Here is a 57,671-nt window from a genome sequence, read left to right as displayed (position 1 = left end):
GGGTAATCAGCCGCCAACCCCTGTTTTGATAGAAGTATCCATTGACTTTGATAACGACGAGTGTACACTGGGCTTCGCTTGAAAGTACGATTAATATTTATGCACATCATTTCGAAGTTCCAAAGTACCTCGTCCTGTTTCATAAGTAATTCCCACATTTCCAGCACAAACCGCCCGTTCGCGGGTATTAAATTACTTCTGTTTTAAATAGGATGATTAACATGTCTAAGACTGTTACTGGTACCGTTAAGTGGTTCAACGAAGCTAAAGGTTTTGGTTTTATCGCTCAAGAATCTGGTCCGGATGTATTTGCACATTTCAGTGCTATATCTGGTACTGGTTTCAAAACTCTGGCTGAAGGCCAAAAAGTGAGCTTCACTGTGACTCAAGGCCAAAAAGGCCCACAAGCTGAAAACATCACTGCTATCTAATTTCTGCGGAAATTAATCCATAGCAAAAAGGCGAGATTAACCTCTCGCCTTTTTTATTGCCCGCAATTTGGCACTTTTTCTAATAAGCCTTGACGTTCGCTGACAAAGGTCATCAATTGTTAGCCGGCCATTGTTTTTACCGCGGTATCGCCCAATCTTCCTGAGTCTGTTGCGTATTTCAGGACGTGCTATGACCCTGCCTCTCTCCCGCCGCCAGATTCTGCTTGATTTAATTCGCCCTTACCGTGTGCGCATAAGTTTCGCGTTGCTGGCGTTAGTGGTTGCCGCTGCTTCGGTGCTGCTGATTGGCCAGGGTTTGAAACAGGTAATTGATAAGGGGTTTGTAGCGGGTAGCCCGGAACTATTGAATTACGCGCTGCTGGGGTTGCTGGTGGTGATTCTGGTGATGTCGCTCGCGACCTATGCGCGTTTTTACCTGGTGTCCTGGCTGGGGGAGCGCATTACAGCGGATCTGCGTCGCCGTGTGTTTTCCCATTTGCTCACGCTTTCTCCCTCATTTTTTGAACAGAACCGCACGGGTGATGTGCTCTCGCGTTTAACCAATGACACCACGCAGCTGGAAACGGTTATTGGTTCCAGTGTTTCTATGGCGCTACGCAATGCACTTTTGTTATTGGGTGGATTGGTGATGCTTGCAATCACCAGTTTGAAACTCACGTTATTGGTGTTGTTGGCGATTCCGTTTGTGTTGGTGCCGATTATTGCGTTTGGTCGTCGTGTGCGCCGCCTGGCGCGAGCGAGCCAGGATTCGGTGGCTAATGTTGGTGCTTACACTGATGAAGTTATCCATGAAATCCGCACCGTGCAGGCTTACGGTCACGAAGCCGCTTCCGCGTATGAATTTAACCAGCGCGTGGAGTCAACCTTTGCGACGGGTATTCAACGTGTGCGTCAGCGCGCACTACTGGTCGCGGCCGTAATCACGTTGGTATTCAGTGCTGTTGCATTAATTTTATGGGTAGGTGGTCACGATGTATTAAGTGGCGAGATTACTGGCGGTGAGTTATCTGCGTTTATTTTTTACGCGGTGATTGTTGCCAGTGCGATGGGGACTATTTCGGAAGTGATTGGCGATGTGCAGCGTGCGGCGGGTGCTACCGAACGATTGGTGGAATTATTGGTAACACCTTCGGGATTACCCCTGGCGAACAATCCGGTGGCGTTGCCCGTCCCTGCAACCGGCGCATTAACTATGCGCGATATTGTATTTGCTTATCCATCGCGCCCCGATGCGCCGGTGTTCGAACAATTTAATTTGCACATTAATCCCGGCGAAAAAATTGCGTTGGTGGGGCCGTCCGGTGCTGGTAAAACGACGGTGTTTCAGTTGCTGCAACGATTTTATGATCCACACGCCGGTGAGATTTTATTGGACGGTATAAATATCCGTGAAGCAGATATCCATGCATTGCGTGAACGTATTGCATTGGTCCCGCAAGATCCGGTGATATTTGCTGCAAGCCTGCGCGATAACGTGCGCTATGCGCGCCCGGATGCAACAGATATGGATGTATTGGCGGCGTGCGATGCGGCGTTTGCGATGGAATTTATTGAAAAATTACCGGAGGGACTGGATACCTTTTTGGGTGAGCGCGGGGTACGGTTATCCGGTGGACAAAAACAGCGTATCGCAATTGCGCGTGCAATTCTTGCGGATCGTCCGATTTTATTATTGGATGAAGCGACCAGTGCGCTGGATTCCAACAGTGAACAAATTGTGCAGCAGGCGCTGGAGCGTTTAATGCAAAACCGCACCACGATTATGATTGCGCATCGGTTATCAACGGTGATTAATGCTGATCGAATTCTGGTGTTGCAACAGGGAAAAATTGTGGCGAGCGGTACGCATCAACAGTTGATGTCCAATAGCGAGTTATATCAGCAGCTTGCGCGATTACAATTACAATCGGCGGCCTTTCAGGAAATATAACCTGCACCTTTAGCAGCCGGTCGGTATTTGTCAGTGATCGCGCACGCTTAATGGCAAACCTCTGTTAGTAAATCAGGACATTTGTCATCGGCATCTGGTGAGCCTTGTCATCGCGAATTACTGAGAAATGACACCTGTGTAATGAAGCGCGGCTCATTATTCTGTTGTTGTGTTTACCCAAACTAAATAAGGAGTTTTGCGATGAAAATGATAATGACGCTGGCAGGTATGGCATTGGTTGCGTTCGGTGTGCCGTCACTGGCCCATGAGCTGACGCTGAAGGTAGATAAGGTAAAAAATGTTAATGGCAGTTTACTGGTAGCGGTTTACGATCAAGCTGCGCATTACGACAGTAATAACCAGTGGGTTACAGTACGGAAAATCAAAATGGTGGAAGGACCAATCCTCATTTCGCTGGGGGATCTTCCCGCTGGTCACTATGCGGTAAAGTTATTCCAGGATGAAAATGACAATGGTTTTATCGATAAGAATTCTATTGGCATTCCCACCGAGCCTTACGGGTTTTCCAATAGTGGTGGCAGTTTTGGCCAACCCTCTTTTGAGGAAGCCAAGGTGTTACTGGATAAAGCCACTGAAATAGAAATTCAGTTGCGCTAAATAAAAAACGGCAATCCTTGTGGGATTGCCGTTTTTTATTTTACTCCGGATTAACTTGCAGGAAATTCCGGTGTAAATCCTTACGTATTAGTTACAGCTGCGAACCAAAGACCACGCATTCGCCCAAGCCCAACCGGTGCCTGGAGCGTATGGGCCGCCAACGCTACACCAGCCGGCAACAGTACATTGATACTCGCTACCACCGTTGGTTACCTTGGCGCCATTCGCGTAGGTAGAACCATTTACGTAAGCAGGAGAAGTACAGTTACCAGTTGATACTGAAGACGCTACGCTGGAAACAGCAGTGCTTGATTTGCTGGATGAACTCACTACAGCGCTTGACGCAACTGAAGAAGAGGTCGGGCTTCCAGCACACGCACCCAGATCCAACCAGTAGCTGTATTGGCCAGAGTTGGTGGTTGGGTCATTGCCTTGGGTCCAGTAGTTAGCCTGGTAGCGCTTGTTGTTGTGCTTCACTTGTTGTGGGTTAGTGTAAGTACTGCTTGCGCTCCAGGTTGGCAGGCCAGCGCAAGTGTCATTAGATACACTTGAAGCCACAGAAGAGGCTACTGAAGACGCCACAGAAGAAGAGCTCTTCACAGATGAACTGGTGCTAGCTACAGAAGAAGTGCTGCCACCGAAGTCAACATCCACACACTGATAGAAACCTTCAGCTGCGTCGCGCTCCCAGTCACGTTGCCAAATGCTGTACACAATGTGACGACCGGTACGTGCTGGCAGGTTTACTACGTGGTTGGAAACGGCTTCCTGGTCTGCTTTACCGGAATCATGGATCAATTCCAGATCGCTCCAACGCAGTGGTTGGCTGTGGTTGTAACCTTGTTTGGTGATGTAGTAACGGAAGTACATGGTTTTGTGCGCAGCAGTGTTAGTCCAGGTGAAAGTGCGTGGACCAGCAGTTACAGCGGTAGCAGGCCAATCAGTGCGCGCCAGATCCATACCAAACAGGTTGGAACGGTTTGCAGAGCAGAGGCGACCATCGGGAATGAAGAACTCATGGTTGTCTTTTACGCCGCCCACAGCAACTTCTTGTGGGGTATACAGGCCGCCGTTACCAGCTGCCTTGGCAGCGATACATGCAGGGTGAGACGGGTTTTCAATACCGTTCTCAGCACATTGGATGTAGCGCGCTTTTGGAGAAGAAATATATCCGTGGGCAAATGCCTGGCCAGCAGCCAGTAAAGAGCCCAGTACTACAGCGGAAACACCGCATTTCATTATTGTCTTTTTCACTCTCAATCTCCTGGGTAATTTAGATTGGTCATATAGCGGGGCGAACCTTGGGGTGTTCGCTTTGTTATGTAACTCATGCAAGTCAACCGAACTTGGCGTCAGGTTCATTGCATGTGGAGCGAGTCTAAAATGACAACGTTGTTTTGGCGAGTCCGACTTTCCGTTTTCAGGGTAAGAGTTTTAGAAAGAAGTTCGAATTTGGGAGAAAATTCCGTTTGCTATAGCAGTCAGCGTTCGATTTTCAGACAAGTGGGGAGAAAAGTGACAAGGTTGTCATTTGACGCCAGAAAAGTGTCATGCTCATTTATGCGGCAGCGGGAAGACGCAAATAAACATACTGCCCTTACCGGGTTCGCTGGTAATTTGCAGTTCAGCATCATGACGCATGAGCACATGTTTTACGATCGCCAAACCCAAACCGGTTCCGCCAGTACTGCTATTGCGGCTGGCATCCACACGATAGAAACGCTCGGTCAAGCGCGGGATATGCTGGGCTTCAATGCCTGGCCCGTTATCGCTCACGGAAAAGTAAAAATGTTTTTGGTCCTGCCACAGCAGCATGCTGATTTTGCCTTCCGGCGGTGTGTATTTAATAGCGTTGGTGACAAGATTGGAAAAAGCGCTGTGTAACTCTTTTTCGTTGCCGTGCAGCAGGAGCGGTTTTGTTGTGTTGTTGCAGATCAACGTCAGTTGCTGGCTTTTCTCGGTGCTCAATACATCCGCTTCACTCTTAACGATGGCGAGTAGCTGTTCGATATTGATCGGCTTGTGGTTGTGCCCTGCTTCAGTTGTTTCCAGTTTGGAGAGAACCAGCAAATCGTTAATCAGTAACGACATGCGCTTGGATTGCTGCGACATTTGCTGCAAGGGCTTATCCCAACCGGGTGTTGTATTGTTATCGGCGAGGGTTTCCACATAGCCGTTAATCACTGTCAGCGGTGTGCGTAATTCGTGGGAAACGTTAGCAATAAAATCCTGGCGCATCTTTTCCAGATTGTGCAGCTGGGTCACATCGCGGATCACAATCAGGCGCTCGTTCTTGCCGAACAATGTGATCTGGAATTGCAGGTGCTTTGAGGGAAAGCGTGTTGATGGCAGCTCCAGCGGCTCTTCGTAATTGCCTTCTTCAAAGTAGGCGACGAATTTGGGGTGGCGAATAAAGTTGATGACCGATTGGCCCTGGTCTTTGGTGCTAAGTGCAAGCATACGGTGCGCCGCCGGATTCCAGAAATCCAGATGGCCGCGAGCATCCAGAATCACCAAACCATCTTTTAGCGCCGAACTGATTTCCTGGATACGTTTTATCACCGCCTGAAGGTTTTCTTTTTCCAGACGCTGGTCGCGTTGCAGTTGGTAGATATTGTCGAAGATCTGGCCCCAGATACCGCTGGCCTCGGGAGGATGTTCGCTTTCCTGGCGCACCAGCCATTGGTTAAGGCGACGCATTTGCCAGAGCATCCAGATGATGTAAACGGCGCAGCCGAAGAGCATCCACAGCAAATAGTGATCGCTGAAAAAACCAATCACACTGCAGATAACAAGGATGACCAGGATACGCTGGAGTTCGGTGCTGAAACCTTTTAACAACGTGGAAGCCTCTCGGTTTTAAATCCGTATCCAGCGACGATAAACATGGTGAGACACGCCGTAAACCCATCCACGGGGCTCATCGTCATTAGATACTCAATATGCAGTTAAATCAGGCTTCAATACGGGTAGAAAAACGATAACCGGTACCGCGTACGGTCTGGATCAGGTCTTCGTGGCCGTCGATGGTGAGGGCTTTGCGCAAGCGGCGGATATGGACATCCACCGTGCGCTCTTCCACATAAACATTGCCGCCCCAGACGTGATCCAGGAGTTGGCTGCGAGTATAAGCCCTTTCCTGGTGGGTCAGGAAAAATTCCAGCAGGCGATATTCGGTGGGGCCCATGTCCACGGATTGATTGTTAATTGTCACGCGGTGGCTGGCCGGATCAAGGCACAAGCCTTGTACGGTGATAGGTGCAGAATTGATTTGGGGATCGGCGCGGCGCAGTACCGCCTTCAGGCGGGCTACCAGTTCACGCGGGGAAAAAGGTTTGGTGATGTAATCGTCGGCGCCGACCTCAAGGCCCTGGATTTTGTTATCTTCCTCGCCTTTGGCCGTCAGCATAATGATCGGGGTTCCGGCGGTGACTTCATCGCGCTTCAAGCGGCGCGCCAGCTCAATACCGCTGGTGCCGGGCATCATCCAGTCGAGCAGGATCAAATCCGGTTTTTCGTCGATAATCAGTCCGTGGGCATCCTGCGCATTACTTGCTTCCATGACCTGATACTCGGCCATCTCCAGTGCCACGCGCAACATATCGCGAATAGCGGATTCATCATCAACGATCAGAATTTTGCGACCAGTCATAGGTGTTCTGCCTGAAATAACTACGGGGCGCTCCATGGTTTATGAAGCTATTGTTGCAGCTTATTAAATAAGTTCAGTGTTACACATTTATGACAGGCAAAAAATTTTATCCAGGTTCCAGGATTCAAATTGCCTGGTTATTTAATAGCATAATCAACGGCAACTCCCATAAAAACCGCCATTCCCACCCAATTATTATTGAGAAATGCCTTGAAGCAGGCTTCGCGCGCGCGGAACCGGATTAACCATTGCTGGTAAACAAATAATCCGGCAGCAACCACCAGGCCGAGATAATAAAAAGTACCCAACCCAAAATGCTTCCCTACCAGTACCAATGCCCATAGCGTTAGAAATTGCAGCAAGCCGGTGATAACCCGATCCTGCTCACCGAATAAAACAGCGGTGGATTTCACGCCGATCTTCAAATCATCGTCCCTATCGACCATCGCATAAAAGGTGTCATAGGCCACGGTCCACAACACCACGGCGATATAGATCAACCACATGTGCCGGTCGAGCTCGCCCGCTTCAGCGGCGTATGCCATAGGAATTCCCCACGCGAATGCGGCACCGAGCACCACCTGGGGTAAATGTGTGTGGCGTTTCATGAAGGGGTAGCTGAAGGCGAGAATCAAGCCGCCTACTGAAAGCTTGATGGTAAGTGGATCAGTCATTAATACCAGGCCAAAAGCAATCAGGCACAGCGCGATAAAGAGCCCGATGGCTTCGCGGCTGGATACTGCCCCGGTAGCCAGCGGGCGATTTTTGGTGCGTAGTACCTGGCCGTCAATTTTGCGGTCGGCAAAATCGTTAATCACACAACCAGCAGCACGCATCACAATCACACCCAACACAAAAATCAGCAAATTTTTGAGGCCCGGCACACCTTTCGCCGCAATCCATAACGCCCAGAGTGTGGGCCAGAGTAGCAGCAAGGTACCGATGGGACGATCCATGCGCATTAGCTTCCAGTAATGGGGTGCTTTTTGTAACAGCAAATTACCGGATGTGTGCGTTTTGTGCGATTTCCCTGCCTGTTTAAGGATTTTCGCCGCATGATTTTTAGTTACTTCCGGCAGAGATGGTGTGGATGCGGGTGTTTCGGTATCGCCGGGAGCGTTAGGAGTAGGGGGTGGATTATCGTTAACAGTAGTCATCGCCAGAGCGCCTGTAGCCTTGTTATTGGTATACACCTGTTTTCGGTATATCGAAGGTGGCCGGATTATGCCGTTGTTTTCGGTAAGCTGGCGATGAAATCCGGCAGGAATACTTCGCTTACCAGCAGGGGTTTGTCATGCAGGGAAAAGATGGATCTGCGCCCCCACAGAATCGCTGATCCCACCAACCGAAAAGGGACATAAGCATGATCGCGATTAATCGCTGCAATCGCAATCGGGCTGCGCACCAGGTGTGGCTGACTAAACAAAAATGCGCCCAACGGGCGATTCGTTTGCTTGCGCAGATGACGCAACTCGCCGGTCAGGCTGGTTAATGGCAGCACGCTGCGTGCAAACACCCAGGGTTGATTATTGCCTTTGAGGATCACCTCGCGGATCAGTGCAAGCCCGGCGGTGCGAACGCCCAGCACCTGGCATTCGTTCAAGTCGGGGCGACCAATCACCTGGCGCAATACTTCCACCTGGAACCGGCCTTCACTTTTGGTAATCAGGCGTGCCGTTAATGAGCCTGCATCGGCCAACCAATCGCGCAATATCGAGGGTGGCCGTAATTGTTGCCAGCGATCAATCGGGCGCCATAACAATGGCTTGCGTGAGTGAGTCACAACCTGGAGCAACACAAATCTCCTGCAAATTGTCAGCGTGTAGGTATCTTTGGCGGATAAATAATCGCAATCGCGCCGGGCGGCCGGCAGTTTATCAGCTTGAATGCATATGAGCGTGCAAAATGCCGCTGCAAGTCTGCCCCAATGCCATTAATGCAGGTAAACTCCCCGGGCGATTTAATATCTAGGAGAAGAAAATATGCACAAGACCGATATCGTTGTAGCCTTGGCTAATAACACTGATCTGGGAGTTAACAAAGCTGATTTAGTCGTTTCAGCGTTCATTGAGCAGATCACCAATGCGCTTGCTCGCGGTGAATCTGTGGCATTGCTGGGCTTCGGCACCTTCAACGTGAGTGAGCGTGCTGCGCGCGAAGGCCGCAATCCGCAAACCGGTGCGACTATCCAGATCGCTGCCAGTAAAACCGTAACCTTTAAAGCGGGCAAAGCCCTTAAAGACTCGGTTAACGAATAACCAGTACCTTCCGGCGGCATGTCCATGCCGCCCTCACCCGCCTATCAACTAACAATAATTCCGGGGTGTATCTATGTCTCTAACCAATAAAATTTTACTGGGCATGGTGCTGGGGACAATTGTCGGCATAATTTTCAATGTAGCTTTGGGCATCAATCAGGATCAAAGCCAGATCGGCGGTTTAAGCCAATGGTTGCAAATGTTTGTGATTGACGGCTTGTTTGATGCGGTCGGAAAAATTTTTATAGCATCGCTCAAGATGCTTGTTGTACCGCTGGTATTTGTCTCCCTTGTGTGCGGGGCGGCTGCGCTGGGTGGACAAAGCCGTATGGGGCCGATGGCTGGAAAAACGCTGGGACTCTACTTGTGTTGCACTTCCTTTGCAGTTGCTTTGTCTATTGCGTGTGCGGTGTTTATCCAACCGGGCGCTGACGTAGGTATTCCCACTGCCAGTAATTTTACCGCGCCGGAAATTCCCTCCATTAAAGATACCCTGATTGATATTGTGCCCAGTAACCCGCTGCAATCCATGGTTGAAGCCAATATGTTGCAGATCATTATTTTTTCGATTTTGTTTGGTCTGGCAATTTCGCGTACCGGTGGTGAAGCAGCAGGCAATATGGTGGTGTTTTTTAATAATCTCAACGATGTGATTATTAGAATGGTGATGATGTTAATGCAGCTGGCGCCTTATGGGATTTTTTGTCTGCTGGCTAAATTATTTTCATCACTAGGTGTCGGCGTCATTCTCGATTTAGCCAAATATTTTTTTACTGTCGTACTCGTTTTGTTTTTGCACGGTATCGGTGTTTATGGGGCACTGATTAAAATTCTCTCGGGTTTAAGCCCTGTTATCTTTTTCAAAAAAATGCAAAAAGTCATGCTGTTTGCATTCAGTACTGCATCGAGTAATGCCACTATTCCTATCACTTTGCGCACTGTCGAACATGATTTGGGGGTGGATAATAAAGTTGCCAGTTTTTCTGTCCCCCTCGGCGCTACGGTGAATATGGATGGCACTGCCATCATGCAAGGTGTTGCCACGGTTTTTATTGCGCAGGCATACAATATCGATATTGGTATCGCTGGTTATTTAATGGTGATTTTAACCGCGACGCTTGCCTCAATTGGCACTGCCGGTGTTCCCGGTGTTGGTTTGGTGACCTTGACGATGGTGCTGCAATCGGTGGGTTTGCCGGTGGAAGGTATTGCGTTAATTATTGGTGTTGATCGATTGCTGGATATGATTCGCACCGGTGTTAATGTCGCGGGCGATGCAGTCATTGCAGTCATAGTGGCAAAAAGTGAAAAAATGCTGGATGTGGAACGCTATAATAATCCGACGCTGAATGCCGAGAACGATCCTGCCTGACGTGTCAACGTAGTACATAAAAAAAGCGAATTGCCTATCAGCAATTCGCTTTTTTTATGTGCAAAATTTTAAATACATTTAATGCCGGGTAATACTTTCCGAATCAAATTCCACACTGATAACAAGGTCATCAACCAGACATGGCCAGCGCTCCATTTCCTCTGCCCAGCCACGGCTTTTGTGCGTATTGACGTAATCGGCGATATTGCCTGTTTCAAATTTATGTTCGTTCAATAACAATTCCGCAGAAAATAGCACTGCCTGATCCAACTCATTCGCAAAGGGCTCGCCAATTAATTCATGTGCGATCACATTCGCTACTGTCATGTCCATGGGCGCGAGGGGAATTCCACTCTTGGCCATAAAGCGATCATTCACTTCTTCGAGCAAACGATGAGCGAGATAGGCTTCATCCAGCAACGCTTCCAATTGGCTGTGCGGATCGATAATGGATGGTGGTGATAAAAAATAATCGCTGGCAATTTTTAATAATGGTTCTACTTCGCTATAAATACCGGCCTCTTGTGCCATTGTGCGAATGGCATCAATAAAATCCGGTACATGTTTTATATAGCGCACAATAAAATCTGCCAGACCTTTAGCTGCCTGGTCTTCCGGTAATTTAATAGCGGTGTGCAAGCGGGTTTTTCGGCACTCAACAAATTCCAATAACTTCCCCGAGGCGGAATCCTGCACTTGCGCCTGCGCAATTAACTGGCGAATGGGGTTGAGTGGGTCGTTCAAGCTTAGTCTCTGGTAATCATTATAACTAATCACATTTACAATCCTTCCGGTCGCGAAATTCATTAATCGCGAATTAAAAGTAAACCAAGACGGGGTAAACGCAAGTGAGCCCTAATACCAACTTTTTATAAAAACCAAAGCAACCGCATAAATCGACCTGATGGCATTTTTTGTGCCATCAGGTGCATATCCAGACGACTAAATTTTTTAGAAGGCCCCTGAAATTTTCAAACGCAATGTGTTATCGAGGTCGCCGCTAAAGTATTGCTGGAACTGCAGGCCGATATCAATTGCACCCAATGTTTGCCCGATACCGATAACCCCGTATAAACCACCGTCGATTTCAATATCTTCAGAATAACAATTTCTGCAATTGCTAATACTGCGCTCGGAACCGAGTATGCCGCTCACGCCACCGCGCACGCTGAAGAATGTCATATTGTCGCGGCCAAAGCGGTATTTGGGACCGTATTCCGCAAACAGCATAAACGCATTTGCATCGGATTCTTCGTAATCCACATCGCCCCAATAATCTTCGACATATTGGGAGAATTCGGCGTTATCGCGGTAGAACAAAACACTCGCGCCTAACGACAAGGTATTTTCGCTATCGCTCGCATAATATTCTGCGGCACCGCCGATAGCGAAGGCGGTGTCTTCAATCCACTGTTCAGCTGCGGCTTGTTTGTCGATATTGATATGGTCTACATGGCCTGACCAGCTCCAGCCGGTTTGGCGCACATTGTTATTGGATTGGGCGAGGGCCAGTTGGCTGCACGCTAGCAGGCAACTGCCTAATACCAGCGGTTTGATCATGGCCATGGGGTTGCTCAGGGGTGTGAACATAAGGGTGATCCATCAGTGATTGAAAGGTGCTGGCGATAGTTTTTACCGCCCCTGGAGCAGAATTTTGCGCAGCAGAATCTGTACGCTAACTTAACAATCGTACTTATAGCGCGGCTTTCCGTGAATTCAGCGCGCCAAGTCTATATAATTCGCGCTTTCTGTGTATTAGCTTGTTGGCACTTCTATCTTTTGTGAGTTTTCTTATGTCCGACCGTATCGCCCAGGTCACCCGTAACACCCTGGAAACCAAAATCAGCGTCAGCCTTAATCTGGATGGTGCCGGTAAAGGCGTGTTTAATACCGGTGTTCCTTTTCTTGAACACATGATGGATCAGATCGCCCGCCACGGCATGATTGACCTGGACGTGACTTGCGACGGCGACACACACATTGATGATCACCACTCGGTAGAAGATATCGGCATCACCATTGGCCAGGCTATCGCCAAGGCTGTGGGCGATAAAAAAGGCATTCGTCGCTACGGCCATGCCTATGTTCCGCTGGATGAAGCCTTGTCGCGTGTAGTGATCGATTTTTCCGGCCGCCCCGGTTTGGTAATGCAAATCCCCTTTACCCAAAAACGTGTTGGCCAGTTTGATGTGGAGTTGTTCTGGGAATTTTTCCAGGGCTTCGTCAACCACGCTGGCGTGACCCTGCACGTGGATAATTTGCGCGGCCATAATGCGCATCACCAGATTGAAACTGTCTTCAAAGCCTTTGGTCGCGCCCTGCGCATGGCCCTGGAAAAAGATCCGCGTATGGAAGGTATTACTCCTTCCACCAAAGGAACCCTGTAAGCAATGACTGACGTGGAAAGAAAACAAACCGTCGCCGTGATTGATTACGGCATGGGCAATTTGCACTCGGTCAAGAGCGCACTCGAACACGTAGCTCCCGAACAAAATGTGGTTGTAACTTCTGATCCAGCCGTCGTTGCGACGGCTGATCGGGTGATTTTCCCCGGTGTCGGTGCGATCCGCGATTGTATGGCGGAAATCAAACGCCTTGGTTTTGACCAACTGCTGCGCGAGCAAATCGCCACTGGAAAACCGGTGTTGGGCATTTGCGTCGGTATGCAGGCGTTGATGGATCACAGCGAAGAAAACAACGGGGTAGATTGCATCCACATATTGCCGGGTCAGGTGAAGTTCTTCGGCGAGCATCACAAGGATGCGGAAGGGAATGCGCTGAAAGTGCCGCATATGGGCTGGAACGAGGTACATCACAATGACCATCCGTTGTGGGCTAATATCCCGCAAAATGCGCGTTTTTATTTCGTGCACAGTTTTTATATCCACGCCCGGGAAGCGGCGCTAGTCGCGGCGACTTGCAATTACGGCGTGGAATTTCACGCAGCCTTGACGCGCGGCAACTTGTTCGCAGTGCAATTCCACCCGGAAAAAAGCCACACGGCAGGCTTGCAGTTATTGAAGAATTTTTTGCACTGGAATGGCAAGGCGTAGGTTGGGCAGCAATGCCCAACACATAAAATCTATCCTCGCGTTGGGCATTGCTGCCCAACCTACCCAATCGAAAGATGAGACGTTTGTAATGCTGATTATCCCCGCAATTGATTTAAAAGATGGCCAATGTGTGCGCTTGCGCCAGGGCTTGATGGATGATTCCACGGTATTTTCCGATGACCCGGTGGCCATGGCCAAACAGTGGGTGGACCAGGGTTGTCGCCGTTTACATCTGGTGGATTTGAATGGTGCTTTTGAAGGTAAACCGGTTAACGGTGGTGTAGTGACGGCGATTGCCAAAGCCTATCCGTCATTGCCGATCCAGATTGGCGGCGGTATCCGTAGCGCGGCAACTATCGAGTACTACCTGCAAGCCGGTGTTCAGTACGTGATTATCGGTACCAAAGCGGTAAAAGAACCGCAATTCGTCACCGATATGTGCAAACAGTTTCCCGGCCACATTATTGTTGGTTTGGATGCAAAAGACGGGTGGGTGGCGACTGATGGCTGGGCCGAAGTATCCAACATCCAGGCCTCTGAGCTGGCCAGGCGTTTCGAGCAGGACGGCGTGAGCAGTATCGTTTATACCGATATCGCGCGCGACGGCATGATGCAAGGTGTCAACGTGCAGGCGACTGTGGCGATGGCGCAAGCTTCCAGCATTCCGGTGATTGCTTCCGGTGGTATCACCAATATGGACGATATCATCGCATTGAAAGCGGAAGCCCATAAAGGTATCTGCGGTGCTATCACCGGCCGTGCAATATATGAAGGTACGCTTAAAATGGCTGAAGCTCAGGCCTATTGCGATGCCAATTAAGGCTCAGTAGTGACTGTCGATTGAGTCGGCAGGTTGATTTGTTGGGCATCGCTGCGCTCAGCACCAGCCTACTGGTTCCTTGAATTGAGATTGAATACGAGACTGTAGGTTTATGGCACTCGCAAAACGTATTATTCCCTGCCTCGATGTTGATAATGGCCGCGTGGTGAAAGGGGTGAATTTTGTTGGCATTCGCGATGCGGGTGATCCGGTGGAGATCGCCAAACGCTACAACGATGAAGGTGCTGACGAAATCACTTTCCTGGATATCACTGCCACGCACGAAGGTCGCGATACCACGGTGCATACCGTGGAGAAAATCGCCAGCCAGGTATTTATTCCGCTGACCGTCGGTGGTGGTATTCGTACCGTGGACGATATTCGCACTATGCTCAATGCCGGTGCGGATAAGGTAAGTATCAACTCGGCGGCAGTGTTCAATCCGGACTTTGTGAAAGCCGCGTCAGATCGCTTTGGTGCACAGTGTATTGTAGTTGCCATCGACGCCAAAAAAGTCAGTGTTGATGGAGAAGAACCGCGCTGGGAAATCTTCACCCACGGTGGTCGTAAACCTACCGGCATTAATGCGGTGGAGTGGGCGATGAAAATGGCGGAGTATGGCGCTGGTGAAATCCTGCTGACCAGTATGGATGGTGATGGCACCAAGAAAGGCTATGATCTGGGGGTAACCCGCGCAATTAGTGATGCCGTGCCTATCCCGGTAATTGCGTCCGGTGGTGTTGGTAATTTGCAACATTTGGTTGATGGTGTAACGCTCGGCCGTGCCGATGCAGTACTGGCAGCGAGTATCTTCCACTTTCGTGAATACACTGTGCCTCAGGCAAAAGAGTTTATGCGGGCACAGGGCATCGAAGTACGACTCTGATCGCCTGAATTGCACAACCTAACCAAATACAAAGGGCGCCGTGTGGCGCCCTTTGTGTGTCGGCCCAAACCCGGTTCAGGCCGCGCGATACTGTTTCAATACATCTGACACCTTGGGTTCGGATGCCTGGATGAACTCGATAAATTCCCCCACGCCATTTTCGGCATCCGCACGGCTGTCGAATGGGCCTATATCCACACCTTCGCGAGTGCCATAGTACCAATAGCCATCTTTTTGCAGGTAACGCCCATGTCGTTCGGGCACTGAGCCATGTTCACCCGCTCTATTTAGTGTTGCCATATAAGCTCCTCAATATGTTGCTCTAACCACCGGTTCCTTTTGCTGGATTGATTAAAAATCATCCTCGCTGATTATAGACAGCATTTTAAACAGCTTGTTAGATTTAGTTGTCTCCTAAAAGCACATCTCTTATGCCCAAATTTTATTTTTTTGATGCATTTATCGTATTTGCCCTGAAAGTGTGAATAAGTCCTCATCAAAAGGATCTACGGGGGCCCATGTTTGTGGCCAAAAACTTTGGGGTGGTGCCTGGCAATAATCGGTGGGATCGGGATGGGAGCGAAATGCAGGTAACAATCCTGATACAGGCACCAGCTCTACCTGATATTGCTTCAACAACGGCTGTATTTGCTTCAGTACCGCCAGGGTTTCCGGATAAGGATGGCCGATGGCAACTGCCGAACCCTGTTGCCGGGCTTTTTGTAATGCCAGAAGTAATTGCTGCTGGATTTGTGATAAATCGCGCTCATCGTCGAGAAAAACATCGCGTTTGCGACTCGGCAAGCGGATGCGTTCCGCTTCAATTAACGCTTGGGTTTTGGCGGTGGTGCGGCTATCCACAAAATAAAGCTGGTGCGCCTGTAGCTCCTGCATCAGCCAGCGCATAGGTTCGGTTTGCTCGGTCAGCTGGCTGCCCATGTGGTTGTTCACACCTTTGATATGGGGAATATTGGCGATGTTCTGGCGCAATACCGCAAGGAATTCAGCCTGTCCCATAGTGCCCATCAAACCGCCGCGCCCTAATGGGAAGCTGTGATGGTTGCTCATGGGGGCGTGCAGCATCACTTCCTTGCCGCGTTCGTGAGCTAGTTCGGCGAGTTGTTTACCGTGGGGGGTAAAGGGTAAAACGGCGAGTGTAAATGCACCGGGCAAACGGGCCGCGCGTTCACCCAGCGATAGGTTGTAACCGACATCATCAATAATAATCGCGAGTTTCGCGCGTTCTTTGGCAAATATTGACGGGCATAACGTAAGGCACAGGATGCCGAGCCAATACACTATGCTGTGAATTAGCTGCGGCATGCGGTGTTATTGCGGTGAATCTGTAGCAGGAGTTGGTTGTACGGCGATATCGGGTGCAATTTCAGGGGCCGCCGCTGCTAGCGGAGTACTCTGGATGAAGATGTTCAAACCTTTCAGCAAATTTAATGCTTCGTGCAATTGGTTATCTTCTTTTAACAATTCTGCGCTGGATACCCGCTTTTGTTCGCGCTCTTTGCGGTTGCTTTCCTTGCCGCCTTTGCCATTGCCCAGATGGCGGACGAGGTCAGCTTCCGTTGTGCTCACACCTTGCTGGATACCGGCAACTTGCACGCGTTCCACATCCACATCCGGTTCAATGCCCTGCGCCTGGATTGAGCGACCTTTGGGGGTGTAATAAAGCGCGGTGGTGAGTTTGATAGCGCGGTCATTACTAATCGGGATAACCGATTGCACCGAACCTTTACCAAAACTGCGTGTACCCATGATCACCGCGCGCTTGTGATCCTGTAATGCGCCAGCAACAATTTCCGATGCCGATGCAGAGCCATCATTAATCAGTACTACCAGCGGTAAGCCATTAGTAACATCGCCGGCCTCGGCGTTGTAACTGATATTGGAATTATCCATACGGCCCTGGGTATAGACCACCTGGCCGCCGTTGAGGAATGCATCCACCACTTCCACTGAAGCTTGCAATACGCCACCCGGATTATTGCGTAGGTCGAGAATCACGCCTTTGGTCGCCGGGTTTTTCTTTAGTTGATCGCGCAATTTCTGCACGGTGTCTTTGCCCGTATCTAACTGGAATTGGGCGATACGGATATAAAAATAATCTTGTTCCAGCGTGCGCGTGCGAACGCTTTGTACTTTGATAATGTCGCGCTGCAAATTAAATTCGAGGGGCTGATCCACGCCTTCGCGCATTACATTAATTTTGATCGGTGTATTTTTGGCGCCGCGCATCAGGTTAATGGCTTTGGTGAGTTCCATGCCTTTGACCGGGGCGTCATCAATACGCACCACAATATCACCCGCCATGATTCCGGCCTTGGCCGAAGGGCTGTCATCAATGGGCGTTACCACTTTGATAAAACCTTCTTCCAGGCTGACTTCCAAACCTATTCCGCCAAATTCACCCGAGGTGCTCGCCTGCAAATCAGCAAAGGCTTCTTTATCGAGATACGCAGAGTGTGGATCAAGTTCAGCAATCATCCCTTTGATGGCATATTCGAGGAGTTGTGCGTCGTCTATTTCATCAACATAACCATTGCGCACGTGATCGTAAACGCGAGTAAATGTGCGCAATTCTTCCAGTGGTAGCAGGCCTGCTTCCCCCGCCGGTTTTTTTTCCGCTGCGACAGCGGGAAATGCGAGTGCAAGCGTGCCCAGCAAACCGGTAAACAGCAGCGAGCGAGGAGAAATAATTCTGGGAAAAGCAGCGACGAACATGGTGTCTCCGAAAGACGCAACAGCGTGACAGCGGGCTGAATGAAGCGGAAGTTGCCGTTAAATCAGTCCCGTGAATCCAAAAGGAACACTAAGCCAAAAAATTGGAAAATGACAGGGTTGATGCAATATTTTTCTGTCGCTGGATGGTTTTAGCCGCGCGCCAGCCATAGGTTGGGGTCAATCGGCTTGCCTTGATGGCGAATTTCAAAATACAAACCGGCATTGGCCTGGCCACCGGAATTACCAACAGTGGCGATACTTTCACCGGCTTGCACCGGATCGCCCGCTTTTTTGAGTAAGCGTTGATTGTGCGCGTACAGACTCATGTAACCTTCGCCGTGATCAACAATTACCAGCAAGCCGTGGCCGCCAAAATAATCGGCAAATACTACCCGGCCATGATGCACAGCGACCACGTTGTTGCCCATGGGGGCGGCGATATAAGCGCCACTCCAATTGATTTGCCCGGCAATACGTGCGCTGCCAAAACGGTGAATCATGCTGCCGCGGGTTGGCCAGGGTAAACGGCCTTTGCGCAGCGAAAACTTTTCACCGCCTTTGGGCAGCGGTACATAGTCGGGGGAATTTATCGCGCCGGTGGTGGCGACTTTTTGGGTCACGCGCTCCAGCAATGCTTGCAAGCGGCGGCGATCTTCATTGAGTTGGCTGAGTTCTTTATTTTTATTTTTGAGATCGTCGTTGACTTTGGCGAGGGCTTTTTCGCGTTCGCCATGGATATTCTTTAATTCAGCGCGCTGGCCATCCAGCTCACTTTGCATCCCGGCTAACTCAAGCGTTTTTTTTTCTATTTCCGGTGTGAGCGCATCGATACGGGTGATGGTTTCCAGGTAGGTTTTCATTTTGGCGGTGTGCGCTTCCATAAAATAACTGTGGTATTTCATGATGCGCGATACCTGATCGGGCGACTCCTGGTTCAACAAAACCTTGATTTCACTTTGCTCCCCCAATTTGTGCGCAGCGCGCATTTGCTCGGCGATGTGGGCTTGCTGGTTTTTGCGCGCCTGTTCCAGTTGGCTGCGTTCGTTTTTTAACTGGTTAAGCTCTTTGTTTTGCTGGTTGAGTTGTTGATTAATCTCATCCGCTTTTTTTTGCAATTCATTAATTTGCTGTTCGGATTTTTCCAGGTCTTTTTGCAAACCGGTGCGCGTGCCTTGCACCGCTTTCAATTCTTTTTGCAGCGCTTCAATATCTTTTTGCAGTTTTGCCATATCGGCTTTTTCATCGGCGCAGGCATATCCGCTGATTAATGTCGCGCAGAGCAAACTGCTGAGTGCGAAAACCTTGGTGAATGCAAAAAATCGACTCATATTTTTGTTATTAACTATCCGTTTTAGTAGCAAACTCGAGGGGAAACAACGGCCGGCGAATGCCGGCCGTATGCGCGGTGATTAACCGAGGGTAATCAAATTATGGCCAGTCATTTCTTTGGGTTGCGGCAAGCCCAGTAAAGACAGGATGGTAGGTGCAACGTCGGCCAGGGATCCACCATTTGCCATAGTACCTTTGCGGCTGCTAACAAAAATAAATGGCACTGGCAGTGTGGAATGTTGCGTGTGTGGTTGGCCGGTTTCCTCGTCGAACATTTCTTCCACGTTGCCGTGGTCAGCGGTGATCAACGCTTCACCGCCCACTTTTTCCACTGCTGCCAATACTTTACCGAGGCAGACATCAATCGCTTCTACGGCTTTGATTGCCGCTTCCATCAAACCTGAGTGGCCGACCATATCGCAGTTGGCATAGTTACAAATAATCGTGTCGTACTTGCCGGATTCAATCGCTGCAACCAGTTTCTCGGTCACTTCCGGTGCGCTCATTTCCGGTTGCAAATCGTAGGTTGCCACTTGTGGCGATGGCACCAGGATACGGTCTTCACCGGGATAAACCACTTCGTTGCCGCCATTAAAGAAGAACGTCACGTGCGCGTATTTTTCAGTTTCGGCGATACGCAATTGGGTTTTGCCCAAACTGGAAAGGTATTCACCAAATGAGTTCGCCAAATTCTCGGGCGGATATGCGATAGGCGCTTTGATATTGGAGGCGTATTCGGTGGTTTGCACAAAATGCGCAATTGCCGGATGGGTATCGCCACGGTCAAAACCGGTAAAAGGTTCATCGATCAGGGCGCGGGTAATTTCGCGCGCGCGGTCCGGGCGGAAGTTCATAAAAATTACGGAGTCGCCATCATTGATCGTCGCAACTTCTTCATCTTCACCGCAGATAACTGTCGCTTTTACAAATTCATCGTTTTCACCGCGCTCGTAAGCCGCTTTCAAACCGTCGACGGCAGTGAGGGCATCAAATTCGGCATCGCCTGTCACCATGACATCGTAAGCGGCTTTTACACGATCCCAGCGGTTATCGCGATCCAATGCAAAATAGCGGCCGACAATCGAGGCTACACGACCGGTACCCAGTTCCTTGAACAGGTCTTCGGCTTTTTGCAGTGATGATTCTGCGCTGCGCGGTGGTGTGTCGCGGCCGTCAAGGAACGCGTGCAAGTAAACGTTTTTGGCTCCACGTTGCACCGCCATTTTGATCATCGCATACATGTGGTCCTGATGTGCATGCACGCCGCCTTCGGACAATAGGCCGAGGATGTGTACGGATTTATCATTGGCGATAGCGCTGTCGATGGCTTTCACGTATTCGGGATTGGTAAAGAAATCACCATCGCTGATAGATTTATTGATGCGGGTAAAATTTTGGTAAACCACACGGCCGGCGCCGATGGTGGTATGACCGACTTCAGAGTTGCCCATCTGGCCATCCGGCAGGCCCACGGCCATACCCGAGGTATCGATCAAGGTATTGGGGCACGTTTTCCAGAGATTGTCATACACAGGCGTGTTTGCGGCGTAGACAGCGTTGTATTTGGTTTTTTCCGAATAGCCGTAACCATCGAGAATCAGCAGAACTACAGGTTTTTTCGCGCTCATAAATCGCTTCCAATGTCGGATGAACATGAACCGGTCAATTCCGGCAACTGCTTGTGACAGCCATGGAATGCAACCGCTGGGTAGTGGTTCGGGCTGCAGCCCGTGAATGATAGGCATTCTAGCGGGTTGGGCGGCCCAACTCTATGTTTAAACGCAAGCAAACCGGCTATAGGTCTGATAAATAGCGGTATTCTCGTTGTTGCGTCAGGCGGATGCTGGCGTCGAATCGTGTATACTTCGCCGCCTTATCGCCCGCCCGGGTAAAGTTTCGGTCGCTGTATTGAAATCGACTTTACCTGTCCCCATTTTGGTTTCACCGGGACAGCGGGTCGTTTTATCGTCCCCCTGCAGATTTACAAGAAGGCCAATACCGTGGATTTTATTAATTTTGTTACCCAAGAGTGGCTATTGGTCACCGTTCTGATTGCATTGATTTATGTGTATATATGGCGTGATCGTATCAAGAGTGGCCGCCCGGTATCACCCCACGAAGTAACCCGCCTGGTTAATGATGGCAATGCGGTGATTGTGGATTTACGCGAAGGTGCGGAATTCAAGGCGGGCCATATTGTTGGTGCATTGAATATCCCGTATTCCAAACTCAACAAGGAAACCACCGAAGTGGCCAGCCATAAAGGCAAAACCATTATCCTGGTGGATAAACTCGGCCAGCACGCTGGTGCGGTAGGTCGTTTGCTGGGTAAAGAAGGTTTTGACGTGCGTCGCCTGAGCGGTGGTATTGCCGAGTGGCAGGCGCAGAGTTTGCCGCTTGTTAAAGGTAAGTAAGTGAAGAATTGAAATACTGGTTAGTTAACCTCGGAGTTATTTATGGCCCGCGTGCTGATGTACACCACTGCTGTTTGTCCGTTCTGCGTTAATGCGAAGAAATTGTTAGCGCAAAAAGGAGTGGCAGTGGAAGAAATTCGCGTGGACACCCAACCGCAATTGCGCCAGGAAATGATGGCCAAAAGCGGTCAGCGCACAGTACCGCAGATCTGGATCGGCGACACCCATGTCGGCGGCTTTACCGATCTCTGGGCGTTGGATAAAGCGGGCAAACTGGATCCACTGCTGGCACAACCCTGATTGGCCGAGTGTTTTATTTAATCCCATCGAGTCGAGTTCATTATGTCTGAAGAAAATAACCAACAAGCCGCGGAAGCTGCCGAAGGCGCACAAGGCCCCATTTTTGCTATCCAACGTATTTACTTAAAAGATATTTCCTTTGAAACCCCGATGGGGCCAGAAGCATTTACCAAGGCGTTCAAGCCAAATATCCAGCAAGACCTGAATATCCAGGCAAACCAGATCGAAGACGGTTTGTTTGAAGTGGTGTTGTTCCTGACCATCACTGCAAATATTGATAACCGCGCGGTATTCCTGGTTGAAGTGAAACAAGCCGGTTTGTTTGGCATTGCCAATATCGAAGGCCCGGCCATTACCCAATTGATCAACACCGCGTGTCCGCAAATCCTGTTCCCTTACGCGCGCGAAGCGGTGGACAGTATTCTCGGTCGTGGCAGCTTCCCACCCCTGATGCTGGCACCGATCAACTTTGATGCCGTGTTTGTTCAAGCCATTGCTGCTGCCCAGCAACAAGCGGCAGATCAAGCACAAGCGGAAAAACCTGAAGTCGTTAATTAATCGACGCAGGTATTCTCCCGGAGGCAATCACGCAGGTGATTGCCTTTTTTTATTTTTGCTTCACTTTTTCCAAACCAGATCAATGCGTAATGGTTTTGCGATTTGTAATCTCGCCAAAGTCTCGCATAATCACTGCCTGCCGATGTTTGCGAGAAACCGCCTATGTTCAACCTCAGAAGCCACTCCCGCGCCAGTCATATCGCTGCGATTGATCTGGGTTCCAACAGTTTCCATATGATTGTCGCGCGCTGGGACAACGGCCAGTTGACCCTGCTTGATCGTCTGCGCGAGCCGGTGCGCCTGGGGTTTGGTTTACAGTCCGATGGCAGCCTGAGTGAGGATGCGCGCGAACGCGCCCTCGCGTGTATGGAACGGTTTGGCGAAGCCTTGCGCGCTTATCCTTCGCGGATTGTGCGTATCGTCGGCACCAAAACCCTGCGCAGCGTGCGCGATTCGCGCCAATTCCTGAAAGAAGCGGAAAAACGCCTGGGCCATCCGGTGGAGATTATTTCCGGCGACGAAGAGGCGCGCCTGATTTATCTCGGCGTGGCCCATTACATTGAGCCGGGTAAAGGCAAGCGGATTGTGATGGACATCGGCGGTGGCAGTACCGAAGTAATCCTGGGCGAAGGCATGAAGCCCTTGCTCAAGGAAAGTTTGAACATGGGCTGCGTGGCGATCACTAAAAAATTCTTTATGGATGGCCGTGTCGACGAAAAACTGGTTGCGCGTGCAGTCATCGCCTGTTTGCAGGAGCTGGAGCCGGTGCGTGACGAATTCCTGGAACAGGGCTGGAACCAGGTGCTCGGTGCCTCGGGCAGTATTAAAGCAGTGGCTAAAGTGTGCGAAGCGAATGGTTGGAGTGATGGCACAATCACCGTGGACTCGCTGGAAAAAATTATGGCGATCTACATTGACCACGGCGGCCTGGATGTCCAGATTCCCGGCTTGTCGGAGGATCGCAAACCGGTATTCCTTGGCGGTGTGGTAGTGCTCTGTGCGCTCTTCGATGCCCTTCGGCTCGACAAAATGGTGGCTGCTGATTGGGCGTTGCGCGAAGGCTTGTTGTTCGATCAAAAAGGCCGCCTTGAAGACCACGATATTCGTCAGGCGAGCGTGGATGCCCTGGCCGAACGTTTCCGCGTAAATATGGATAAAGCCCGCGCGGTGGAAAAAACGGCGCTGAATTTACTCAACCAGGTCGAGCGCGCCTGGCGCCTCACCACGGATGATGCCGATAAATTATTGGGTTGGGCGGCGCGCCTTTATCACGTCGGCCTGGATATCGCCCACGCCGATTACCACAAACATTCCGCCTACATCGTGCAGCACGTCGATCTCGCCGGTTGTTCGCGTTCGGAGCAGGCCCAGCTGGCGGCATTGGTGCTGGCCCATCGCAAGCGCTTTCCCAGCAAAACATTTCCGATGGGAAACACCCAGTTGGTGCGCCTGGCGATTTTATTGCGCATGGCCATTATTTTTCACCGCGGCCGTATTGAAAAAGGCTTGCCGGCGATGACGTTAAAAGCCGATGGCAAAAAAATGAAATTATTGCTTTCGGAAAAGTGGATCAGCGGCCATCCCCTTACCCAGGCTGACCTGGAAACGGAGCAGCGTCACCTGGCGGATATTGGTTACCAGCTGGAATTGGTGATTGATTAACTGCAATCCTCTGTTGCTGCCATCGGAGTGATTTTTCCTCCGTCTTTTTTATGGGGTTGCCCATGCAAACATCTGCATCCAAAAGCGGCTATTTCTTTGTTGCCGGTACGGTTTTAATCTGGTCCGGCTTTGTGCTGGTGGCGCGCATGGGCGGAGCCAGCGCACTGAATGCGTTTGATATCACCGCCTTGCGCTTCGGTGCTGCGAGCCTGATCCTGTTGCCGCTATGGATATTCTGGAAGCGGGTGCCGCTGTTCAATAAAACCGTGCTGTCCCTCGCGCTCAGCGGCGGTATCGGTTATTCCGTCGTCGTTTACCTTGCCTTCAAGCATGCACCGGCTGCCCACGGTGCGGTGTTGATTTCAGGGTTGTTGCCCTTCTTCGTGCCTTTGCTGGCATTTTGGCTGCTGAAAGAACCCTTGCGCAGCAACCTGCGCATTGCATTGCCGGTGATTGCGGTGGGAATTCTCTGCCTCGGCGTGGATATTTTCTCGCGCAGTGAAAACACCTTGCCTGGGGATATATTGCTGGTCGCGTCATCAATTATCTGGGCGTTGTATACCATCCTGGCCAAGCGCTCCGGCCTCGGTCCATGGGAAACCGCCATTGGCAGTGCGTTGCTCGCGGCTCTTATTTATCTTCCGGTTTACTTTCTGTTCTTGCCCAAGGAAATCCTGCATGCCCCTGTCGCTGATATTGCGTTGCAAGCTATTTACCAGGGCGTGGTGGTGGCGGTTATTGCGATGTTTTTTTATATGGCGGCGATGACGCGGCTTGGTCCGGCACGAACGGGCGCGTGCATGGCGCTGGTGCCAGCGCTGGCGGGAATAGGCGCATCGCTGATTTTAGGTGAGGAACTCAGCACCTGGTTAATTTCAGGATTGCTGGTAACCAGTACCGGGGCCTGGTTGGGCGCGAGGTGAGTTGATCTTGGCGAAAACAAAAAGGCCGATGGCAATGCACCATCGGCCTTTTTTGTTATCCGTAAAATTAATTACAGGCAGAGCCGGTAATCACGGGCGTTTCCGCCGTGGTGTGGGTGCCCTGGAAACCGAATTCAACCGTTTGGCCGGGTTGGATGCTGGCGTTCCAGCTCAGGTTGCTTGCCGAATAAGGGTTGGTTCCCGTTACGGTCGCATTCCATGAACCGCTCAGGCGCGTGCTGCCCGCATAAGTCCAATTGATATTCCAGCCGTTGATTGCGCTGGTGCCTTTATTGGTAATACGGATCGCGCCGGTAAAGCCTGCACCCCAGTTGTTGCTAATTACATAACTGCAATTACCGCCGGTGTTCGCAGCGCTGGAGGCCATACTGCTGCGTGAGCTGCTGGTAACTGGTGTTGAGCTTGGCGTGCTGCTGTGCGATGAACTGGTGGCGGCTATCACACTGCTGGAACGACTGGACAATGAGCTACTGGTTACCGGTGTTGACGAACTGCTACGGCTGGTGGATGCAACTGAACTGGAAGTCGTTAACGGCCCGCCATTAGGGTTGGTGCCCACGTAACTCAAATCCGGCGTTGCGGGTGTTGCCATCCCTTCGCCAAGGAAAAAACTGGTGTGCGGGGGTTGGTTGTAGGCCACGTTTTGCCAGGCGATGGCTTGGCGATATTGGGAGTCGTGCATCAGTGTGCGCAGCTTGTTATTGGTTACTGCAGTGGTCGAAAACACCAGCAGCTGGCTGTTATTTTCATGGCGCCAGATTACTTCTTCACGCCAGTCTCCGAACAGATCTGCCGACAGGCCGGGTGTAGACTTGGTGCCGTTATTGGATGCGGCGCCGTAGTTATAGGCGGTCAGCAAGCGCGAGCTGGAGTTATTGCTGTAATTCCATTTGTCGATCATGGTGTTATTCAACTGCTCGCGCAGCAAATCGCCGTCCCACCAGCTGGCGAAGTTGATGGATGCCGGTTTGGTGGTGGTGATCTGGCCGCCGGTGGGATTATTCAATCCGCCTACGCTGGCCCAGCTTTCCGCACCGGCGATACGCGGGTCGATATCCATAATCACACCGCGGCCCACGTCAGCACCGCCGCTGGGAATGCTCCAGATAACCTGGCCGGTTCTGGCGTCGTGCATATCGACACCCACGGCATTGGACTCATGCACCATAAATACTTCCAGCCCGGGACGGCTGGGGATGAAGTCGGATAAATGCAGCGCATCGCCATGGCCCAGGCCGGTGGAGTACATCAGCGTGCCGTTGTCGTTGATGGTGGCGGAACCGTAGACGATTTCATCTTTACCGTCCTGATCAACGTCGCCTACGGTTAGTGAGTGCGCGCCCTGGCCCGCTGCGGCGCCATTGCCGCTGGAATTGCTATCAAACGTCCAGCGACGGGTCAGGCTACCGTTGCGCCAGTCCCATGCGACCAGGACCGCACGAGTGTAGTAGCCGCGTGTCATCACCAGGCTCGGGCGGCTGCCATCCAGATAAGCGATGCCAGCGAGGAAGCGGTCCACGCGGTTGCCATAGCTGTCGCCCCAACTGCTAACGGTGCCGCGTGCGGGTAAATAATCCGTGGTGGCTAATGCCACACCGGTCTGGCCGTTGAAAATGGTCAGGTATTCTGCGCCGGACAGGATATAACCGCTGGAATTGCGGTAATCGGTATTGGCATTGCTGCCACCCAATACGGTGCCGGCGGCATCGCGGGTGCCCGGTGCGGTTTTCATCGCCACTTCGGCTTTGCCGTCACCGTCCAGGTCATACACCATAAATTGGGTGTAATGCGCGCCGGCGCGGATGTTTTTGCCAAGGTCAATACGCCATAACTGGGTGCCGTTAAATTCATAGGCATCAATCAATACATTACCGGTATAACCGGATTGGGAATTGTCTTTGGCGTTGGACGGGTCCCATTTCACTACGATTTCATACTGGCCATCGCCATCCAGATCGCCCACGCTCAGGTCGTTAGGGGAATAAGTATAAGCCTCGCCACTGGGGGTGGTTCCCCCTGCCGGGCGATTGAGGTTGATCGCCCAATAAGGGTTTGCCCAGGTTGCTTTGGCGGCGTTAGCAGCATATTCGATGCCATTTATAACCGGGCGCACGGTGTAGGCGGCGCTGGTGGTACCGGTTGCATCAACGTAATTGGTGCTGGTGGTAATTGGTGATGAGGTAATTTTGGCGCCGTTGCGATACACGTTAAAACCAATTGCTGCCGGATCACTCCCTAGCATTCGCCAGCTAATAAATATGCCGCTGCCGGACGGCAGGGCTACCACGCCACGGTCCAGGTGCTCGGCCTGGCGTGCAGCAAAGCTCGGCGCTGCCGCTATTCCCATCAAACCTGCGCACGCGCAGGCCAATAACGTTTTGCGCAACCAGGGTTGCAGGTTATGCCTAATCATATTCTTATCTCTCTAGAGTTGTGTTGTAGACGATAGTGACTACACAGTGGGCCTGTGGTCGGTGTTATTGCCGATACCTTGCCGTGAATCAGGTACAACGTGATTTATGGCTATTGTTGTTAGTTGTTTAACCTGCTGGAGAGAACCGGCATAGGCCGGAAGCGGGTGCGCCCAGAATATATAAGTAAGATTTATTCGGAAATTATGGCAGGTGTGTTTACAGGACCATATTTCGGGCTTTTTGCCGGAAATGCGAAACTGGTCGGGTTTGATTTTTATGGGTGAAGGATGTACGCGCGTTTTGCGGGTATTTCATGGGTTCACCATCCATGGTGATGGGGCGTTAATTGCTGATATGCGCGGACCAACGCTCCAATAACACAGCCTGTGCATCAATTGTTTCTTCACCTTCTTTGGGCTGGGTGAGGATATAACTGCCGTCGTCCTGCAATAACCACGCATGGGTGTTATCGGCCAGGTACAAATGCAGGTCTTCCAGAATCCGGTCGCGGATTTTCTTGTGCTTGATCGGGAAGCAGGTCTCGACCCTGTGGAACATGTTGCGCAGCATCCAGTCAGCGCTGGAACAGAACAATTCGGGGTTGCCGCTATTCTCGAAATAAAACACGCGATGGTGCTCAAGGAAGCGGCCGATAATCGAACGCACGCGGATGTTTTCCGATAAGCCTTCAACGCCCGGACGCAACTGGCAAACACCGCGCACAATCAAATCGATCTGCACGCCCGCTTGCGAGGCAGCGTAAAGTTCATTCACCAATTCCTCATCGTACAGCGCATTCATCTTGGCGATGATGCGCGCCGGCTTGCCGTGTTCGGCGTTTTCCTTTTCCGTGCGGATACGTTTTACCATGCCCCTGTGCAAGGTGAATGGGGCGTATAACAGCGCTTCCATTTTGGAGGCTTTGCCCATGCTCGATAATTGCAAAAAGATGCGATACACATCTTCGCCGATTTCTTTATCGGACGTGAGCAAACCGTAATCGGTATAAATTTTACTGGTGCGCGGATGATAGTTACCGGTACCCAGGTGCACGTAGTAACGTAATTTTCCGGTTTCGCGGCGCGCGACCAGAATCATTTTGGAGTGGGTTTTAAAGCCGACCACGCCGTAAATCACGTGGATACCAAAACGCTGCAAGCGTTCGGCGAGGGCGACGTTTTGCTCTTCGTCAAAACGCGCGCGCAATTCCACAATCGCGGTGACTTCCTTGCCGGCTTTGGCAGCGGCAACCAACGCATCCACAATCGGCGAATTGGAACCGGTGCGATACAGCGTTTGTTTAATCGCCAACACGTTTGGATCGGTGGCCGCTTCGCGCAAGAAGTCCACCACACCCTGGAATGAATCGAAGGGGTGATGCAGCAAAATATCCTGTTTTTGCAGCACTTCGAAATACGAGTTAGTCCGCTTGGGCAACTTGGGCATTGCTTGCATAAATGGCTTGAAATAATGCTGCGCATCTTTCACCAGATCGAACAAATCGCTGTAGCGATTCAAATTCACCGGCCCGTTAATGCGGTACAAATCGCGCTCTTTAATTTCGCAACGCTGCAATAGAAATTGCTCCAGTTCAGACGGGCAGGTGTCGGTAAGTTCCAGGCGTACTTCATCACCGTACTGGCGATATGCCAGTTCACCTTGTACCGCGCGCAATAAATCGTCGGTCTCTTCTTCGTCGAGGAAAATGTCCGAGTTGCGGGTGAGACGGAATTGGTAGCTCTCCATCACCGTCATACCGACGAATATTTCGGCCATGAAAAAATGGATGATGGAGGAAATAAATACGAAATTGCGTCCGTTATGGCTCAGGGCTTCGGGCAATTCAATGATATGCGGCAGCGAACGTGGCACCTGCACAATCGCGCGGCCCGAGTTGCGGCCAAAGGCATCTTTGCCATCGAGCCGGACAATAAAGTTCAAGCTTTTATTGAGGATGCGCGGAAACGGGTGCGCGGGGTCGAGCCCGATTGGACTCAATACCGGCAGCACATCGGACAAAAAAATATGTTTCAGGTATTGGATTTGTTCCGGGGTCCAATCTTCGCGGCGCAACACCTGGATGCCGTGGTCGCGCATGGACGGCAGCAATTCGCTATTGAGGATGCGGTATTGTTCGGCCACCAGTTCGTGGGCGCGCAGGGAAATTTCATTCAGGGTCTGGGTTTGGGTCATGCCATCCGGCCCGTGGGTGGGCGGTGCGTTGCGCTCCAAAATTTCCACCAGCCCGCCGACGCGCACTTCAAAAAACTCATCGAGGTTGGTGGAAAAAATACACAAAAAACGCAGCCGTTCCAGCAAGGGCAAATTGCGATTGTAAGCTTGGTGAAGCACGCGCTTGTTAAATTCGAGCAGGCTCAGTTCGCGATTGAAATAGGCGTTGGACACCTTGGACCTCATTTACACACCGGATTTTGCGCCAGATTATGGCAATTATGTGACAGCAATAAGACAAAAATTATCTGCCGCTAACACTAGCAAAGATTTGGGTGATAAAGCGGAAGCAAGTGCAAAAAGCCGTGCGCTATGTACAAAAAATTACGGAGATGTGGAGAATCGAAAAGGAATACGCAAAAAGAAATGCAAAAGGCCGGGATTAACCCGGCCTTTGTTTTGACAGTGCCACTATTTCGCTTAGTTGCACTTGTACACATCAAAGCTTTGGCGGCCATCGGCCGGTTGGGAAACCGGCACTACGGTGTCGCCGCCGAATTGGGTCGCCTCGTTGCGCGCCATGTTGGTCAGTTCAGTGGAAACTTTATTCGGGTCGCGCTTCATGGAACCCACAAAGTTATCTTTTACTTTTACGTTAACAGTGCGCACTTTTTCACAGCTGCGCACGTTGGCGGCGTTGGCCACTGCGACGTTGGAACCTTGTTCAGACACTTTCACCCAGGTACAGGCACTGGTCAGGCTGACGAGGGCGGCAGCGAGGATGATGGAGAATTTTTTCATAGGGATTTCCTCAGAGTTGATTAATCATTAACCAGGGGGACAAAAATACGCGGCTACACTACTGCCATGGCGTTGGAGTTGCAAGTCGGGCCAAAAGTCCCGGTGTAATCCCGCGTAACATGAATAACCCCGGGAATGCGCTAATAAATAGTGGTAAACGTTGGCGCGCATAGTATCTTTAATCTGTCTAGTTGCATCACTCATCAAAGGCAGCGACAACAAAAATATCAATAACCAGCATATTGATAAGAAAGCATCGACCTATAACGAAGTATTGATAGGACAAAACTTTAAATAGGAGTTAACACTATGGGCGCGTTGAGCCTGGGCAACCTTTTTACCCGTCGTTTCTTCCGGGGTTTGTTCAAATGGCTGGTGTTCATCGCCATATTGATGGCGATTGGCCTTACGCTAGGAAAGCTTTACCAGAATTGGGATGACGATCCTGATCGTGGCGCGATTGCGATTGAGCAAGGCGCGTTTGGCGAAAATTATTCCACGCCGATCTACCTGGACCAGGGTTGGGATGCCAACGATAGCCTGTGGTATTACAACACCACGCAGGGTTCAGCGTTGATGCCCTACGATTTTTTCATCGCCCTGGAGCAAGCGGATTCCACCGGTTTGTTTCGCGCGAACAGCGTGATCGATAAATACCGTTACCTGCCGCAAAAGCCTACTTTTTTTAACCCCGATGGTTTACCCGTAGGCTTCGTGAAAGAAACCTACAAAGGCAATGATTATATCGGCCTGACTTGCGCTGCCTGTCACACCGGCCAGGTGAATTACAAAGGCAACGCACTGCGTATTGATGGCGGCGCGGCTATGGCGGATATGGTGGGTTTCCTCACTGGCCTGGAAAAAAGCCTGGCGGCGGCTGTGGAAAACAGCGAGAAAAACCATCGCTTTGTGACGCGCGTATTGGAGTTGAATAACACCTATTCCAATGCTGATGATGTGCAAGCTGACCTTAAACGCTGGACGCGCAAAATCCGCCTCTACAACACTATCAATCACTCCAATGTGGAATACGGCTATGCGCGCCTGGATGCCTTTGGCCGCATTTATAACCGCGTACTGGAACATGTCATCAGCCGCAACCAATTGCGCGATGTGCTACTCGGTGTGACGAGAGCCGGTGAAGATGATACGAATTTGTTGACTCAGGAGCAGGTCGATAACGTCCTCGATGGCATCAGCGAAACTATTATTGGCGACCTGCAATTTGCGCGGATTATTGATCGGTTGATGTCAAAAAAAGACGGCTATCCCGGTTTAGGCCTCCCTGATATGGAGCGCATAAAAGCGCAAATTTTTAATGAACCCAACGCGCCGGTCAGTTATCCGTTCCTGTGGGATATCGTGCAATCCGACTATGTGCAATGGAATGGTTTGGCGAATAACTCGGGAGTCGGGCCGCTGGGGCGCAACACCGGTGAAGTGATCGGTGTATTTGGTATCCTTGATTGGACCGCGCACAAACGTGGCTGGAGTTTGTCATCGTTATTGACTGGCCAGCGCGGTAAGAGTTATCAAATCGATTTCACGTCTTCCATTGATCTGGTGAATTTGTCGCGACTGGAATCCCATCTGAAAAGCCTGACTTCACCGGTGTGGCCAACGATTGATACCGGCACCAATAATCCCGAGCAGAAAAAAGCCAATGACATTTTTGGCAAGTTTTCCGAATGGCAAATCGATGAAACCAAAATTCGCCGCGGTCGCCAGTTGTATGCGCAATATTGTGAGTCCTGCCATGAGGTGATTGATCGCACCGACTGGAATCGGATTGTCGTTGCGAGCATGGCCAATATCGACTTGATGGGTACCGACCGTGCTATGGCGGAAAATAGTGTGAACTACACTGGCTACTCGGGGAATTTTAAAAACACTTATCAATCAGAAAGTGTGGGTTCGCTGGTGATCAAAGACCGCGCGCCGGTGGTGCAAATATTAACGGCGGCAACCATGGGTGAAGTGGCAACCGAGCCCGACCCTGATAAATGGTGGCCGCGTCGCGCGCTGGATTGGTTGTACATGATGGCGAAATCCTTCTTTGATAATGAAATCAAAGCCAGTGTAAAATCCGGCGACTATTGGTCCGACACAACGGCATTGCCCTACAATTCACTGCTGGCTTACAAAGCGCGCCCCTTGAATGGTATCTGGGCTACCGCGCCTTACTTGCACAATGGTTCGGTGCCGAGTATTTATGATTTGTTGCTGCCGATAAAACGCGACGGCGATCCGGAGGATGGCCAATATCGCCCGAATGAATTTAAAGTGGGCAGCCGCGAATTTGATCCGGTGAAAATCGGATTGCGCACCGAAGGCTATGAAGGATTCCACTTCCGTGCAACCAGGCGTGGCGATTTGAATATTGGCCACGAATACGGCACAGTCCACGCTCCGGCTGTGAGCGGAACCAGGCAGGAACCTCTGACCGAAGCCGAGCGCTGGGAGTTGGTGGAATACATTAAAACATTGTAATCACCAATTCAGTGTGACTTTAACTCCCGTTAAGATTCGGGTGGTAAGGTTCAGGTTAGAATTCGCCCCGGATAAACGTTCCGGATGCAACAGAGGCCGCACTTTGTTAAGGGAAAAATAACGCCATCGTTGCAGTGCAATGTTGTTGATTGGATATTGCACTGCAACGATGGCGTTTGTTTATCAGAAATTTAAATGCCCTTAAGGCTACCCATTAATTGAAATACGACATACTGAATCGCTGATGCCCGTTATCCTGATACCAAAAACGACAACAACATTTCTAACGGGCCTATTGTGTGCTCTGCTGGTTTCCACTGCTGTGCCAGTTATGGCCAACGGGGAAAAGCGGGTTACCGTGCCCATCGCCCTCCCATTCCAGCAGCAAGCCAGTAGTGCCGCTACGTCTGTAGCTGCCGCGCAAGGTTTGCAAACCACACCCTACACCCAAACCCTTGCTGCCTCGTCGGCACCGGCTGTGCAACAACTGCCAGTGCAACAACAGGTGATCCAGCAGCAAACGGTCCAGCAACAAATAGCGCAACAACCGCTTGTGGCGTCGTCGGCAACAGCGGTAAATGTGCCCGCGCAAGTGCTTACACCGGCGATAGGTGTTCCGGTGGTGGCATCTACGTCATCTGTTTCAGCCGGCACTTTGGTTGGCAGCAATGCACTGGCGGTGAATAGCAGCAGTACTGCAAATAGAAATCCAGCGGCGCCCACTGTGGCGGCAACGCCGCAACAATCACCCAAAGTCGTCGCCCAAAAATCTGAACTCCGGAGGCCGTCAGCATCGGCGCTGGATGATGAAAGAGTGGGTGAGGAAAAATTTGATGACGAGGAGCCGGGAGCGGCGACAGTTACTATTCCTGTTGTCACTACCGCACCGATCAGTGCGTTGCGTTATCCCGCCGGACATCCCGAAGCTTTTGTGGCGGAGTTTGAGGATTACGTGGCGAAAAAGGTCGCACCTTTTGTCCCCGGTGTTGCCATTGCTGTGGTCTCGGGTGGGCAAATCAAATCCCTGCAAGGCTATGGTGTTCGCCGCGCAGGAACCCGTGAAACCCTGACCCCTGATACTGTTTTTCGCCTTGCCTCCCTCTCCAAATCCTTCGCCGCCACCGCCGCCAGTGAACTGGTCAATGAAGGCAAAATTTCCTGGGATACCACCGTCACCTCGGTTTTACCGGATGTCGCCTTTAAGAATGCGCGCTACGGCAAGCAGCTGACGTTCCGCAATGTGCTCTCCCAGGCGTCGGGTTTACCCCGCCATACCTACAGCCATTTTATCGACGAGAATATGAGTTACGCCGAAATTGTCCGGCGTTTGCGCTATGTGAATTTTGCTTGTGCTCCGGGTAAATGCTATGCCTACCAGAACGTCAGCTATAGCCTGGCGGGCGAGATGATCAAAAAGAAATCCGGGATGAGCTTTGAAAAATACGTGGAGAAAAATATTTTTGATCCGTTAGGGATGCGCACTGCTTCTTACGGATTAAGTAACTACAACGCCTCCCCCAATCGCGCGGCGCCACACATTTCTAACGGCAAGCGCTGGATTCCCACGGCGGTGACGCCCAACTGGTATCGCGTTGCGCCAGCGGCGGGCGTCAATGCCAGCATTGTGGATATGTCCAAATTTTTGCTCGGGCAAATGGGTAAGCGCCCTGAAGCCTTGCCGCCCTCGGTACTTAACCCTATTCAATCCCGTGTGACTAAAAATACACCGGCGCAAAATTATTACTCCGGGCACAAAGCTGCAGTAAATACGGCATATGGTATGGGCTGGCGAGTATTTGATTACGGGCGCTACAAAAACTTTGTCCATCATGGCGGCCATGTAAAAGGTTTCCGCACCGAGATGGTGTTTAATCGCGATTTGCAAATCGGTATGGTGTTTCTCACCAACTCCGAAAGTCGCTTTGCCAAAGACATTATTTTTAAATTCCTTGATATGTACGAAAGCAGCCGTAACCCTGCGCGTACAACCAAAGGCAAAACTGCCAAGGCCCAATAAGCGGACAGTAACCGACTACCGGACAATAACAATGAAACTTGCCGCTTTGCATCCGCGCCAGATATTGCGCGCCCTGGACCAGATCGATGCAGCGGCACCTTCCTGGCAAATGTCCCGCCCCGAAGCGTTACGGCGGGTGTTCATCGTATTGGCAACGGTGTCAGTCAGCTTGCTCATCCTCCATTACGGCAAATTCGCCACCAATCTCCATGCCTTGTTGCAATCGTTAGGTGAAAGGCGCGGTGTGGATTACTTGCAACAATTGCGCGACGCCGGTTGGTTAGAGTTGTGTAGTTATGTGTGGTGGACGGGTTGCCACCTGCTGACTTTTATCGTGCTGCCCTGGCTGGTGATACGCTTTATATTCCGCGCACAAATGCGCGACTTTGGCTGGCGCTGGAACCAGGTCGGCGAGCATTGGCGCGGTTACCTGCTGCTGCTCAGTCCAATCCTGGTGTTTGTGGTCTTGGTCAGCATGGGAGAGGATTTTGTCGGGCATTATCCGTTCTATCGCCACGCGGGCCGCAGCTGGCTGGATTTCCTGCTGTGGGAATTGCTTTACATGAGCCAGTTTATATTCCTGGAGTTTTTCTTCCGCGGCTTTATGCTCAATGCCTTGCGTCCGGCTATTGGCGCCAATGCGATTTGGGTGATGTGTGTGCCCTACCTGATGATTCATTTCCCCAAGCTTTGGCTGGAAGCTACCGGCGCCATTTTGTTCGGCCTGTTCCTCGGTATCCTGGCACTGCAATCGCGCTCGATCTGGGGCGGTGTTTTGGTGCACGCGGGCGTTGCATTGAGCATGGATATCGCTGCGTTGATACGTAAAGGCGAATTTCCTGGATCATTTTTTCCTTTCTAAAATCCCTTTTATAGCTGCTGGCTACTTGGGATTTTTAGCGATTTTTTTCCTGCCAATAAAATCAATGGCTTGTCGCTTAAATTGTCTTTATGCGCAGAGATTGGCATTTAAATTCCCCCAAAAGTGGTAACTTGAATCACTTTTTATCGATGCTACAGTCAAGTTACCAAGACCCTGCCTTTGGGGAGGAGGGGGGAAATGAACCATCTAACACTATCAGCAAGCTACCGGCTTGCAGGGGTAGCTTTTACCCTGGTATTTGCCATGGATTGCCGGGCATCGCTGCTGGATTGCGCCAAAATCCCGGGTATTGATCGCAACCCCCAGGGTGAATGCATGCTTGAGGAAAGCCATCACCCCACGCCTGTTTTGGTCTCCCTTCCCACTACTGAACGTACGCCACCGCCATTGCTGGCGCGCAGTGGTTTTCATGTGAGTGCCCCGCAAACCGGCAGTTCTGTACCCGATTCGCTCCCGCTGGTGGTGTTCTTTATAGGGTTGTTTGGGGTGATGCTCATTCGCGCCAAAAGCTGCAATAACAAATGATTTTTGCCGGGTTGCCTAGTACGCCTGTTTGGTGCAACAGTTACACCAGTGCTCAAATGGATGATTGGCTGAAGCCAATGGTTGATGCACAAACGGGATATGTCGCTGGTTGCCCGCCAGGTTGATTTGTTCGTAGATAAACTCATCATCAAACCCGGCCGCTGCTGCTTGCTCGCGGCTGGCGACAAAATACACCGCTTTCGGGCGCGCCCAGAAAATTACCCCCAGGCACATCGGGCAGGGCTCGCAGCTGCTGTAAATCTCACAATCGTCCAATTGATAACTGCCTAATCGCTGGCAGGCATTGCGAATAGCGACAACTTCCGCATGGGCACTGGGATCGTTGGTGCTCGTCACCTCGTTACAACCCTCGGCAATCACTTCCCCGTTTTTGACCACCAGCGCCGCAAATGGCCCACCCTTGCCGCTACCGGCGTGTGCGCATGCCAGGTCTATACAGCGTTGCAGCCATTGGTGTTGCTTCTCGTTCATGGGTATTTACTCCGTACAGTTATCTGTTAATGCCAGCATAACGCGTGTCGCCTGTTTCTAAAATGCTAATGACAACGGGATAAAAACAAAGGTAGCGATATGTATATCTAAACAGTAAAATCGCCCCATTCCTATTGATGAATTTTTCGGGCTCCCTGCCCGCCGGCCTTAATGTTATGGATGTTTCCCTGCTGCTCGACCACCTCAATGATGCCCAGCGCGATGCGGTTTCTGCCCCCGCCACCAACCAGTTAATCCTGGCCGGTGCCGGCAGCGGTAAAACCCGGGTGCTGGTGCATCGCATTGCCTGGTTGATCCAGGTGGAGCGGGTGTCGCCCTACTCGATTATGGCGGTGACGTTTACCAACAAAGCCGCACGCGAAATGCGCAGCCGGCTGGATGAACTCTTCCACCAGAACAATCAACACATCAACAGCCGCGCTATGTGGGTCGGCACTTTCCATGGTCTTGCCCATCGTTTGTTAAAAGCCCATTGGCAAGATGCAAACCTGCCGCAAAATTTCCAGATCCTTGATAGCGATGACCAGCTGCGGTTAATCAAGCGTGTATATCAAGCACTCAATCTGGATGAAAATAAATGGCCGCATAAACAAGCACAGTGGTACATCAACGAACAAAAAGATGAAGGTTTGCGCCCGCAACACATCCAGGAAACGGGCGATCCATTTGTGCGCACCATGCTGCAAATTTATCGCGCCTACGAAGAGGATTGTCAGCGCGGTGGCATGGTGGACTTCGCTGAAATTTTGTTGCGCGCCCATGAACTCTGGCTCCACAAGCCGCACATCCTGGAACATTATCGCCAGCGTTTTCCATTCATCCTTGTCGACGAGTTCCAGGATACCAACAGTGTGCAATACGCCTGGTTGCGTGTGCTTGCCGGCAAAGAAAGTTGTGTAACGGCAGTGGGCGATGACGACCAATCCATCTACGGCTGGCGCGGTGCAAAAATAGAAAATATCCAGCGTTTCTCGCAGGATTTCGCCGGCACACAGGTATATCGCCTCGAACAAAATTACCGTTCCACCGGCAATATTTTGCAAGCTGCCAATGCGGTGATCAAACACAATGCCGGGCGTTTGGGCAAAGAATTATGGACAGAGGGTGATAAAGGCGAGGCGATTTCCCTTTACGCCGCGTACAACGAGCAGGATGAAGCGCGTTTTATTGTCGAGCGAATCCAAAGCTGGTTAAAGCAAGGTAATAAACGCGATTCGGTAGCGATCTTATATCGCTCCAACGCCCAATCGCGGGTACTTGAAGAAGCGTTGCTGCGCGAGGCAATTCCCTATCGTATTTACGGCGGATTGCGCTTTTATGATCGCCTCGAAATTAAAAATGCAATTGCGTATATGCGCCTTATCAGCAATCGCCACGACGATGCGGCATTTGAGCGCGTCATTAATACACCAACGCGCGGCATTGGTGGCAAGACGGTTGATGACATTCGCCTCTTTGCGCGGGAGCAGGGTTTTTCCCTGTGGGCCGCTGCGGAAAAAATGCTCGCGCATAAAGTGTTAACGGCGCGCGCCGGCAATGCGGTGCAAACGTTTTTGAATTTAATTATCAAACTCGCTCAAGACACTAGCGAAATTGACGTGAATGGCGATGCGCCTGCGCTCGACGAAATCGCGCGCATGGTGATTGAAGACACGGGTTTGCTGCTGTTCCATCAAAATGAAAAAGGCGAGAAAGGCCAGGCGCGCGGCGAAAACTTGCAGGAATTAATTACCGCGTGCCGCGCGTTTGATGTAGAAGAAAGCGATGAAAACCTTACACCACTGCAACAATTTTTAGATACCGCTGCACTCGATGCCGGTGAAACCCAGGCTGATGAATTTGAAGAAGCGATCCAGCTGATGACCTTGCACTCGGCGAAAGGTTTGGAATTCCCGTTGGTATTCCTCGCCGGTGTGGAAGAAGGTTTGTTCCCGCATAAAATGTCGGCGGATGATCCGGATCGTTTGGAAGAAGAACGTCGCCTTTGTTATGTGGGCATCACGCGCGCGATGCAAAAATTATTTATCAGTTACGCCGAAACTCGTCGGCTATACGGCAACGAAACCTTCAATGCAGTCTCGCGTTTTGTAAAAGAAATCCCGACGGATTGCATTGAAGAAGTTCGTTTAAAAACCGCCGTCACTCGTCCGGTCAGTTTTCAGCGCACACCTGCGCGTGAAAGCTTGAGTGATAGCGGCGAAGGCAGCGGCTTCAGGCTTGGCCAGCGCGTCAATCATGCCATATTTGGTGAAGGGGTTATTTTGCAATTTGAAGGCACCGGCCCCAATGCGGTAGTGCAGGTCAAATTCGAAAAAATCGGCACCAAGCGTTTGGTTATGCAATATGCAAAATTGCAGGGCTTGTAATTTGTTTGGGCTTGATTGTAAGGCAAGGCCCAGCGCTCAATGATTTATTGTCAGGTTGGCGGAGGCAATCTGCGCATACTTATCGCTATCGTGGTTGCCAGCGTCTTTTGATTTGAGTACCAGGTATTTGCTGCGGTATTGGTAGCTTTTTGTACACCAAAGCGCGGCAAAAAAGTGATTGAGTTGTGCGATTAAGCAATCGAAAAGAATTACAGATTGATATCCCCTTGCGCACTGATTTCCACCAGTGTTGCGATGCCATTCTTGCGCAGCTTGTCCATTAGTTTGGCGAGATGTTCTACTTCCGCTGCATCCAATTGTTCGCCGTGGATAAACGTAAGGCGTTTTTTGGCTACCAGTGCACGCACATAATCCGGGCGCACACGCAGGCGTTCAGCAGTTTGGCTAATCGAAAGCAGTTGACGTAGCATCTTGGGTTCACTGTGTGATCGGATGGCAAGAGGCTCACTATGCCATATTTACCGTTACATTTAACGGTGTTTGACTCGCTATAAAACGCTGGCAATAAAACTTTCGGCTGAGCGCTGCGTCAAGCTGTGCCATAATTTCCGCTATTCTTTGATATCTGTTCATTTGTTTCGAATTTTCCAAGGCGACTTCATGGCTAATCTCGGCACCCTTTACACCGTTTCCGCGCCTTCGGGTGCAGGCAAAACCAGTCTCGTCAGCGCGCTGGTCAAATCCAATCCGGAAGTTTGTGTCTCTGTTTCCCATACCACTCGCCCCATGCGTCCCGGTGAAATTGACGGGGTGAATTACCATTTTGTCGATCACGCCACCTTTGAAAAAATGCTGGAAGATGGTGCATTCCTCGAACATGCACGCGTATTCAGCAATTTATACGGCACCTCGCAGCAATGGGTGGTGGATACCTTGAACCAGGGAATCGATGTGATCCTGGAAATCGATTGGCAAGGTGCGCAACAAGTGCGCAAGCTAATGCCGGACACCGTTAGCCTGTTTATATTGCCGCCCTCATTAGCCTGTTTGCGCCAGCGTTTGACCGGCCGCGGCCAGGATAATGATGCGGTGATCGAAGCGCGTATGAATGAGGCGATCAGTGAAATGTCTCATTATGTGGAAGCGGATTATCTGATCATCAATGATGATTTCACCGTAGCGCTCGCACAGTTCCAGGCGCTAATTACCAGCCAGCATATCCGCCTGGCACGACAGGCAGAGCGCCACAATGGCCTGTTGCAGAGTTTATTGGCTTAATTTCAGCCAGCGGCGGTTGGCATAGTTGCTGCCGCTGACGCATAATAGCGACCCCCTTGGTGCTTTGGACCTGAAGCGCCCCGAATTCCACGTGTTATCCGACACGTAATTTTGCAAAGTACCTCTAACAAAGTACCTTTTTAACAGAGCATTGAGTTATGGCACGTATTACCGTTGAAGATTGTCTGGATCATGTAGATAACCGTTTTGAGTTGGTGATGGTTGGCAGCAAGCGCGCCCGCCAATTAGCCATCGGTGGCAAAGATCCTTTTGTTGCCCCTGAGAACGACAAGCCAACCGTTATCGCGTTGCGTGAAATTGAAGAAGGTTTTATCGACGCAAGTATCCTGCTGGAAAAAGACACCCTGCCACAACCCAAGCCAGAACGTGTTTACGACAACGAGATTTAAATTTCCATCAGCCGCCACCATCTCCATGAGTGGCGGTTGTGCTTTTGGAAACCTGATGCCGGCGCTGCTGGCAATGTGAAATCTGGAGAGAGGCGTGCAAACCATCGAGGCCCTTAGCCATCGGCTATCGTCTTATCTCGAACCTTCCCAAATCAATTTGGTGAAGCGCGCCTACTTCTACGCCGAACAAGCCCACGACGGCCAGAAACGCCGGAGCGGCGAAGCTTATATTACCCATCCCCTCGCGGTAGCCGACATCCTCGCCAGTATGCATATGGACCATCAAAGCCTGATGGCGGCCATGTTGCACGATGTAATTGAAGACACTGGCATCAGCAAAAAAGCCATCTCCGGCCAATTTGGCGAATCGGTGGCGAACCTGGTGGATGGCGTATCCAAGCTGACGCAGATTGAATTTGAATCCCACGCGGAAAAGCAGGCGGAAAATTTCCAGAAGATGGCATTGGCGATGGCCAATGATCTGCGCGTGATCCTGGTAAAACTCGCCGACCGCTTGCATAACATGCGCACATTAGGTGCGATGCCGCCAGATAAAAAACGCCGTATCGCCAAAGAAACCCTCGAAATTTACGCGCCGATTGCTCATCGATTAGGTATGAACGATGTGCGCCTGGAGTTGGAGGATCGCAGCTTCTACTGTATGTATCCGTTGCGCGCTACGCGCTTGCAAGCTGCGTTAAAAACTGCGCGCGGTAATCGCAAGGAACTGGTAGAACAAATCCAGGCGTCGTTTGAAAAACGCCTGCTCAAGGAAAATATCACCGCGATTGTAATCGGGCGGGAAAAGCATTTGTTCAGCATCTACGAGAAGATGCGCCAGAAGAAAAAATTCTTCAAAGAGATTATGGATGTCTACGCGTTCCGCATCATTGTAGATAGCGTAGATACTTGTTATCGCGTACTTGGTGTAGTGCATAACCTCTACAAGCCGGTTGCCGGTGAATTTAAAGATTACATCGCCATTCCCAAAACCAACGGCTACCAATCGCTGCATACCGTGTTGGTGGGAATGCATGGGGTGCCGATTGAAGTGCAAATCCGCACCAAGGAAATGGACGAGATGGCCAACAGCGGAATTGCGGCGCATTTCCTCTACAAATCCAATAGCGATGCCACCATCAATGCCAGCCACAGCCGTGCGCGCCAGTGGGTGCAGGGTTTGCTGGAGATGCAAAAGAATGCCGGTAATTCGTTGGAGTTTATCGAAAACGTCAAGATCGATCTCTTCCCCGACGAAGTGTATGTGTTTACACCCAAAGGCAAAATTGTGGAGTTGCCCACCGGCGCAACTCCGGTGGATTTTGCTTACGCGGTGCATACCGATATCGGCAACACTTGCGTAGCCTGCCGCATTAACGAGCGCATGGCGCCGTTGTCGCAGCCGTTATTGAGCGGACAAAAAGTGGCGATTATCACGGCGCAGGGTGCGCAACCGAATCCGAATTGGCTCAATTTTGTAGTGTCGGCGAAAGCGCGCTCGGCGATTCGCCATTACCTGAAGCACCAGCGCCACCATCAATCGGTGACGCTTGGCAAACGTATGCTCAACCGCGCACTGGCAGAAATCCATCTCGATCTCGAGCATCTCAACGAGGAAAAACAGCACAAGATTTTGCAGAGTACCCAGGTTGACTCGATGGAAAAACTCTACGAGGAAATCGGCCTTGGAAATAAGGTGGTTTATTCGATTATAAAATTGTTGCAGCCGGATGCTGAAGCAAAGCCGCGTACCGGTTTGGTTGGCTCGGCAATTACGATTGATTCCGCTGAAGGGATGATGATCAGTTTTGCCCGTTGTTGCCGCCCAATTCCTGGCGATCCGATTATCGGCCACGTCAGTTCCGGAAAAGGGCTGGTAATCCATCAGGACACTTGCCGCAATATTGCTGAAATCCGCAACTATCCCGACAAAATCAGCCAGGTGAATTGGGCCGCAAATGTCAGCGGTGAATTCCTGGTGGATGTGCGTGTTGAGGTGGAAAGTGATCGCGGCATTATTGCCACGTTGGCGACGCGCATCACCGAACAAGGTGCGAGCATCGAGCACATCAACGTCCATGAACGCGATGCGCACAACAGTGTTATCCATTTGTGCATCGGGGTGCACAACCGTATCCATCTCGCCAATATCATGCGCCGTATTCGCAATCTGAGTTTTGTGATTCGGGTGAATCGTTCTAAAAACTAATCCTTCTCCGGCCAGGGGGAGTGGGTGAGACTTTTTGAAAAAGGAAGCTCGCGGAGGATTTTGTTTTATACTTCACCGCTTCCCATTACGACTATCGATTAAAAGGTTCTCCCATGACCAATAAAGCCATTATCCACAGCGACAATGCTCCCGCCGCTATCGGCACTTATTCCCAGGCGGTGAAAGTTAACAATACTGTTTATCTTTCCGGCCAAATTCCATTGGACCCAAAAACCATGCAATTGGTGGACGGTGATTTCGCGGTACAAGCGCACCAGGTATTCAAAAACCTGCAAGCGGTTTGCGAAGCTGCCGGGGGTGGGTTGAAAGATGTGGTGAAGCTGAATATCTATCTGACGGACCTTGCAAATTTTCCGATAGTCAATGAAGTGATGGGCCACTATTTCCAACAACCCTATCCTGCGCGTGCCGCCATTGGCATCAATCAATTACCGCGCAATTCGCTGATTGAAGCAGATGGTGTGATGGTTATTTAACTATCTGCATTTGTTTTTGTGCGGATACATGCCCGATATAATCGGGCATTTTTTTGCGAAAAAAGACATGACACTTGTGAAGTTGCCAAGGGTGGCTCATTGCTTGTTAAATGAAACAAACCGCATAGAAACTCTCCGGGTAACGAATACTTTTCCGGGTCAATATATGCCGGTCAAACAATAAAAACAGATTCACTCCACTATCACTACGCGCGCTCTGGAATCCCACAACCATAAAGGTGTTTTCACTACACTCTGAATAACGGGGAAGAGCGATTATGGATCGTCGAAAATTTTTGGCGGTATCCCTCACTACCACTGCATTAAGTGCGTGCGGTGGTGGGAGTGGCGGCGGTAATGGAAGTATTGCTTCGAGCAGCAGTAGTGTTTCTTCTGAAAATGGAATTTGGGGTCAACTTGCGACACAGCTGAGTGGCACGGTGCTGCGTCCGGGACAAAATGATTACGAACTCCTGCGACGGGTTTACAACACCCGCTACGATCACATCAAACCGGTTGCCGTGGTGCGTTGCACCAGTGTGCAAGACGTACAGGCGACCCTGGCTTTCGCCCGCAGCCAAAAATTGGCGATCGTGCCACGCTCAGGTGGTCATGGTTACGCGGGTTATTCGACTACCGAAGGTATTGTGCTGGATTTGGGGCAGATGAAAAGTATCCAGGTTGGACCCGGTACCGCGACTATCGGTGCCGGCGCCAGGCTGGTTGATATCTACGACCAATTGGGCGCGCAGGGTGTTGGTATTCCTGCGGGTAGTTGCCCCACAGTGGGTATTGGTGGCCTGACGTTGGGTGGCGGGATTGGCATTGTGGATCGCGCTTACGGCTTGACCTGCGATAACCTGCTTGCTGCGGAAGTGGTGCTCGCTGATGGGCGGGTCATTGAGTGCGATGCGCAAAACCACGCTGATCTTTTTTGGGCATTGCGCGGCGGTGGCGGCGGTAATTTCGGGGTGGTTACCCGCTTTACCTTTAAAACCCATACGACTGCCGATATCACCACGTTCGATTCCTATTTCGATTTCAACGATTTCACCAGGGTTATGAGTGCCTGGCAGGCATGGCCGGAGACGTTGCCCAACCATATCTGGGCGCAGGCGATCCCCGGCTGGAATTCGCCCTCCAGTTCCCCTGCGTTGCAAATCCGTGTCTTTTGTATCGGGTCTATCGCGGACATGACGCCCCACTGGCAGCACTTCCTGCAACAGGCCGGCGTCACGCCTTTATGGGTGAGTCAGGTTACCGAGCCCTATCGCAGTGTCATGTTGAGTGGTTGTGGCGAGTTAAATATTCCGGCGTGCCACGTTCAGGGCGATGGTCAAGGCCAATATCCCCGCAACGCGTTTGCGGCGAGTTCGGATTTCTTCGCCAAACCTATCCCGGAAGAGGGTTTGCTGGTGCTGAAACAAGCCATTCTGGACAGCCAGCTTGCCGGCAATTACGGCATGATGATCATGGATTTGATGCACGGGGCAATCGATGAATTGGCAGCAGATGAGACGGCATTTGTGCATCGCGGGGCGCTGTTTAGCGTTGAGTACTACACCTGGTTTCGCGCCGGTACAGCCAATAACCAGGTCGACGCCGCCCAGGTCTGGGTAAACAGTTTCCGCCAAACGCTCTCGCCCTGGACTACCGGAGGCGCTTATGTGAATTACATCGACCCGTTGATCAGCAATTATGAAGTGGCTTATTACGGCGCGAATTATCCGCGCTTGCAGCAGGTGAAAGCGACTTATGATCCCGATTGGTTATTCAAAATCCCGCAAGGCGTGAAGCCATTATAGAAAACATGGATTGGCTGGTGAGCAGGTAGCTGCAACGCAACTACCTGCTGACGGGGGCGGGGACTAGCGTTTCTTCGCGGCCGGATTCGGCAAATCAGTAATGGTGCCTGCGCCTAATTCAGCGGCCAAACCGACGGATTCATGCAAGGTCGGGTGTGCGTGAATGGTCAGTGCAATATCTTCAACACTCGCACCAAATTCCAATGCCAGTGTTAATTCGCCCAATAATTCACCGGCGTGGATACCTACCAGCCCGGCGCCGAGTAAACGATCCGTCGTTGCGTCGTAAATCAGTTTGGTCTTGCCTTCGCTCCGGTCCGCAGCAATGGCACGGCCACTGGCGCTCCACGGGAACACTGCCGTTTTGAAATTGATGCCTTTTTGCTGGGCCTCTTTTTCAGTCAGGCCAACCCAGGCAATTTCCGGGCTGGTGTAGGCAATGGATGGGATCGCCATAGGCTCAAACTTATGGGGATGACCCGCAACACCTTCAGCGGCGGCGTGACCTTCGTGGGTGGCTTTGTGGGCGAGCATCGGTTGGCCGACGATATCGCCAATCGCGTAGATATGCGGCACATTGGTTTGCAGGTATTCGTTAACCGGGATGAAGCCGCGCTCATCGACATTCACACCAGCTTTTTCCGCGCCGATCAATTTGCCATTCGGTGTGCGGCCCACAGCAACCAATACAGCATCAAATTCAAGGGGAGTTGCCGGTGCCTGGGCGCCGCTGAATGCAACCTGTATTGCTTCAGGTTTGGCAGTGACAGCGTCTACTTTGGTGGAAAGCAATACTTCAAAGCGGCCCTTGTTATATTTGTTGTACACCGCGACCAGGTCTTTATCGGCGGCCGGAACCAGTTGGTCTGCAAACTCCACAACAGTCACTTTACTGCCCAGTGCTTCATAGACAGTTGCCATCTCCAAGCCAATAATGCCACCGCCGATAACCAGCAGGCGCGCTGGCACTGAGCGAAGCTCAAGGGCACCGGTAGAATCAAAGATACGAGGATCTTCAGGGATAAAGGGCAGTTTCACACTGCGTGAACCAGCGGCGATAATCGCATGGTCAAAATCTATCAGGGTGGTTTCTCCACCCTTAACCACTTGTAACTGGCGATCGCTCACAAAGCTGCCGTGACCTTCCACGACGCGCACTTTGCGGCCTTTCGCCATGGCACCAACCCCCGAAACGAGTTTGCTGACGACCGAATCCTTGTAAGCGCGGACTTTATCCAGATCGTGGCTGACCGCGCCGATACTCAGGCCGAGGTTATCCGCATGTTTGGTTTCATTGATCACTTCCGCCACGTGCAATAGCGCTTTGGAGGGAATACAGCCCACATTCAGGCAAACACCGCCTAGGCTGGAATAACGTTCAACGAGGGTGACCTCAAGGCCAAGGTCAGCAGCGCGGAAGGCAGCGGAATAGCCACCGGGGCCACTGCCGAGAACGACGAGTTGGGTCTTAACATTTGCCATGAAGTGCTCCTGTGTGAATTTTGATCTGGGGCTTTTTAAAGGACATTGTTGTGCATATTAAGGAAGCCGCATCATAAGGGATTCGGCGCTCATAAATCAGGTGCTTATCGCCATAAAAAATCACCTTATTACCTGAAGCAGGATTCAGTATCATGGTGCCACTACCAGCAATGAGAGCCGTGCGCAGCCATGGACGATACGTATAATTTTTCCTTGCATCCCCACTTTATCTACCAGACCGTCAGGGTTGGACGCGATAACATCCCGGTTTTGGTAATCGATAATTTCCTCGCTAGCCCTGAGTTCCTGGTGAGTCTGTGTGTTCAGGATAATAAACTTGACGAGGCTGATACCTATTATCCGGGCAAGCGAATGATGGCCCCCAAGCAATATACCTACGCTATTTATCGCTATCTGGGTGAGTTGATCGAACGCTGTTTTGGTTTACCCCGGGATGCCTGGGCAGGTGCGCAATCGCTTTATTCAATTGTGGCAACTCCCCCGGAAAAAATGGGCGCGCAGCAAAGTTTGCCGCATATCGATACCATCAAGCGTACCGATTTGGCATGCGTACATTACCTGTGTGGTGCCGAGCATGGGGGAACATCACTGTATCGCCATCGCGGCACTGGCTTTGAAATTATTGATGGCGCACGGCAAGCGATTTATAGCGAACGCGCCCGCGCGGAAGGCCTGCTGGAGAAATCCCCGCGCACATATATGAATGGTTCAGATCAATGGTTTGAGCAAATTATGAGTGTGGATGCGCGCTTTAACCGGTTGGTTATTTACCCTGGAAACGTGTTGCATTCGGGCAATATCGGCCCGGATTTCCGGTTTGATCCCGATCCGGCCAGCGGCCGCTTAACGCTTAACTCGTTTATTTTTGGCAAGCGCGATTGGGTCCAACAGCCTGCCGGATAATGGCAGGCTTGCTGGGGCGGCAGGAATACCGGCTGGGGGATAATTAGAAAAAGCTGAAGCCAACCTGGAACAGCTTTTCCACATCGCGGATATGCTTTTTCTGCAGCAGGAAAATAATGACATGATCGCCCGATTGCACAACCACATCGTCATGGGCGATTACTACCTCATCGCCATCAGGCCCTTGCCGTACAATCGCGCCGATATTGGCGCCTTCCGGCAGATCGATATCTTCCAGCGCTTTACCCACGACTTTTGACGACTTGGCATCGCCATGGGCGATGATTTCGATCGCCTCCGCCGCACCGCGCCGCAGTGAGTGAACGTTGACAATATCGCCGCGGCGCACGTGGGTAAGCAGGCTGCCGATGGTGGTGGTTTGGGGTGAAATAGCAATATCAATATCACCGCCCTGCACCACATCCACATAGGCGGGGTTGTTAATCAAGGTCATTACCTTGCGCGCACCCAGGCGTTTGGCGAGCATCGAGGACATGATATTGGCCTCGTCGTCGTTGGTCAGGGCGAGGAAAACATCCGTATCTTCAATACTTTCTTCCAACAATAAATCTTTATCCGAAGCGCTGCCCTGAATCACGATGGCGCGCTCCAGTTGTTCGGAAAGGCGAATGCAGCGGCTTTTGTTGTATTCAATCACGCGCACGTTGTAACGGCCTTCCAGCATCCTGGCGAGGCGCAAACCAATATTGCCACCTCCAGCGATAGTGATGCGTTTATAAGCGACTTCCAGGCGGCGCAACTCACTCATTACCGCGCGGATATCGGCCTTGGCGGCGATAAAGAAAACCTCATCATCGGCTTCGATCACCGTGGTTCCGGTAGGCATTATGGCGCGATTGCGGCGGTAAATTGCCGCAACGCGGGTCTCCACTGCGGGCATATGCTCACGTAAAAAGCGCAGCTCCTGGCCAACCAGCGGGCCACCGTGGTAAGCCTTTACTGCCACTAACTGTACTTTGCCATCGGCGAAATCCAGCACTTGCAGTGCGCCGGGTTGTTCGATCAAACGGAAAATGTATTCAGACATCAGCTGCTCCGGGCTGATCAATACATCAATCGGGATAGCGCCGGATTCAAACAGTTTTTGATGGGTTAAATACGAGGTGGCACGCACCCGCGCAATTTTGGTGGGGGTGTGGAACAGATTTTCTGCGACGGTGCAGGCGATCATATTGATCTCGTCATCGCTGGTGACGGCCACCAGCATATCGGCGTCTTCCATGCCGGCTTGCGCAAGGATATCCGGATGCGAGGCTTCGCCAGTAACGACGCTGATATCCAGCCGGTCGCGCAACTCGCGCAAACGCGCTTCATCGGTATCGACAACGGTAATGTCATTGGCCTCGTTGGCCAGGTGCTCTGCGAGGCTGCCGCCAACCTGGCCGGCGCCGAGGATAATTATTTTCATAATCGCTATCTCCGTTATTGGGCAAACTCACCGCGCTGCCGGACTGGTTTGCGCAACTTTTTTAATTTTCCCTGCGGATGTTGTGCCTAGGTAATGTCGCATCCATCTACTTCTGGCAAGAACGGTATTTTCCCGGTTCGGAACATGCACATCTGCATCCAGTAGGTAGATCAGCTTAGCTTCCGGAGGCGCGCATAGTAAAAACCATCGTGGCCATCCAGTTGTGGTAACAATTGCCTGCCACAGGTTTGCGGCAGGCCCCAATCAACATCCAGCTGGTCGCAGTGGGCATCCTTTTGGCGCGCCACAAAGGCTTCGATAACCCGGGTGTTTTCCTTCGGCATCATTGAACAGGTGGCGTAGAGCAAAATTCCGCCGGGTTTCAAGAGCGGCCATAAGCTTTTCAGGAGTTGTTGCTGCAATTCACCAAGCCGGTCGAGTTCTTCGGGGGTGCGCAAGACCTTGATGTCCGGGTGGCGGCGGATAATGCCGGTTGCTGAGCAAGGTGCATCGAGCAGGATGCGATCGTAAAGTTCACCGTTCCACCAGGTATCCGGTTTTGTACCATCGCCGCACATAATGTTGGCGGTTACTCCCAAGCGAGTAAGGTTTTCGCGCACACGGCCAAGGCGGCGTTCGTCGGCATCCAGTGCGGTCACTGTAAGGCTCGGTTCCAGCTCTAAGAGATGGCCTGTTTTCCCTCCGGGCGCACTACATGCATCCAATACCCGCAAGTTGGGTGACAATTGCAGCAAATCGCCACTCAATTGCGCAGCTTCATCCTGCACGCTCAGCCAGCCTTCAGCGAAATGCGGCAGTTTGCGCGGATCACAAGCGTGTTCAAGGGTAATGCCATAAGGGCTGAATCGGGTGGCATTCGCGTTAATGCCGAGTCCACTCAATAAAGTGAGATATTGCTCGCGACGGATTTTGTTGACATTGAGGCGCAAGGTGAATGGCGGGTGCTGGTTATTGGCAGCGATCAGATTATCGAATTGTTCAGGCCAGCATTTGCTAATCATGGCCTCCATCCAGGCGGGGTGATTGCTCTGGAATGCGCGGTTTTGGCTAAGAAATTCGTTAATTTTGGCGCTATCGCGCTGGAAACTCCGCAAAACGCCATTTACCAGTTTGGTCGCCCAGGGCTTTTTGATGTGGCGGGTGACCTCCACGGTTTCACCGATGGCGGCATGGTCGGGAATGCGTGTATGTAGCAGTTGGTAAAGCCCGAGTAGCAACAGGGCTTGCACGTCGTTATCTTTAGCCCTTAGCGGTTTATCCAGGAGACACTCGGTATAGGCCTGAAGTTGGGGATAAAAACGGCAAGTGCCAAAACACAATTCCTGTAGTAACGCGCGATCATTTTCAGGGATTTTCGCTGAAATAGGTGGTAATAAGCTGGAAAGTGAGCCTTTCAATCCAAGAATCTGTGTTATCACCTGTGCGGCGGCGGCGCGTACCCTTAGCATGTCGGTTGTTCCAACTGATCGCCGACTTTAAACAGGTCCGGGTGGCCGCGCAGTATTTCGTTTACCTTCATCACTTTTTTGCCCGGGAGCTGCAATTGTTCCAGTATTAATTGGCCTTCAGCGCAAGCAACCCAAAGGCCCTGTTCGGTGATTTGACTGATACTCCCGGGAATCCCTGCTGAGGTTTTATCAATGGCGCTTGCCGCCCAGACACGAATACGTTGGTCGTCAGCGGCACCTGCCGGTTTGGTGTGGGCGACAGGAAACGGGTTAAAGGCGCGCACACGGCGCTCCAGGGTAAGCGCTGGTAATGCCCAATTTAAGGCAGCTTCTTCTTTGCTAAGTTTTGGAGCGTAATTGCTTAGGGAATCATCCTGTTTTTCCGGTTTGGCGGTATTGGTTTGCAGTTGCTCTAGCGCGCTTAATAGCGCCGGACTTCCAATCTGGATGAGCTTATCATGCAGGCTTCCGCCGGTATCGTCCGCTAAAATCGGGCAATAAGCTTTGATCAGCATATCACCGGTATCCAATCCCACATCCATTTGCATAATGGTGACGCCGGTCTCGGTGTCGCCCGCTTCAATGGCGCGCTGGATAGGGGCCGCACCACGCCAGCGCGGCAGGATTGAGGCATGGACGTTAATGCAACCCAGGCGCGGCGCCTCGAGGACCGCCTTTGGTAAGATCAGGCCATATGCGACCACGACCATCAAATCCGCTTGCAAGCTGGCAAGCCCGGCAATCGCTTCTGGCGCTTTGAAATTGAGCGGTTGGTAAACCGGGATGTTGTTGGCCAGCGCGACTTCCTTTACCGGGCTCGCGGTAAGCTTTTTGCCGCGACCTGCGGGGCGATCAGGCTGGGAATATACGGCGATCACCTGGTGGCGGCTGTCCAGCAGGGTCTTTAGATGTTCAGCGGCAAATTCCGGGGTGCCGGCAAAAATAATGCGTAAACCTTGGCTCATGGATAACCTATTGAAATAGCGGAAATTTAACTCGCAAGAAATAAAAAAGGCGCCAGTAGCGCCTTGGTTTGCCGGGCGCTAACTCAGCGCGCTTCGGCCTTATGCTTTTTCTCCAGCTTGGAGCGAATGCGCGAACGTTTAAACGGCGAAATATGGTCTACAAACAATTTGCCATTCAGGTGGTCCAGCTCGTGCTGGATACACACGGCCAACAAACCGGCGGGCTCCATTTCAAAGGGGTTGCCATCCCGATCCAGCGCTTTTACCCGGATACGGGTCGGGCGCATTACCGTTTCGTAGAATCCAGGCACTGACAGGCAACCTTCATCGTAGGGTGCAGAAGAATTATCCAGCGTCTCAATTTCCGGGTTGATAAACACCAGCGGCTGGGATTTATCTTCGCTCACGTCTATAACTACTACGCGAATATGCACATTGATCTGGGATGCTGCGAGGCCAACACCGGGGGCGTCGTACATGGTTTCAAACATATCGTCGATCAGTTTGCGGATTTCATCGTCCACTTCTGTGACGGGTTTGGCGACAGTACGCAGCCGTGGGTCGGGAAATTCAAGGATAGGTAACAAGGCCATAGTGTTTGTGACAAACTTCTAGTAAAAAGGTAATAACCGCTGCTAACATGATGATCGCACAGGATTTATGCGGTGCAAATGGAAACAGCATGGGCTTTAATTCAACTATTATACGTCTATCTGCCTCAGGACCGAATAAAACAGGATCGGTTTCTATGAAAAAAATATTATTGGCGGTGTTCGCCGCATCCCTAATCAGCTTGTTTTCCTGGGCTGATGACTCCGTGCTCAAAACGGGTCACCCCGACGAATATACCGTTAAAAAAGGCGATACCCTGTGGGATATCTCCGCGACATTTTTAAACAGTCCCTGGCTCTGGCCAGAGATTTGGCATGTTAATCCACAAATTGAAAACCCCCATCTCATTTTCCCTGGGGATTTGATCAAGCTTATTTATTTGGATGGCCGGCCGCGCCTGACTGTTGAGCGCACGCTCAAGATGGTTCCGGGTGCTGGTGGTATCAATGGCGCAACCAAGCTTAGCCCCAGCGTTCGTGTACAAAAAATGGAGGATGCCATCTCTACTATCCCGCTCGACAGGATTGATGCATTCCTGTCCCGCAGTCGTATTGTGGAAGCTGGTGTACTGGAAAAAGCCCCTTACATGCTGGCTGGCCAGCAGCAGCACGTTATTGTAGGTGCGGGTGATTTGGCTTATGCGCGCGGTACGTTTGATTCGAGCTTTTCCAATTACGGTATTTATCGCAAAGGCCAGGTGTTTAAAGATCCGGTAACCAAAGAGTTTCTGGGGGTATACGCGCAAAGCATTGGTACTGTTGCGATTGATAACATCGAGGGTGAAGTTGCCAAGCTGGATGTAATCCGTACCTATGAAGAAGTGCGCCCTGGCGACCAATTACTGCCCAGCGAAGACCGTTCCGTAGATTCACTGTTTTATCCCAGTGCACCGGATGATGACATCAATGCTCAAATCATTGCTGTTGAAGGTGGTGTTACCCAGGTTGGCAAATTCAATGTGGTAATCATTAACCGCGGTGAACGCGAAGGTCTGCAAATTGGCAATGTGTTGGCTATCTACAAGACGGGTGAAGTGGTTCGCGATCGTGTGAAAGGCGGCAAAATTGCCCTGCCGGATGAGCGTGCTGGCCTGTTAATGGTATTCCGCACGTTTGAAAAGATAAGCTTCGGTCTGGTTTTGGAAGCGGATCGCGCATTGGCTGTTAACGACAAGGTGCGCAACCCCTAAGTAAATATGCCCCCGTCCGGGGGCAGTCTATATCAAGGATGATTATGACCCTCTCCCTGCTCGATTCCTGCCTCGCTAAATATCTACTCTTTTTGCGTTTGCCTGAAACCGGCGCCGGTGCTTACTGGCAATTGCGCGAACAGGGATTGGATATTGAAACCCTGTTAGATCAATCTCCATCAGCCCTTAAATCCTATTTTCGTCCCGCCGCGTTGGAATCGCTCCGTGCTTTTCACTCCGGCTCTGCACTGACCCGGCGCCTGGAACAGGATCTGGCTTATATAGAAAGCCAACCGGATTTGCATTGCCTGACATTCGATGACCCCCGCTATCCCAGGCTGTTGCGGGAAATCCCGAAGCCGCCCCCTATGTTATTTGTGCGTGGTGATCACACTTGCCTTAGCCTGCCGCAAGTTGCGATGGTGGGCAGCCGTAACCCGACGGCGGGTGGCAGTGAAAATGCCGAGCGTTTTGCGCGATACCTTGCAGAATGCGGATTTGCGATTACCAGTGGCCTGGCACTGGGAATTGATGCTGCTGCGCATCAGGGTGCATTGAATGCCGGTGGAAAAACTATTGCAGTGATGGGGACCGGAATTGACATGATTTATCCTGCGCGCCATCGTGGTTTGGCGCAGGCGATTCTGTATGCAGGCGGCGCATTGGTCAGTGAGTTCCCGCTTGGGGTGAGCTCCCAGGCAGCGAATTTCCCGCAACGAAATCGCATTATCAGTGGTTTAAGTGGCGGGACTCTGGTGGTGGAGGCGGCTGTACAAAGCGGTTCATTGATAACGGCTGCTTACGCCTTGCAACATAACCGGGAAGTCTTTGCAATTCCGGGGTCAATCCATAATCCATTAGCCCGTGGTTGCCATCAGTTAATTCGCCAGGGGGCGACGCTGGTTGAAACTGCGCAGGATATTGTCGAGCAACTGGCTGGTTTGATCAGTTACAAGCGCCAGGAAGTGGCACATAAAAATAGCTCCCTGGCTCTGTTTGATACGGCTGATATTGACGCTCCCGAGCCAGTTTTAGATCCGGATGAGCAGGCATTACTGGATGCGTTGGGCTTTGATCCGTTGCCGCTGGACCTACTCGCAGAGCGTACCGGCGCTGATATAGGAAGCCTCTCCGCCGGTTTGGTGGCACTGGAAATCAAAGGTCTGGTGCAGCAAATAGGTGCTTGTTATCAACGTGTATGAGTAGGTGAAGGGTGTAAGATTGAACGCTAAGCTGGGATAATCACCAGACCGTGTTTCCAACGTTGAAAAAGGTATATTCATGCTTGAATGGTCGCTCAACCCCCGTGTGCAATTCGCCGCCCGGCAAATGAGATTGGGTGGTGTTGTTGCTTATCCCACCGAAGCCGTGTGGGGGCTGGGCTGTAATCCTTTTGATGAAGTTGCGGTCATGGATTTGCTGGCATTGAAAGATCGCCCGGTAGAAAAGGGAGTGATTTTATTAGCAGCGGATATTCGTATGTTCGAGCCTTTTTTAGTGCACCTGGATGATCTGCAACGGCAGCGCTTGAAAAATTCATGGCCTGGGCCTTACACCTGGCTGGTGCCTAATAATGGTTTGGCGCCGCCCTGGATTACCGGTAATTTTTCCAGTGTTGCGTTGCGGGTTACCGATCATCCGGTTGCGGCTGGCCTGTCACGTGCCTTTGGTGGGCCGATAGTATCCACTTCATGCAATCCCGCTGGCATGAAACCGGCGCGCACTATTGATCAGGTTCGGCGCTATTTTGGTAATCAGCTCGATGCTGTTACCTCCGGGCAAGTGGGCGCGCGTGCTGCCCCCTCGGAAATTCGCGATTTGCTTACCGGTGAAATCATTCGACCCGGCTGATTGCGCCACTATCTTTTCCCCTTTATGACAAGGCCGCGTAGAATACCGGCCTTTATTTATTCCCGTCTAAGGACTCCGCCATGACTCTCGCTTCCGGGCCGGATAAAGCCGCCGTTAAAGCCTATCTACTGGATTTACAAGACCGTATTTGCCAGGCGCTTGCCGTCGAAGATGGTGGTGCGCAATTTGTTGAAGATAGCTGGACGCGCAACGAAGGCGGCGGCGGTCGTTCGCGCGTGCTCACCAACGGCAACGTAATTGAAAAAGGCGGTGTTAATTTTTCCCATGTCCACGGTACCCAGATGCCCGCGTCGGCCACCGCCCACCGCCCTGAATTGGCCGGGCGCTCGTTTGAAGCAATGGGTGTTTCGCTCGTCATTCATCCGCATAATCCCTATGTGCCAACCAGTCACGCCAACGTACGGTTTTTTATCGCCGAAAAAGAAGGTGCTGCGCCGGTGTGGTGGTTTGGGGGTGGTTACGATTTAACGCCCTATTACGGCAACGAAGATGATGTTGTCCATTGGCATCAAACCGCAAAAAACGCCTGTGACCCACTTGGTGAGCATCTTTATCCCAAATTTAAAAAATGGTGCGATGATTATTTTTTCCTTAAACATCGTGGTGAAGCGCGCGGTGTAGGCGGTTTATTTTTTGATGATTATAACGCGGAAAGTTTTGACCACAGTTTCGCACTGATGCAGGCAGTTGGCGACAGTTATGTCCCTGCGTATGTACCGATTGTAAACGCGCGTAAAGCTATGTCTTTTTCGGAACGCGAACGCGATTTCCAACTCTATCGTCGTGGCCGTTATGTTGAGTTCAACCTGGTTTATGATCGCGGCACATTATTTGGTTTGCAAACTGGTGGGCGCACAGAATCAATTCTAATGTCATTGCCGCCACTGGTGCGCTGGGAATACAACTGGCAACCGGAAGCGGGTAGCCCGGAAGCAGAACTTTACGAAAAATTTTTACCCCATCGCGATTGGCTGAAATAAAAAACGACAATTATCCGCGCTGACATTTTGATTTTATTGGGACTCTCATGACAGATTTATACGCAGTATTTGGCAATCCGATTAGCCACAGTAAATCGCCAGTTATTCATCGCCAGTTTGCCGAACAAACCGGGCAGGATATGCATTACACCAAGCAATTGGTCAATGAAGGTGAATTTGAAAAAGCGGCGCAGGATTTTTTTGCGCAGGGCGGCAAAGGTTTAAATATTACTGTGCCATTTAAATTAAATGCATTTGAGTTTGCCCAAAAACGTACTGCTCGTGCAGAGCGTGCAGGCGCAATTAATACACTCGCGGTATTAAGCGATGGCACTATCCTTGGTGATAACACGGACGGTATCGGTATGATTCACGATATGCACAACCTCGGTTGGGAGATCCAGGGCAAGCGCGTATTAATTCTCGGTGCTGGTGGCGCAGTGCGCGGCATTTTGCAACCTTTGTTGGAAGAACAACCAGCACGCATCACCATTGCTAATCGAACCCTGAGTAAAGCGGAAGAGTTGGCGAAAAATTTTCTGGACCTTGGCGATATCCACGCGAAAGCCTTTGAACAACTTCACGGTGACAGTTTTGATATTGTGATTAATGGAACCTCAGCCAGTTTGCAAGGTGAATTACCGCCGCTCCCGGAAAAACTGCTCGCTGCAAATGCCAGTTGTTACGACATGATGTACGGTGCCGAGCCAACCATCTTTTTGCAGTGGGCAAAAACGCACGGCGCTACGCAAATTGCTGATGGTTTGGGGATGTTAATTGGGCAAGCGGCAGAAGCTTTTTATTTGTGGCGACAAATTCGCCCTGAAGTGGTGCCGGTGATAACGTCGCTACGCCGCCAGCTTACCGAAAAAAAATAGATCCCATGCGATACTGACACTTTTTCTGGTTGGTATCGCATTCATTATGGCTTATCTCTCGCTTTTCGTTGCTGCATTCCTGGCGGCAACTCTCCTGCCGCTTTCATCGGAAGCATTGCTTGCTACATTGATTTATCAACATTATTCCCTGCCATTATTATGGGCTGTTGCTACGTTGGGCAATACACTGGGTTCCTGTGTGAATTGGTATTTGGGCAAGCAATGTTTGCATTTACAAACAAAAAAATGGTTTCCATTTTCGCAGGCACAAATAAATAATGCACAAACACGATTTAAAAAACATGGCCAGTGGTCATTATTATTTGCTTGGGTGCCTGTAATTGGTGATCCGTTAACTTTCTTTGCAGGGGTTATGCGCGTTTCCTTCTACCGATTTCTGGTGTTGGTTTTTTGCGGAAAAGCCATTCGATACTTATTAATTATCGGAGTTGCCATTGGTGTTTTTGGAAATGGGACTACATAAATAAGTAATCACCTATTGAATATATCCCATCAATTTTCATCATAAAAATAAAAGATAAATTTATT

53 protein-coding genes are annotated in these 57,671 nt (G+C 51.1%); 31 read left to right on the top strand and 22 right to left on the bottom strand.

Features of this window, described 5'->3' with window-relative positions:
- Window positions 1–221 precede the first annotated feature (221 nt).
- The 3 genes from A596_RS19785 (at window position 222) to A596_RS19775 (ending at window position 3,000) form a co-directional block, all read left to right on the top strand.
- On the top strand, window positions 222–431 hold the full coding sequence (locus tag A596_RS19785) for a cold-shock protein (RefSeq protein WP_039918082.1): 210 nt from the start codon (window positions 222–224) through the stop codon (window positions 429–431).
- 190 nt (window positions 432–621) lie between these two features.
- Window positions 622–2,382 (top strand): ABC transporter transmembrane domain-containing protein, encoded by a 1,761-nt coding sequence (locus A596_RS19780; protein WP_039918079.1) that lies wholly within the window; start codon window positions 622–624, stop codon window positions 2,380–2,382.
- Window positions 2,383–2,583: 201 nt separating this feature from the next.
- On the top strand, window positions 2,584–3,000 hold the full coding sequence (locus tag A596_RS19775) for a DUF2141 domain-containing protein (RefSeq protein ID WP_052417725.1): 417 nt from the start codon (window positions 2,584–2,586) through the stop codon (window positions 2,998–3,000).
- Between the two features lie 87 nt (window positions 3,001–3,087).
- Here the strand turns inward: A596_RS19775 and A596_RS19770 are convergent, their stop codons facing one another.
- The 5 genes from A596_RS19770 to A596_RS19750 all read right to left on the bottom strand — a co-directional run bounded on the left by A596_RS19770 (window position 3,088) and on the right by A596_RS19750 (window position 8,450).
- Window positions 3,088–4,254, bottom strand: coding sequence for a lytic polysaccharide monooxygenase (locus A596_RS19770; RefSeq protein ID WP_235425789.1), 1,167 nt, complete (start codon window positions 4,252–4,254; stop codon window positions 3,088–3,090).
- 300 nt (window positions 4,255–4,554) lie between these two features.
- On the bottom strand, window positions 4,555–5,781 hold the full coding sequence (gene phoR, locus A596_RS19765; protein ID WP_235425795.1) for a phosphate regulon sensor histidine kinase PhoR: 1,227 nt from the start codon (window positions 5,779–5,781) through the stop codon (window positions 4,555–4,557).
- Between the two features lie 172 nt (window positions 5,782–5,953).
- The gene (gene phoB, locus A596_RS19760) at window positions 5,954–6,652 is read right to left on the bottom strand and encodes a phosphate regulon transcriptional regulator PhoB (protein ID WP_039918073.1); all 699 of its coding nucleotides are present in this window, start codon (window positions 6,650–6,652) and stop codon (window positions 5,954–5,956) included.
- Between the two features lie 137 nt (window positions 6,653–6,789).
- A complete protein-coding gene (gene ubiA, locus A596_RS19755; RefSeq protein ID WP_084128698.1) occupies window positions 6,790–7,809 on the bottom strand; it encodes a 4-hydroxybenzoate octaprenyltransferase in 1,020 nt (339 codons plus the stop codon).
- 65 nt (window positions 7,810–7,874) lie between these two features.
- Window positions 7,875–8,450 carry a chorismate--pyruvate lyase family protein gene (locus A596_RS19750; RefSeq protein WP_039918072.1) on the bottom strand — a complete coding sequence of 192 codons (576 nt, stop codon included), beginning with the start codon at window positions 8,448–8,450 and terminating at the stop codon, window positions 7,875–7,877.
- Between the two features lie 184 nt (window positions 8,451–8,634).
- Between A596_RS19750 and A596_RS19745 the strand changes: the two genes are divergently transcribed.
- The gene (locus A596_RS19745; RefSeq protein WP_039918070.1) at window positions 8,635–8,910 is read left to right on the top strand and encodes an HU family DNA-binding protein; all 276 of its coding nucleotides are present in this window, start codon (window positions 8,635–8,637) and stop codon (window positions 8,908–8,910) included.
- 73 nt (window positions 8,911–8,983) lie between these two features.
- Window positions 8,984–10,282 carry a dicarboxylate/amino acid:cation symporter gene (locus A596_RS19740; RefSeq protein ID WP_039918068.1) on the top strand — a complete coding sequence of 433 codons (1,299 nt, stop codon included), beginning with the start codon at window positions 8,984–8,986 and terminating at the stop codon, window positions 10,280–10,282.
- Window positions 10,283–10,360: 78 nt separating this feature from the next.
- On the opposite strand, the gene A596_RS19735 is transcribed toward A596_RS19740, so the two are convergent.
- Together A596_RS19735 and A596_RS19730 are read right to left on the bottom strand one after the other, a co-directional pair.
- Complete coding sequence (locus tag A596_RS19735) at window positions 10,361–11,059, bottom strand: hypothetical protein (RefSeq protein ID WP_084128695.1); 699 nt, start codon at window positions 11,057–11,059, stop codon at window positions 10,361–10,363.
- A gap of 174 nt (window positions 11,060–11,233) precedes the next feature.
- Entirely contained in the window at window positions 11,234–11,872 is a 639-nt protein-coding gene (locus A596_RS19730) for a porin family protein (protein ID WP_039918067.1), read from the bottom strand.
- 203 nt (window positions 11,873–12,075) lie between these two features.
- Here A596_RS19730 and hisB point away from each other — a divergent pair, with 203 nt between their 5' ends.
- The 4 genes from hisB to hisF all read left to right on the top strand — a co-directional run bounded on the left by hisB (window position 12,076) and on the right by hisF (window position 15,041).
- A complete protein-coding gene (gene hisB / locus A596_RS19725; protein ID WP_039918066.1) occupies window positions 12,076–12,669 on the top strand; it encodes an imidazoleglycerol-phosphate dehydratase HisB in 594 nt (197 codons plus the stop codon).
- A 3-nt stretch (window positions 12,670–12,672) separates the two neighbouring features.
- Complete coding sequence (hisH, locus tag A596_RS19720; protein WP_039918064.1) at window positions 12,673–13,335, top strand: imidazole glycerol phosphate synthase subunit HisH; 663 nt, start codon at window positions 12,673–12,675, stop codon at window positions 13,333–13,335.
- A gap of 88 nt (window positions 13,336–13,423) precedes the next feature.
- The gene (gene hisA, locus A596_RS19715; RefSeq protein WP_039918194.1) at window positions 13,424–14,155 is read left to right on the top strand and encodes a 1-(5-phosphoribosyl)-5-[(5-phosphoribosylamino)methylideneamino]imidazole-4-carboxamide isomerase; all 732 of its coding nucleotides are present in this window, start codon (window positions 13,424–13,426) and stop codon (window positions 14,153–14,155) included.
- Between the two features lie 112 nt (window positions 14,156–14,267).
- Window positions 14,268–15,041 carry an imidazole glycerol phosphate synthase subunit HisF gene (gene hisF, locus A596_RS19710; RefSeq protein ID WP_039918063.1) on the top strand — a complete coding sequence of 258 codons (774 nt, stop codon included), beginning with the start codon at window positions 14,268–14,270 and terminating at the stop codon, window positions 15,039–15,041.
- Window positions 15,042–15,116: 75 nt separating this feature from the next.
- Here hisF and A596_RS19705 read toward each other — a convergent pair whose 3' ends face one another.
- From A596_RS19705 to gpmI, 5 genes are all read right to left on the bottom strand, one after another.
- Window positions 15,117–15,341, bottom strand: a complete 225-nt coding sequence (locus A596_RS19705) for a DUF6316 family protein (protein WP_039918062.1) — start codon at window positions 15,339–15,341, stop codon at window positions 15,117–15,119.
- Between the two features lie 159 nt (window positions 15,342–15,500).
- Window positions 15,501–16,364 carry a divergent polysaccharide deacetylase family protein gene (locus A596_RS19700; protein ID WP_052417722.1) on the bottom strand — a complete coding sequence of 288 codons (864 nt, stop codon included), beginning with the start codon at window positions 16,362–16,364 and terminating at the stop codon, window positions 15,501–15,503.
- 6 nt (window positions 16,365–16,370) lie between these two features.
- Window positions 16,371–17,774 carry a S41 family peptidase gene (locus A596_RS19695; protein WP_039918061.1) on the bottom strand — a complete coding sequence of 468 codons (1,404 nt, stop codon included), beginning with the start codon at window positions 17,772–17,774 and terminating at the stop codon, window positions 16,371–16,373.
- Between the two features lie 149 nt (window positions 17,775–17,923).
- The gene (locus A596_RS19690; RefSeq protein WP_039918059.1) at window positions 17,924–19,102 is read right to left on the bottom strand and encodes a murein hydrolase activator EnvC family protein; all 1,179 of its coding nucleotides are present in this window, start codon (window positions 19,100–19,102) and stop codon (window positions 17,924–17,926) included.
- An 81-nt stretch (window positions 19,103–19,183) separates the two neighbouring features.
- Window positions 19,184–20,731, bottom strand: coding sequence for a 2,3-bisphosphoglycerate-independent phosphoglycerate mutase (gene gpmI / locus A596_RS19685; protein ID WP_039918058.1), 1,548 nt, complete (start codon window positions 20,729–20,731; stop codon window positions 19,184–19,186).
- Window positions 20,732–21,103: 372 nt separating this feature from the next.
- Between gpmI and A596_RS19680 the strand changes: the two genes are divergently transcribed.
- From A596_RS19680 to A596_RS19660, 5 genes are all read left to right on the top strand, one after another.
- The gene (locus A596_RS19680) at window positions 21,104–21,517 is read left to right on the top strand and encodes a rhodanese-like domain-containing protein (protein ID WP_084128692.1); all 414 of its coding nucleotides are present in this window, start codon (window positions 21,104–21,106) and stop codon (window positions 21,515–21,517) included.
- A gap of 42 nt (window positions 21,518–21,559) precedes the next feature.
- On the top strand, window positions 21,560–21,817 hold the full coding sequence (gene grxC, locus A596_RS19675; RefSeq protein WP_039918057.1) for a glutaredoxin 3: 258 nt from the start codon (window positions 21,560–21,562) through the stop codon (window positions 21,815–21,817).
- Between the two features lie 42 nt (window positions 21,818–21,859).
- Entirely contained in the window at window positions 21,860–22,375 is a 516-nt protein-coding gene (gene secB / locus A596_RS19670; protein ID WP_039918056.1) for a protein-export chaperone SecB, read from the top strand.
- Window positions 22,376–22,537: 162 nt separating this feature from the next.
- Entirely contained in the window at window positions 22,538–24,037 is a 1,500-nt protein-coding gene (locus tag A596_RS19665; RefSeq protein ID WP_039918055.1) for a Ppx/GppA phosphatase family protein, read from the top strand.
- 62 nt (window positions 24,038–24,099) lie between these two features.
- Window positions 24,100–24,960: a DMT family transporter gene (locus A596_RS19660; protein WP_039918054.1), complete on the top strand. Its 861-nt coding sequence runs from the start codon at window positions 24,100–24,102 to the stop codon at window positions 24,958–24,960.
- A 67-nt stretch (window positions 24,961–25,027) separates the two neighbouring features.
- Here A596_RS19660 and A596_RS19655 read toward each other — a convergent pair whose 3' ends face one another.
- The 3 genes from A596_RS19655 to A596_RS19645 all read right to left on the bottom strand — a co-directional run bounded on the left by A596_RS19655 (window position 25,028) and on the right by A596_RS19645 (window position 30,368).
- Entirely contained in the window at window positions 25,028–27,394 is a 2,367-nt protein-coding gene (locus A596_RS19655) for a rhamnogalacturonan lyase family protein (protein ID WP_052417721.1), read from the bottom strand.
- A gap of 343 nt (window positions 27,395–27,737) precedes the next feature.
- Window positions 27,738–29,801 carry a polyphosphate kinase 1 gene (gene ppk1, locus A596_RS19650; protein ID WP_084128689.1) on the bottom strand — a complete coding sequence of 688 codons (2,064 nt, stop codon included), beginning with the start codon at window positions 29,799–29,801 and terminating at the stop codon, window positions 27,738–27,740.
- 246 nt (window positions 29,802–30,047) lie between these two features.
- A complete protein-coding gene (locus A596_RS19645) occupies window positions 30,048–30,368 on the bottom strand; it encodes a DUF4156 domain-containing protein (protein WP_039918049.1) in 321 nt (106 codons plus the stop codon).
- 309 nt (window positions 30,369–30,677) lie between these two features.
- On the opposite strand from A596_RS19645, the gene A596_RS19640 reads away from it, so the two are divergent.
- The 4 genes from A596_RS19640 (at window position 30,678) to A596_RS19625 (ending at window position 36,283) form a co-directional block, all read left to right on the top strand.
- The gene (locus A596_RS19640; RefSeq protein ID WP_039918047.1) at window positions 30,678–32,858 is read left to right on the top strand and encodes a di-heme-cytochrome C peroxidase; all 2,181 of its coding nucleotides are present in this window, start codon (window positions 30,678–30,680) and stop codon (window positions 32,856–32,858) included.
- A gap of 331 nt (window positions 32,859–33,189) precedes the next feature.
- Window positions 33,190–34,875 (top strand): serine hydrolase domain-containing protein, encoded by a 1,686-nt coding sequence (locus A596_RS19635; RefSeq protein ID WP_152600243.1) that lies wholly within the window; start codon window positions 33,190–33,192, stop codon window positions 34,873–34,875.
- A gap of 31 nt (window positions 34,876–34,906) precedes the next feature.
- Window positions 34,907–35,737, top strand: coding sequence for a CPBP family intramembrane glutamic endopeptidase (locus tag A596_RS19630; RefSeq protein WP_039918045.1), 831 nt, complete (start codon window positions 34,907–34,909; stop codon window positions 35,735–35,737).
- A gap of 198 nt (window positions 35,738–35,935) precedes the next feature.
- Complete coding sequence (locus A596_RS19625) at window positions 35,936–36,283, top strand: hypothetical protein (protein WP_039918043.1); 348 nt, start codon at window positions 35,936–35,938, stop codon at window positions 36,281–36,283.
- 15 nt (window positions 36,284–36,298) lie between these two features.
- Here A596_RS19625 and A596_RS19620 read toward each other — a convergent pair whose 3' ends face one another.
- Complete coding sequence (locus tag A596_RS19620) at window positions 36,299–36,775, bottom strand: nucleoside deaminase (RefSeq protein ID WP_039918040.1); 477 nt, start codon at window positions 36,773–36,775, stop codon at window positions 36,299–36,301.
- Between the two features lie 176 nt (window positions 36,776–36,951).
- On the opposite strand from A596_RS19620, the gene uvrD reads away from it, so the two are divergent.
- On the top strand, window positions 36,952–39,162 hold the full coding sequence (gene uvrD / locus A596_RS19615; RefSeq protein WP_039918188.1) for a DNA helicase II: 2,211 nt from the start codon (window positions 36,952–36,954) through the stop codon (window positions 39,160–39,162).
- 209 nt (window positions 39,163–39,371) lie between these two features.
- Here the strand turns inward: uvrD and A596_RS19610 are convergent, their stop codons facing one another.
- Entirely contained in the window at window positions 39,372–39,593 is a 222-nt protein-coding gene (locus A596_RS19610) for a hypothetical protein (protein WP_039918037.1), read from the bottom strand.
- Window positions 39,594–39,783: 190 nt separating this feature from the next.
- Here A596_RS19610 and gmk point away from each other — a divergent pair, with 190 nt between their 5' ends.
- The 5 genes from gmk (at window position 39,784) to A596_RS19585 (ending at window position 45,322) form a co-directional block, all read left to right on the top strand.
- The gene (gene gmk / locus A596_RS19605; RefSeq protein WP_039918035.1) at window positions 39,784–40,401 is read left to right on the top strand and encodes a guanylate kinase; all 618 of its coding nucleotides are present in this window, start codon (window positions 39,784–39,786) and stop codon (window positions 40,399–40,401) included.
- Window positions 40,402–40,559: 158 nt separating this feature from the next.
- On the top strand, window positions 40,560–40,811 hold the full coding sequence (rpoZ, locus tag A596_RS19600; RefSeq protein ID WP_039918033.1) for a DNA-directed RNA polymerase subunit omega: 252 nt from the start codon (window positions 40,560–40,562) through the stop codon (window positions 40,809–40,811).
- 94 nt (window positions 40,812–40,905) lie between these two features.
- Window positions 40,906–43,020, top strand: coding sequence for a bifunctional GTP diphosphokinase/guanosine-3',5'-bis pyrophosphate 3'-pyrophosphohydrolase (spoT, locus tag A596_RS19595; RefSeq protein ID WP_039918032.1), 2,115 nt, complete (start codon window positions 40,906–40,908; stop codon window positions 43,018–43,020).
- A 113-nt stretch (window positions 43,021–43,133) separates the two neighbouring features.
- Window positions 43,134–43,517, top strand: coding sequence for a RidA family protein (locus A596_RS19590; protein ID WP_039918030.1), 384 nt, complete (start codon window positions 43,134–43,136; stop codon window positions 43,515–43,517).
- A gap of 278 nt (window positions 43,518–43,795) precedes the next feature.
- Complete coding sequence (locus tag A596_RS19585) at window positions 43,796–45,322, top strand: FAD-binding oxidoreductase (protein ID WP_052417719.1); 1,527 nt, start codon at window positions 43,796–43,798, stop codon at window positions 45,320–45,322.
- Window positions 45,323–45,385: 63 nt separating this feature from the next.
- Here the strand turns inward: A596_RS19585 and lpdA are convergent, their stop codons facing one another.
- Window positions 45,386–46,804, bottom strand: a complete 1,419-nt coding sequence (gene lpdA / locus A596_RS19580) for a dihydrolipoyl dehydrogenase (RefSeq protein ID WP_039918027.1) — start codon at window positions 46,802–46,804, stop codon at window positions 45,386–45,388.
- Between the two features lie 189 nt (window positions 46,805–46,993).
- Between lpdA and A596_RS19575 the strand changes: the two genes are divergently transcribed.
- A complete protein-coding gene (locus A596_RS19575; RefSeq protein ID WP_052417718.1) occupies window positions 46,994–47,728 on the top strand; it encodes a DUF6445 family protein in 735 nt (244 codons plus the stop codon).
- A 43-nt stretch (window positions 47,729–47,771) separates the two neighbouring features.
- Here the strand turns inward: A596_RS19575 and trkA are convergent, their stop codons facing one another.
- From trkA to def, 4 genes are all read right to left on the bottom strand, one after another.
- Window positions 47,772–49,157 carry a Trk system potassium transporter TrkA gene (trkA, locus tag A596_RS19570; RefSeq protein WP_039918024.1) on the bottom strand — a complete coding sequence of 462 codons (1,386 nt, stop codon included), beginning with the start codon at window positions 49,155–49,157 and terminating at the stop codon, window positions 47,772–47,774.
- Between the two features lie 170 nt (window positions 49,158–49,327).
- Window positions 49,328–50,626, bottom strand: coding sequence for a 16S rRNA (cytosine(967)-C(5))-methyltransferase RsmB (gene rsmB / locus A596_RS19565; RefSeq protein WP_039918022.1), 1,299 nt, complete (start codon window positions 50,624–50,626; stop codon window positions 49,328–49,330).
- The gene (gene fmt / locus A596_RS19560) at window positions 50,620–51,591 is read right to left on the bottom strand and encodes a methionyl-tRNA formyltransferase (RefSeq protein ID WP_039918020.1); all 972 of its coding nucleotides are present in this window, start codon (window positions 51,589–51,591) and stop codon (window positions 50,620–50,622) included. The genes rsmB and fmt overlap by 7 nt, the downstream gene beginning before the upstream one ends.
- An 83-nt stretch (window positions 51,592–51,674) precedes the next feature.
- Window positions 51,675–52,184, bottom strand: a complete 510-nt coding sequence (def, locus tag A596_RS19555; protein ID WP_039918019.1) for a peptide deformylase — start codon at window positions 52,182–52,184, stop codon at window positions 51,675–51,677.
- A 155-nt stretch (window positions 52,185–52,339) separates the two neighbouring features.
- Between def and A596_RS19550 the strand changes: the two genes are divergently transcribed.
- From A596_RS19550 to A596_RS19525, 6 genes are all read left to right on the top strand, one after another.
- On the top strand, window positions 52,340–53,392 hold the full coding sequence (locus A596_RS19550; RefSeq protein ID WP_039918017.1) for a LysM peptidoglycan-binding domain-containing protein: 1,053 nt from the start codon (window positions 52,340–52,342) through the stop codon (window positions 53,390–53,392).
- A 44-nt stretch (window positions 53,393–53,436) separates the two neighbouring features.
- Window positions 53,437–54,594, top strand: a complete 1,158-nt coding sequence (gene dprA / locus A596_RS19545; RefSeq protein WP_039918015.1) for a DNA-processing protein DprA — start codon at window positions 53,437–53,439, stop codon at window positions 54,592–54,594.
- 79 nt (window positions 54,595–54,673) lie between these two features.
- A complete protein-coding gene (locus A596_RS19540) occupies window positions 54,674–55,243 on the top strand; it encodes an L-threonylcarbamoyladenylate synthase type 1 TsaC (RefSeq protein WP_039918012.1) in 570 nt (189 codons plus the stop codon).
- Window positions 55,244–55,323: 80 nt separating this feature from the next.
- A complete protein-coding gene (hemF, locus tag A596_RS19535; protein ID WP_039918011.1) occupies window positions 55,324–56,244 on the top strand; it encodes an oxygen-dependent coproporphyrinogen oxidase in 921 nt (306 codons plus the stop codon).
- Window positions 56,245–56,291: 47 nt separating this feature from the next.
- Window positions 56,292–57,122, top strand: a complete 831-nt coding sequence (aroE, locus tag A596_RS19530) for a shikimate dehydrogenase (protein ID WP_039918009.1) — start codon at window positions 56,292–56,294, stop codon at window positions 57,120–57,122.
- 46 nt (window positions 57,123–57,168) lie between these two features.
- Window positions 57,169–57,606, top strand: coding sequence for a YqaA family protein (locus tag A596_RS19525; protein WP_039918007.1), 438 nt, complete (start codon window positions 57,169–57,171; stop codon window positions 57,604–57,606).
- Window positions 57,607–57,671: the final 65 nt, after the last annotated feature.

Origin of the sequence: Cellvibrio mixtus subsp. mixtus J3-8, from assembly GCF_000766945.1 — a bacterium.
Classification (GTDB): Bacteria; Pseudomonadota; Gammaproteobacteria; order Pseudomonadales; family Cellvibrionaceae; genus Cellvibrio; species Cellvibrio mixtus_A.
This window is presented reverse-complemented; position numbering and strand designations above follow the sequence as displayed.

Coding starts and splice junctions, on each gene's coding strand:
- A596_RS19785 (WP_039918082.1), top strand. CDS start 222: ATGTCTAAGACTGTTACTGGTACCGTTAAGTGGTTCAACGAAGCTAAA.
- A596_RS19780 (WP_039918079.1), top strand. CDS start 622: ATGACCCTGCCTCTCTCCCGCCGCCAGATTCTGCTTGATTTAATTCGC.
- A596_RS19775 (WP_052417725.1), top strand. CDS start 2,584: ATGAAAATGATAATGACGCTGGCAGGTATGGCATTGGTTGCGTTCGGT.
- phoB (WP_039918073.1), bottom strand. CDS start 6,652: ATGACTGGTCGCAAAATTCTGATCGTTGATGATGAATCCGCTATTCGC.
- ubiA (WP_084128698.1), bottom strand. CDS start 7,809: ATGACTACTGTTAACGATAATCCACCCCCTACTCCTAACGCTCCCGGC.
- A596_RS19745 (WP_039918070.1), top strand. CDS start 8,635: ATGCACAAGACCGATATCGTTGTAGCCTTGGCTAATAACACTGATCTG.
- A596_RS19740 (WP_039918068.1), top strand. CDS start 8,984: ATGTCTCTAACCAATAAAATTTTACTGGGCATGGTGCTGGGGACAATT.
- A596_RS19730 (WP_039918067.1), bottom strand. CDS start 11,872: ATGTTCACACCCCTGAGCAACCCCATGGCCATGATCAAACCGCTGGTA.
- hisB (WP_039918066.1), top strand. CDS start 12,076: ATGTCCGACCGTATCGCCCAGGTCACCCGTAACACCCTGGAAACCAAA.
- hisH (WP_039918064.1), top strand. CDS start 12,673: ATGACTGACGTGGAAAGAAAACAAACCGTCGCCGTGATTGATTACGGC.
- hisA (WP_039918194.1), top strand. CDS start 13,424: ATGCTGATTATCCCCGCAATTGATTTAAAAGATGGCCAATGTGTGCGC.
- hisF (WP_039918063.1), top strand. CDS start 14,268: ATGGCACTCGCAAAACGTATTATTCCCTGCCTCGATGTTGATAATGGC.
- A596_RS19705 (WP_039918062.1), bottom strand. CDS start 15,341: ATGGCAACACTAAATAGAGCGGGTGAACATGGCTCAGTGCCCGAACGA.
- A596_RS19700 (WP_052417722.1), bottom strand. CDS start 16,364: ATGCCGCAGCTAATTCACAGCATAGTGTATTGGCTCGGCATCCTGTGC.
- A596_RS19695 (WP_039918061.1), bottom strand. CDS start 17,774: ATGTTCGTCGCTGCTTTTCCCAGAATTATTTCTCCTCGCTCGCTGCTG.
- A596_RS19690 (WP_039918059.1), bottom strand. CDS start 19,102: ATGAGTCGATTTTTTGCATTCACCAAGGTTTTCGCACTCAGCAGTTTG.
- gpmI (WP_039918058.1), bottom strand. CDS start 20,731: ATGAGCGCGAAAAAACCTGTAGTTCTGCTGATTCTCGATGGTTACGGC.
- grxC (WP_039918057.1), top strand. CDS start 21,560: ATGGCCCGCGTGCTGATGTACACCACTGCTGTTTGTCCGTTCTGCGTT.
- secB (WP_039918056.1), top strand. CDS start 21,860: ATGTCTGAAGAAAATAACCAACAAGCCGCGGAAGCTGCCGAAGGCGCA.
- A596_RS19665 (WP_039918055.1), top strand. CDS start 22,538: ATGTTCAACCTCAGAAGCCACTCCCGCGCCAGTCATATCGCTGCGATT.
- A596_RS19660 (WP_039918054.1), top strand. CDS start 24,100: ATGCAAACATCTGCATCCAAAAGCGGCTATTTCTTTGTTGCCGGTACG.
- A596_RS19655 (WP_052417721.1), bottom strand. CDS start 27,394: ATGATTAGGCATAACCTGCAACCCTGGTTGCGCAAAACGTTATTGGCC.
- A596_RS19645 (WP_039918049.1), bottom strand. CDS start 30,368: ATGAAAAAATTCTCCATCATCCTCGCTGCCGCCCTCGTCAGCCTGACC.
- A596_RS19640 (WP_039918047.1), top strand. CDS start 30,678: ATGGGCGCGTTGAGCCTGGGCAACCTTTTTACCCGTCGTTTCTTCCGG.
- A596_RS19635 (WP_152600243.1), top strand. CDS start 33,190: ATGGCCAACGGGGAAAAGCGGGTTACCGTGCCCATCGCCCTCCCATTC.
- A596_RS19630 (WP_039918045.1), top strand. CDS start 34,907: ATGAAACTTGCCGCTTTGCATCCGCGCCAGATATTGCGCGCCCTGGAC.
- A596_RS19625 (WP_039918043.1), top strand. CDS start 35,936: ATGAACCATCTAACACTATCAGCAAGCTACCGGCTTGCAGGGGTAGCT.
- A596_RS19620 (WP_039918040.1), bottom strand. CDS start 36,775: ATGAACGAGAAGCAACACCAATGGCTGCAACGCTGTATAGACCTGGCA.
- uvrD (WP_039918188.1), top strand. CDS start 36,952: ATGGATGTTTCCCTGCTGCTCGACCACCTCAATGATGCCCAGCGCGAT.
- A596_RS19610 (WP_039918037.1), bottom strand. CDS start 39,593: ATGCTACGTCAACTGCTTTCGATTAGCCAAACTGCTGAACGCCTGCGT.
- gmk (WP_039918035.1), top strand. CDS start 39,784: ATGGCTAATCTCGGCACCCTTTACACCGTTTCCGCGCCTTCGGGTGCA.
- rpoZ (WP_039918033.1), top strand. CDS start 40,560: ATGGCACGTATTACCGTTGAAGATTGTCTGGATCATGTAGATAACCGT.
- A596_RS19590 (WP_039918030.1), top strand. CDS start 43,134: ATGACCAATAAAGCCATTATCCACAGCGACAATGCTCCCGCCGCTATC.
- A596_RS19585 (WP_052417719.1), top strand. CDS start 43,796: ATGGATCGTCGAAAATTTTTGGCGGTATCCCTCACTACCACTGCATTA.
- lpdA (WP_039918027.1), bottom strand. CDS start 46,804: ATGGCAAATGTTAAGACCCAACTCGTCGTTCTCGGCAGTGGCCCCGGT.
- A596_RS19575 (WP_052417718.1), top strand. CDS start 46,994: ATGGACGATACGTATAATTTTTCCTTGCATCCCCACTTTATCTACCAG.
- trkA (WP_039918024.1), bottom strand. CDS start 49,157: ATGAAAATAATTATCCTCGGCGCCGGCCAGGTTGGCGGCAGCCTCGCA.
- rsmB (WP_039918022.1), bottom strand. CDS start 50,626: ATGCTAAGGGTACGCGCCGCCGCCGCACAGGTGATAACACAGATTCTT.
- fmt (WP_039918020.1), bottom strand. CDS start 51,591: ATGAGCCAAGGTTTACGCATTATTTTTGCCGGCACCCCGGAATTTGCC.
- def (WP_039918019.1), bottom strand. CDS start 52,184: ATGGCCTTGTTACCTATCCTTGAATTTCCCGACCCACGGCTGCGTACT.
- A596_RS19550 (WP_039918017.1), top strand. CDS start 52,340: ATGAAAAAAATATTATTGGCGGTGTTCGCCGCATCCCTAATCAGCTTG.
- dprA (WP_039918015.1), top strand. CDS start 53,437: ATGACCCTCTCCCTGCTCGATTCCTGCCTCGCTAAATATCTACTCTTT.
- A596_RS19540 (WP_039918012.1), top strand. CDS start 54,674: ATGCTTGAATGGTCGCTCAACCCCCGTGTGCAATTCGCCGCCCGGCAA.
- hemF (WP_039918011.1), top strand. CDS start 55,324: ATGACTCTCGCTTCCGGGCCGGATAAAGCCGCCGTTAAAGCCTATCTA.
- aroE (WP_039918009.1), top strand. CDS start 56,292: ATGACAGATTTATACGCAGTATTTGGCAATCCGATTAGCCACAGTAAA.
- A596_RS19525 (WP_039918007.1), top strand. CDS start 57,169: ATGGCTTATCTCTCGCTTTTCGTTGCTGCATTCCTGGCGGCAACTCTC.